Genomic DNA, 57,671 nt, shown 5'->3' on the forward strand with positions numbered 1-57,671 from the left:
ACATGCCTCTGCCGGATTTTGTACTTTGCTGCAATAACATCTGCAACTGCATGATCAAATGGTATGAGAACATTGCAAAAGAGCTTAACATTCCGCTGATTCTCATTGACATTCCCTTTAATCCTGATTACGAGGTTTCAGATGCCCAGGTAGCATATGTCAAGAGCCAGTTTCTTGCTGCCATTGAACAGCTGGAGGAAATCACCGGCAAGAAATGGAGTGAAGAGAAATTCAAGGAGGTTATGGAAATCTCGAACAGGACTTCCAGAGCATGGCTGGAGGCTACAGCCTATACCAAATATACCCCTTCTCCACTTAACGGCTTTGACCTGCTTAATCATATGGCGGTTGCCGTCTGTGCCAGAGGGACCGTGGACGCTGCCGAAGCTTTTGAAACCCTGCTGGAGGAATATAAAAAGGCAGTGGAAGAGGGAACCAGTACCTTCCGTGCAGAGGAAAAATACAGGATCATGTTTGAAGGGATTGCCTGCTGGCCTCATTTAAGAACAACGGCCACCGGCCTTAAGTCCCGGGGAATCAACATGGTGGCAACCATTTATGCCGATGCCTTTGGATTTATTTATGATGACTTTGACGGCCTGATCCGTGCCTACTGCAACGTGCCCAATGCCATGAACTTAGAGCATGCCCGGGATAAGAGAGAAGCGATTGTAAATAAGACCCATGCAGAGGGGCTTCTGGTTCATACCAACCGTTCCTGCAAGCTTTGGAGCGGCTTTATGTATGAGATGAGCCGCCAGATCGGAGAGGACTGCCAGATACCGGTCACCTCTTTTGACGGTGATCAGGCAGACCCGCGAAACTTCTCGGAAGCCCAGTATGAAACAAGGGTTCAGGGGCTGACAGAAATCATGGAATCCAACAAAGGGGGGAAAGATTGATGGCAACATTGAATGAATTATTAGAAAATTTTCATGAAATTGCATGTTCACCGAAAAAACAGCTGAATGCTTATCTGGAGCAGGGAAAAAAGGTTGTGGCTTGTGTTCCTGTCTATACTCCGGAAGAACTGATCCACTCCATGGGGCTTGTTCCTATGGGAGCATGGGGAGCGGATATTGAGTTAAAAGAGTCTAAAAGATATTTTCCTGCTTTTATCTGTTCCATTATGCAGAGCATTCTGGAACTGGGAATCAGTGGAGAATACAAAGGCATTTCAGCCATCGTGATTCCCTCCCTCTGTGATTCTTTAAAGTGTCTGGGACAGAACTGGAAATACGCGGTAAAGGACATTCCCTTTATTCCCATGACCTATCCCCAGAACCGGAAGCCGGAGTCCGGAAAAGAATTTACCAAAGCTTCCTATGAGCGTGTGATAAGAGATTTAGAGGCGATAACCGGTGAGAAATTCAGTGAAGCTTCCCTGGCCCGGTCCAATGAGATCTATAATGAACACAATGCGGCAATGAGAAAGCTGACAGAGGTTTTAGAACAGCATCCTTCCATCACGGCAGTCCAGAGAAGAGATATTTTTAAAAGTGCTCATTTCATGCGGAAGGAAGAACATACAGCACTGGTCAGCCAGCTGATGGAGGCTTTGTCAGAAGCAGAGGAGAAGGAAAGCAAAATCAAGGTAATCACCACCGGAATCCTGGCAGACAGCGATGGACTGCTTAAAATCTTTGATGAACATGGACTGCAGATTGTGGCAGATGATGTTGCCCATGAATCCAGGCAGTACCGTACGGATGTCAATCTGGAACTGGAACCTTTGGAAGGACTTGCAGATAAGTTTTCCCGAATGGACCATTGTTCTGTCCTGTACGATCCGGAAAAGAAGAGAGCCGGTTATATTGTTGACCTGGCAAAGAAGTACAAAGCAAAGGGTGTGGTCGTTCTTCTGACGAAATTCTGTGATCCGGAAGAATTTGATTATGTAATGGTAAAAAGAGCCTGTGCAGAGGCAGGAATTCCTATCATTCAGGTAGAAGTAGACAGACAAATGGTAAATTACGAGCAGGCAGGAACGATGATAGAAGCATTCATAGATATGCTTTAACAGGAGGAGAAGGATATGATCGATAAAAATAAAATGCCGGTAGCCGTGGGCGTTGCTTTCGTATGGTTTACAACACAGTTTGGCGGAGGGTTTGCTTCCGGTGCACAACTGGTTCAGTATTTCGTTGCCTTTGGTATTTGGGCGCTAATCACTCCGATTCTTGCTCAGGCAATCGGAGCGGTGTTCCAGTGGTATGGACTTCGGTTTGCAAAGCTTCATGATGCTTATGATTACAGAACCTTTAACAATAAGTTTTACGGAAAATTCGCCCCCATTTTTTCCAACCTTTATGAACTTGTTTACATATTATTGCTTTGCCTGGCTCCCTCTGTTGCCTTTGCGACCGGAGGCTCAACCATGCAGTCCCTTACTGGAATCCCATATATGGCCTGTACCTTGATCATAGGATTGTTTATCTTTTTTGTGACCATTTTCGGAACGAATTTTGTAAGAAAAGCGGCTTCCACATTGTCAGTCATTATCATAGCAGGCCTTTTGATCGTGTACATACCGAACATTATTGTCAGCTGGGGTGATATTGTAAGGAATATCAAGACTTTGGGAGCTGATCCTGCACCTGCTGGCCCGGCCCTTTGGAGCTGTTTTATTTATGGTTCCTTCCAGCTGGCTTCTATCGGGTTGTTATACCAGCATGCGGAATCATTTAAATCGGAAAAGGAAGCCGGAACCAGTATGATTTACGGATTCATCGTAAACTCCGGACTGATTATGCTTTCCACTTTAGGGATTATGGCAGTAGCAACTAATCCGGATTTATCAAAAGATCCCCTTCCGGTTATCACACTGATTAAAGGCGGAGTGGGAGCTGGCTTCATGAATCCTATGATTTCCATCCTCATTATTTTAGGAGCGGTATCAACGGCGGTTAATATGATTGCAGGAGCGGTTCAGAGAGTTGTGGTTGCACTTGAAAAGCCGGAGGAAAAAAAGAATGATGGAAAACCTACGGCAAAAACCTTAATCTGCGCATTGTTATGTACCATTCTTGCATTTGCTATCGCCCAGTTTGGACTTCTTCCTCTGGTAAAAGTAGGATATGGATACCTGGGTTACGTAACCATTGTGGTGGTACTGGTTCCGTTCCTGATCCGAATGATCGGAGAAGCGATGGGAAAAATCGAGAAATAACTGACAGAAACATGGGGCAGAGATTAGCAGGAGAATGAATATGACAGGCCTTTTATCAGAAACAATCGGAGAACTGCTTCATAAAAGAGCTGTTCTTACGCCGAATGGAGCAGGAATCTGCTACCAGGATCGATGCTATACCTGGAAAGAGGCGGATGAAATTTCAGATTTTTGGGCATCTGACTTTATAAGAAGAGGAATTTCACGCGGAAAACATGTCGCGTTGTGGGGGATTAACAGCCCGGAATGGATCATGGCGTATTTTGCTTTTATGAAGTCCGGGGCAATTGTGATCCCGGTCAATACATGCTATAAGGAACAGGAATTAAACCGGATTTTAAAAGAAGGAGATGCAGACTATCTGTTCTATGGAAAGGGCTGCAACAATGCGGACTATGAACCGGTCATTTCAAAAGCCGGACTTAATCGTCCTGATAGCTTCTTAAAAGGGATCGTTTCTTTGGCCCATCTGTCTGACTGTGAAATGGGGGAAAACAGGGAGGAAGAGAAACGGCTTTTAAAAGAAATGGAGCAGAACTTATCCTCCAAGGATACCGCCAATATACTTTTTACCTCCGGTACCTCCGGTGTTCCCAAAGGAGTGATGTTAAGCCACGAAAACATGGTCAACAATGCAGCCGAAATGGTGCGTTCCATGCATTGGAACGAAAGTGACCGCATGTGCTTATCCGTCCCCCTGTTTCACTGTTTTGGCATTACAGCGGGCATTTTGTCCGCTGTCCATGCCGGAGCGGCGATTTATATCAATCAGTATTATAAGTCCATTGGAGTTATGGAAAACATACAGAAAAATTCCTGCACCATTCTAAACGGTGTTCCAAGTATGTTCCTAGCTATGGTAAAGAACAGCAGGAGAAATGAATACAATTTAAGTTCCTTAAAGAGCGGAATTATCGCAGGTTCCGCCATTCATCCGTCAGATTATATCAATATCTGTGAAGAGCTGAAGATGGAGCATCTGCAGCCTTCCTATGGGCAGACCGAGTCTTCCCCTGCGATTACCATAACCGGGTATACGGATCCAATCTGCCGAAAAGCCCTTACGGCAGGAAAAAAAATACCTTATACGGAATTAAGGATCTGGGATGAAGAAAGAAAAAGCGTTGCCAAGCCAGGCATTGTCGGAGAAATCCAGTCCCGGGGTTATCACATCATGAAGGGCTATTACAACAAAACGAAAGAAGCGGAAAAAGTGCTGGATGAAGAGGGCTGGCTTCATACCGGTGACTGCGGTTATCTGGATGAGGAAGGCTGTCTTTATATAACCGGACGAAAAAAAGAGATGATTATCCGGGGCGGTGAAAACATAGCGCCGGTGGAAATTGAAAACTGCATTCTGGAACTTCCGGAAGTCAGGGATGTAAAGGTAGTAGGAGTTGATGCCCAGGTTCTTCAGGAAGAAATAGCCGCTTGTATCATCATGGAGTCCGGAGCGGAGTTTTCAGATGAAAGGATCAGGGAGCACGTTCGTAAAAATCTGGCGAATTATAAGGTTCCCAAATATGTTTATCGATTTGATTCATTTCCTTTTGGCAACAGCGGAAAGGTTAAGGTCCATGTGTTACGGCAGGAAGTCGAGAAACGGTTAGCGAAAAGAGGTTAAGGAGGAAACAACATGTATTTTACAAAACAGCATGAGCTTGTCCGGAAACTGGCAAGAGAGTTTGCGGAAAAAGAACTGACCAATGAAATCCTCGATGAGGTTGAGGAAAGCGGGACATTTCCGGAGGAAATCCTTTACAAGATGGGAAAGGCCGGATTTTTCGGCATTAAGACGCCAAAGGAATACGGAGGTTCAGGCGGTGATGCCCGCTGTTACGTGCTGGTGATGGAGGAAATGGCAAGAGTCAGCGGAGTTGCAAGCATTTATGTATCTTCCCCCAATTCTCTTTCCGGAGGTCCTCTGTTATTATCCGGCACAGAGGAGCAAAAACGGAAATATCTTCCCTCATTGATAAGCGGAAGCAAAAAGCTTTGTTTTGCCCTGACAGAGCCGGGAGCAGGTTCTGATGCAGGCGGCATGCAGTCGACTGCGGTAAAGGATGGGGATTCCTACATATTGAATGGAAGAAAGACCTTTATCACCATGGCACCTCTAGCAGATTATGCGGTAGTCTACGCAAAGACGGATATGACAAAGGGGACAAAAGGAATCAGCGCATTTATCGTAGATATGAAAAACACTCCTGGAATTTCCTGCGGAAAGCCGGAACATAAAATGGGCGTTATCGGTTGCGCTACCAGCGATATCATTATGGATAATGCAAGGATTCCGGCAGAGAACCTTCTTGGTGAGGAGGGCATGGGCTTTATTAACGCCATGAAAACTTTGGATACCGGGCGTATGGGAGTGGCCGCTCAGTCCATAGGAGTTGCTCAGGGCGCTTTGGACGAGGCCATTAAATATGCAAAGGAAAGGAAACAGTTTGGAAGACGAATCGGAGATTTCCAGGCAATTGCCTTTATGATCGCAGATATGGCGACTAAGCTGGAGGCGGCAAAGCAGCTGGTTTATAAGACAGCCTACTTAATGGATACCCATCAGCCTGCAACCTTGGAAGCTTCTATGGCAAAGTATTATGCTTCTGAAGTCTGCAATGAAATCGCTTCAAAATCCCTTCAGATCCATGGCGGTTACGGCTTTATCAAAGATTATAAGATTGAGCGCATGTACAGGGATTGCCGCGTGTTCACCATTTACGAAGGTACCTCACAAATACAGCAGCTGGTGATTTCTGGAAAACTGCTTAAGAAATAACGACTACACGGAAGGAGTAATGATACGATGAAAATTTTGGTTTGTGTGAAACAGGTGCCGGATACCAATGAAGTAAAGATCGATCCGGTAAAGGGTACATTGATCCGTGACGGAGTTCCCAGCATATTAAACCCTGATGATGCAAATGCCCTGGAAGAGGCATTGAAAATAAAAGACAAAAAGCCTGGAACAACGGTTTCCGTGATTACCATGGGGCCTCCTCAGGCTGATGATATGTTAAGGGAATGCCTGGCAATGGGAGCGGATGAGGCTTATCTGCTCAGTGACCGAGCTTTTGGCGGTGCAGATACCTGTGCTACTTCTACCACCATTGCTGCCGGTATTCAAAAAATCGGAGATTATGACCTTATTTTTGCAGGACGCCAGGCCATTGACGGTGATACGGCCCAGGTAGGCCCCCAGGTAGCCTGGAGACTTGGCATCCCGGTTGTGACCTATGTTCAGGATGTAAAGCTCTGCGAAGAAAAGGTAATCGTACAAAGGCAGATGGAAAATGGATATGAAATTCTGGAAGTCCAGATGCCCTGTCTTCTCACGGCGGTAAAAGAGCTGAATGAGCCCCGTTACATGAGCATAGGCGGTATCATGGACGCTTATGCAAAAAAAGTTACCGTATGGAATCATGAGGATGTGGTACTGGATCCCAAAGACTGTGGTTTAAATGCTTCCCCCACCCAGGTTTTCCGTTCCTTTACTCCCGCTCCCAAGGGAAAAGGGGAGATGCTTAACGGAACAGTGACAGAAATGACAGAACTGCTAACAGAGAAACTGAAAGAGAAGCATTATCTTTAAGACCCAGGAAAAGGAGGAAGGTTCATATGGCTGTAAATGTAATAAAAGAAAAATGCAGGGGCTGTACGATCTGCGTAAAGAATTGCCCGTTTGAAGCAATTACAATGGAAAATAAGCTGGCCGTCATCGGTACTGCCTGTACCGGCTGCGGCGTTTGTTTAGAAAAGTGTCCGTTTGATGCTATAGAAAAGTCAGAAGAGCCAAAGGATACGGTTGATTTATCGGAATACCGGGATGTATGGGTATTTGCGGAACAAAGAGAAGGGGCACTCATGCCGGTCGTAAAAGAACTTCTTGGTGAAGGGCGGAAACTGGCGGATGAGATTGGATGCAGCCTTTGTTCTGTATTATGCGGTAACCATGTGGAAGGACTTGTGGATGAACTGTTTGAATGTGGAGCAGATAAAGTTTATCTTGCGGATCATAAAGAACTGGAATCCTACCGCACCGACGCTTATACGGCTGTGATCCACGACGCGATCAAATCTTATAAGCCTGAAATCGTCCTTTTGGGAGCCACCCACATCGGCCGTGACTTAGGTCCCTGTCTGGCCGTCCGCTGCAATACGGGGCTGACTGCCGACTGTACCAAGTTGGAAATTGATGAGGTAGATAAGAAGATCAAGCAGACCCGCCCGGCCTTTGGCGGAAATTTAATGGCAACCATCGTTTGTCCAAACCACAGGCCTCAGATGTCCACGGTACGTCCGGGAGTTATGGAAAAAGCCGAAAGGCAGGGGGGCCGTAAGGGAGAGATCATTCCTCTTTCTGTAAGTTTTGAAAAAGACGATATAAGAACCCGCATCCTTGAAGTGGTTAAGGAGGCAGGAGAGGCGGTATCCTTAACTGATGCAGAGATCATTGTATCCGGCGGTATGGGTCTTGGCGGAGCCGAAGGCTTTGAACTGTTAAAGAAACTGGCGGATAAGCTGGGCGGTGTGGTTGCAGCAAGCCGTGCAGCCGTAGACGCAGGCTGGATCGACCATTCCTATCAGGTGGGGCAGACCGGAACCACGGTACGTCCTAAACTATATTTTGCCTGCGGCATTTCTGGGGCCATTCAGCATGTGGCAGGTATGCAGAATTCAGAGCAGATCATTGCAATCAATAAAAACCCGGCAGCTCCGATCTTTGAAGTGGCCGATTACGGCATCGTAGGCGATTATAATCAGGTGATCCCTGCGCTTATAGAAGCACTGGACAAATAAAGGAGGGAATTAATATGGGAAAGAAACTGTTAGAAGGAATCAAAGTAGTGGAACTGGCAACCTTTATTGCGGCTGCAGGTGCAGGACGTTTTCTTGCAGACTGCGGAGCAGATGTCATTAAGATCGAATCTGCCAAGGGAGATCCGTTAAGACATACGGCTCCATCCGAAGGAAGGCCTTTGGATATGTATGAAAATACGACCTGGGACTTAGAAAATGGAAACAAGCGCTGTATTTCTCTTAATATGAAGGCACCTGAGGGCAAAGAGGCATTTTTTAAGCTTCTAGAGGATGCGGATGTGCTGATCACCAACTGGAGAGTCCAGGCTCTTGAACGGGCGGGGCTTGATTATGAAACATTAAAGGTGAAATATCCAAAACTGGTTTATGCCATGGTTACCGGCTATGGTGAATACGGCCCGGATAAAGACCTTCCGGGATTTGATTTCACGGCATTCTTTGCAAGAGGTGGTTATCTCCATTCCCTTCGTCAGAGAGGAACGGTTCCAATGAATGTGGTTCCCGGAGTTGGGGATCATAACGTGGCCATGAACCTTGCAGCAGGTATCCTTGCGGCATTATACCATGCAAAAGAAACCGGACAGGGAGAGAAAGTAGAGACCAGTCTGTTTGAGACGGCTGTCTATAACATGGGAATGATGATCCAGGCAGCCAATTATGATGGCCCGGCGAGGGAATACCCCATTAATATCAGGGAGAGTGCCAACCCCTTTAATGCGGCATGGAGAACAAAGGATGACAGATTCATTCAGACCTGTATGCCTGATTATAACACCTACTATAAACAGTTCATGAAAGCTCTGGGAAGAGATGATTTGATGGAAAATGAGAATTACTTCCCAATCCAGAACCTTCAGACCAAAGGCTTGGGTACGGAGGTCTATGATATCTGTATGGAAGCAATGGAAAAGAAAACAGCCAAGGAATGGGTACCGGTTTTAAAGGAACACGACATAGCTTTCAGCGTTGCCCAGTCCTGGGAAGAAATTCTGGAAGATGAGCAGGCATGGGCCAATGATTGCTTTTATAAAATGCAGTACGGCAATGGAAATGTACGCACACTGGTAAGACCGCCGGTCAAATTCCAGGAGATGGGTGTTCCTGAGTACAATGGCGGTCCTCTGATCGGTGAGCAGGGACCGGAGATCCTGGAGAATCTGGGGTACAGCAAAGAGGAGATCAAGGAGTTTCAGGAGAAGGGAATCCTTTATGTATGGAAGGATGAACGGAAAAACTAGATTTGCCTTCGGATATTCATTTGCTCTTTCCAGACTATCAAAAAAGCCGGCATCAGGCCGTTCTTAGTAAAACTTTTTTAATGAAGTTTGGCGTAGCGTAAAAAGCTACGCCATTCCTTCTTTTATCGGTGTATTGAGTTCCGGCAGAAACCCCAACAAATCATAACTGATGTGAATATTCTGCCTGTGTTTTTCCTCTGATTTGTCAGGTGATTCCACAAAGACCTTACACGGCATTATAATGGGTATGTTTACGCTGGCACGGTTGATTTCGCCAAATAGCAGTTGACGCACTTTGATAAATATTATATAATTTGATAAATAATATTTATCAAAAGTGTAATTAACTGAAAGGCTGTGAAACGGATGAAAATAAATGTAAAGGTAAAAGACATTGCCAAGGTGGCAGGAGTGTCACCATCGACAGTATCCCTGGTGTTAAATAACAGGCCTTCCCGCATTGCGGAGGATACGAAAGAGCATATATTCCGGGTGGCAAGGGAGATGCAGTTCCAGAAAGAGACGGAAATTGATTTTACTGAGTTTAAAAAAGTCAGGACGATCGGGCTTATTGTGCCGGACCGCATGAATCCTTTTTACCATCAGCTTGCCGAAGAGATTGCCAGGAACGCTTTTCTAGGTGATTACTCAGTATTCCAGTGCTATACCGGTGACGATATACAGTGTTTCTATACAGCGGTCGAAGGTTTTATGGCGAAAAATATAGATGGAATTATTGTTATCCCACCCAGGACCATGGATAAAGAAAATGTAAAGCTATTAAAGTCAGTGCAAAAGAGCAATGTTCCGATTATGCTTCTTGACAGGGCTGCGTACGGGGTGTTCTGTGACTTTGTCACTGCTGATAATAAACACGGGGGGAAGATTGCGGCGGAGTATATGATAAAAAAAGGCCATACAAGAATCGGCTGTATGATGGCGGAGCAGAACATCTATACTTCCAGAAAAAGGCTGGAGGGTTATCGGGAAGCGCTTGCCGCATATAAGATTCCCTTTGATAAGTCTCTCATATACTATGGAAACTATGATATTGAATCAGGCCGTCAGGGGGCAAAGGAGCTGATTGGAAAAGGAGTGACCGCTATCGTGGCAGGAAATGACTTAATGGCCTTAGGCGTTTACTTATATGCAGAGGAGCAGGGGCTTTCTGTTCCTGATGATGTATCTGTGATCGGCTATGACAATACGGAACTCTGCCGTTTTGCCAGAACACCTCTAACCAGTGTTGATCAGAATACTGCAACCATGGCCTCTAAAGCAGTTGAGGTAATTCTTCGTCAGATTGGAAAGGAAGAGGGTGATGAGGTTCCTGCCCGGAATTATTATTTTACGCCTTATATTGTGGAGAGGGAGTCTGTAAAAGATTGTAATAGCCAGAAATGATAAAATAAAGGTAAATAATGGGAATGAATTGATTGATATGCAGTCAATTCATTCCCATTATTTTTTTTGCTATAGATTTTATCGGGGTGGTAAATTTGTGAAAAGCAGAGTTTTTATAATTATGTATGGATTTATTGAAGATATTATGAGATAAATCGTCGGAAACATAAGAGAAAAACTCATTCAATTCCTGTATTGACAAAATTAGATAAAATGATATAATAAAATCACTAGAATATTTATCATATATTTATCAAATGATCGATGACGCCGTAAACCAATTAGTGAAAAAGGAGAAGTTAGCTATGAAAAAAAGAATTCTTGCAGCAATATTGTCAACGGCAATGATTGCAACTATGGTATCCGGATGCAGCATTTCCACAAAGAGCACGACAGAGCCGGGAAATACAGCTGAGAATGCCGGTAATGGGGAAACACCGGCAAAAGCTGAAAGCGGAGATTTAAAAAACCGCGAAGTGATTTCGCTGTGGTTCTGGGGGGCGGAACCATACGCACAGGAAGCAATGCAGAAGATTCTTGCTGACAAGTATAATGCTTCCCAGGACAAGTACATACTGGCCTTAGAATTCCGCCCGTCTGTGGATACGGATATGTCCACAGCATTAGCAGCCAACCAGGGCCCGGATATTGTATACGGCTCCGGTCCATCCTTTGTTATGCCGTTAGTAGAGGCCGGCAAGCTGGAACCGCTTGATCCGTATGCGGAACAGTACGGCTGGAAAGACAGGCTGCTTCAGCCGTTTTACGACTCCGGTACTGTAGGAGGCAAGCTTTACAGCCTGACAAGCGGTGTCAGTACCGTGGGCGTATTTTATAATAAGAAGGTGCTTGCGGATCATGGATGGGAGGTTCCAAAGAGCATTCAAGATATGGAAAAAGTTATGGATCATGCGTTGGAAAAAGGCATGTATGCTTCCGTAACAGGCAATAAAGGCTGGAAACCGGTGAATGAAAACTATGCGTCCCTGTTTTTGACCCATATTGCCGGTCCGGAAACCGTATACAAATGCTTAATGGGCGAGGAAAAATGGAATAATCAGGAGATGCAGGCGGCAATTAACAAGTCAAAGGAATGGTGGGATAAAGGATATCTGGCCGGCAAAGATTACGTGAATTTGAACTTCAGTGAATCTTTACAGATTCTTGCCGATGAGAAATCCCCGTTCTTCATAGGACCGTCCATCGCATTCCAGTGGGTAGCCTCTTTCTTTACCGGGGATAAGGCTGAGAATATCGCATTCATGCCATTCCCTGCCACAGAGGAGGTGCCGAATGAAACATATACGCTGGGAGCTTCCTGCACATTATCGATCAATGCGAATGTCTCTAAAGAACATAAGGATGAAGCGGCTAAGATCATCGATATGATGATGCAGCCTGAATTTATGAAGGAGATGACAGCAGCCTGGCCGGGATATTGGGGCACGCCATTAAAGGATTTATCAGCAGTTGATACAACCGGTATGGGATACCTGTCAAAATCATTTGTTGATGTTGTGAAGAATGTGTCTGACGCTGTGAATAAAGGGAACTTCGGCTATTATGACAACGTGTTTTTTCCGGCTGCAACTCAGCAGAACATGGTAAATATTGAGGATGTGTGGTATAACACGATTTCCACATCGGATTATCTTGATAAAGTAGATAAAGATTTTTCATCGGAGTTGGCGAAAGGGCTTGTACCTCCGATTCCGGCACCGGCAATGAATAAATAAAAGAAGGAAGCAAAGCTTATGCGTAATTGGAAGGGCCGACATGTTTTAACAGCATATCGGCCCATTCCTGCAAATGGGCGTTGTACATCAATCCATAAAATGAAAAGGAGGACACGCCATGAAAAGCAGCAAGATAAACTGGAATTATCTGCTGATAGCGCCGGCACTGTTGATCAGCGTCATGATAATTCTGGTCCCTGGTGCTATGACGATAGGCTATTCTTTTACAGACTGGAATGGGATATCTCCCAATGTAAACTTTATCGGCCTGCAGAATTTCGCAGAGTTATTCCATGACAAGATATTCTTTCTGTCCATCCGCAACAACTTGATCTGGACAGTCATGTTTCTTACCATACCGGTCTGTATCGGCATGCTGGCAGCCATGCTGCTGCTGTCGAGAAAAAAGACGAGAAGTATTTACCAGGTGGCATTCCTGATCCCATATGTATTAGCACCGGCGGTCAATGCCATGCTGTGGTTGAATATCATATTCAGTCCTGTGGTCGGCATTGTAGCATATTTGAAGAATTTCGGGATCGATTTAGGTTCTCCCTTAGCAAGTATGAAAAGCGCAATCTTTGCCTGTGCAGGAGTTGATATCTGGCATTACTGGAGTTATCTGACGGTCATCTACTTAGCGGCATTAAGGCAGACTCCCACAGACCAGGTGGAGGCGGCCAGGATCGATGGCTGCAATGGCTGGCAGCTTTTTCAGTGGATATATCTGCCTAATATAAGGGCAACGGTCAGTCTGATGTTCGTTATGATTGTAATTGGCTCGTTTCTTGCTTTTGACTATGTAAAACTGCTGACCGGCGGCGGCCCCGCGCATTCCACTGAAGTTTTAGGCACATATGCCTATTCGTTTGCGTTCAGTGAGATGAAGGTAGGAAAGGCAGCGGCAGTTGGCCTGTTTATGAGTTTTTTCGGGTTGATTGCGTCCCTGGTTTACACGAAAATGAGCCGCAGCGAAGAGATGAAATAGGGGGGATATTATGGCAGCATCATCTGGGAAAAAGAGAATAGGGATCAATATCATCATCCACGCGGTTTTGCTTTTGCTGGTTGTTATATGTCTCTTCCCTATTGCATTGGTATTCATTAACAGCTTTAAGACGAACACGGAGATTGTGGGAAGTCCGCTGACACTTCCTACCGTCCTTCACTTGGAGAATTATATTCAGGCGTGGAAATACGGCAAGTTTTCTCAAGGGTTTATCAACAGTGTCATGCTGACCGGCTGTACCATTCTGATTATTCTGTTTTGTTCTACACTTGCTGGTTATGTTTTGGCGGGCTACCGGATTAAGGGTACCGGTATTATACTTACGTATTTTATGGTGGCTATGACAGTTCCGATTCAGCTGTTTTTATTTCCTTTGTACTATACGTTTGCAAAGCTGAAGCTGATCGGCAACATTCCGGCAACCAGCGTGATTCTGGCAGCCATGTTCATGCCCTTATCTGTATTCCTTATGAGGACATTCTTTTTAAATGTTCCCAGGGAACTGGAGGAAGCAGCAAGGATTGATGGAGCCAACACGGCACAAGTTATCTGGCACGTGATGAGGCCGGTGGTTTCTCCGGGAATGATTACGGTAGGGATTCTCGTGGGATTGCAGTCCTGGAATGAATACCTGGTATCCAGTACGTTCCTGCAAGGAGCCAGGAATTTTACGGCTACGCTGGGATTTTTGTCCATGAACGGCAGCTATGGATCGAATATGTCCGTGTTGATGGCGTCTTCGGTTATCCTGATTGCGCCGATCGTCATCTTCTTCCTGTTCGCACAGAAGTATTTTGTTGACGGTATGGTCAGCGGGGCTGTCAAGGGTTAGGAGTGAAGAGGTTTTTACGGACCATAAAAGAGCGGAACCAGGCAAACGGGAGAAGAATGGAGGAAGGGATACGTGAAGAACATAATACGGTTTAAAAATGACATTTACGCAGGTGTTTTGGGGAAAATCATAGGGGTCTACCTCGGCCGTCCGGTAGAAGGGTGGACATATGAAAAAATCTACGAACAGTTTCATGAGATTTACTATTATAAAAACCATAAGACAGGGGCACCTCTCATCGTTCCGGATGACGATATTTCCGGCACGTTCGCATTTTTCAGGAGCTTAGAGGATCATGAATATGATCCGGAGATCACAGCGGAAAACATCGGAGATACATGGCTTAACTATATTATTGAGAATAAAACCATCCTATGGTGGGGCGGGCTTTCCAGAAGTACGGAACACACCGCATACCTGAGGCTGAAAAATGGTATAAAAGCGCCGCATAGCGGTTCCATGGAACTTAACGGCAGAAGCATGGCGGAGCAGATTGGCTCTGAAATCTTTATCGATACCTGGGCCATGGTAAATCCCGGAAATCCGGCAAGGGCAGCAAAGATGGCAAAGGCGGCGGCCAGCGTCAGCCATGACGGGATTGCAATAGACGCGGCGGTTTACCTGTCGGTCATGGAAGCCATGGCATTTGTGGAAAAGGATATCAATAAACTTCTGGATGAGGGGCTTCACTATGTAGAGAATCCGGAGTTTAAGAAACTGGTGAGTGATCTGAGGGAACGTTGTGAGTCGGCTTCCGACTGGCGGGAGGTAAGGCAATGGATCGCAGACAACCACGGCTATGAGCGGTATCCCGGCAACTGTCCCGTTGTGACAAACCATTTAACCCTACTGATGGCATTCATTATGGGCGGAGACGATTTTAATAAATCATGCATGATTGCCTGCAGTTCCGGCTGGGACACGGACTGCAACTCCGGCAATGTAGGCTGTTTAAACGGAATCCGCCTGGGACTTGACGGCTTTACAAAGGGAGCAGATTTGAGGAGGGCGGTGGCTGACCGCCTCTATGTGGTGACCAGTGACGGCGGTTCCTGCATCTCTGACGCGGTTCTGGAGACCAGAAAGATACTGGCGGCTGCGTGCAGGCTGGAATCGGAAGAGGCAGTCCAGCCTAGAGAACGCCTGGCGTTCGAGTATCCGGGTTCTGTGCAGGGTATCATCCCTTATGACCAGGAAGTGGAAGAGTCAGCACTTGCCGGAATTGAGAACTACTATGAAAAGTCAAAGGAATATGGATGCAGGATTTCCTTTAAGGGCCTTGGGGCAGGCGTCCACGCTTCTGTATGTATAGATACCTTTATTGACCTTGCGCCAAAAGGAAAGGAGGGGACAAGTTATTTTGATGTGCTCTGTTCTCCGGCCCTTTACAGCGGCCAGGAGGTGACTGCCAGGGTTTTAGCCCCTGAAACTGACAATCCTTCTTTTGAGTTTTTTATCGTCTACTTTGACGGAGATGACCAGGTAAAGACGCTGTATGATACACCGGCAGCTCTTATAAAAGGGGAAAACGTGCGGACATGGACCATTCCCGATGTTGGGGGCCATGCCATTTACCGACTCGGTATCCGTTTAAAGAATGAAAAGCGCCTAGAAGGATCCATTGTTTTAAAATCCCTGGACTGGTCAAACGTACCTGTCTTTTACCGGATGGGCGGCTCCATGGAGATGACGCCTTCCTTGACGCCGTGGACGACTACGACTGCATGGATGAAGACGTTCGTATCTTCCGCAGACAATTTCTGCCCGGATTATACGACCACCTTTTCCATATCCCATGGGGCAGAAAACGGAGTCGTAACAACGGGTACTTTAGACTGGGACAATTATTCCGTCAAGTCCCGGATTACATTTTCACAGCAGGACGGAGCCGGGCTTGTGGTCAGGGCGAAAGGGCACAGAAGATATTACGGAGCAGTCTTAACAAAGGGAAAAGCCGTGATTTACAGGCAGAATCATACGAAGCGTGTTGTGATAAGTTCTGCAGATTATGAATTTCAGATTGATAATACCTATGAACTTCAATTTACTGTGGAGAGCGGGAATCTTACCTTGTATGTGGAAGGGAAACCGGTAGTTACAGGAACAGATAGCCATTATCACAGCGGCGGGGCCGGATTCGTGGTGGACTCCGGTGCGATTCTGGGAGATGGGTTTGAAGTAAAAAGGATTGGGGGAAAACAGGTATGACAGGTTTAAATTCTTGCGTAGATAAATACAGAAATCAGATATACGCCGGGGTTTTGGGGAAGCTGATCGGTGTATATCTGGGCCGCCCGGTAGAAGGCTGGAGTTATGAGAAAATCCGGGATACATTTGATGAAATTAAATATTATGTCCATGAAAAGACTGGCGTGCCGCTGATCGTCGCTGACGACGATATATCCGGAACGTTTGCGTTCTTCCGCGCAGTAGAGGACTATGGATATGACAGGGAGATACCGGAAAAAGCATTTGGCGATACGTGGCTAAACTACATTATTGAGAATAAAACCATTTTATGGTGGGGCGGGCTTGGCCGCTCTACGGAGCACACGGCCTTCCTGAATCTGAAAAACGGCATGGAAGCGCCGGCAAGCGGTTCTGTCGAAACAAACGGCAAGACGCTGGCAGAGCAGATTGGAGCGCAGATATTCATTGATGCCATTGCCATGGCTTGCCCGGACGATCCGGATTTAGCGGTGGAACTGGTAAGAAAGGCGGCCGGAGTCAGCCATGACGGAATTGCGCTGGAGGCGGCCTGTCATCTGGCGGCACTGGAAGCAATGGCGTTTACGGAAAAAGACGTAAACATTCTTTTGGACCGTGCTGCGTCATACATACAGAATCCGGTGTTAAAGGATATGATTGCGGACGTAAGAGATATCTGCAGCAAGGAATCCGATTGGCGGAAGGTCAGGGATTACTTAGACCCGAAATATGGCTATCAGGTATTCCCAGGCTGCTGTCATATGGTCCCAAACCATGCCATGGTAATTGCTGCAATCCTCCTGGGAGGGGATGATTTTCAAAGATCCATTTCCATTGCGGCTTCGGCTGCGTGGGATACGGACTGCAACGCTGGAAATGTGGGAGCGTTTAATGGGATTCGGCTGGGGCTTTCAGGGATTGACGCAGGAGCGGATTTCCGCACACCTGTGGCGGACCTCATGTATGTGGTGACCTCTGACGGCGGTTCGGTCGTGACGGATGCGGTGTTGGAGAGCCGGAAGATTATAAAGGCGGCGGCAAAGCTGAAAGGCAAGGACGTAGAACTGCCTCCGGAGAGGTATCGTTTTGAGTTCCCAGGGGCGCTTCAGGGGTTTGCGCCCTGTGAGTTTGACCATGGAATTATGGCTCCGGTGAGACTGGGAAATATTAATGAGGTTTCAGACGAAAATGGCCTGATGATTCATTGCAGCCATGTGGCAGATGGAGTGACAGCAAACGTTTCAACACAAACCTTCATCGATTTTTCCAAGCTGGCGAAAAACTTTTCCACGGTCGCGTCACCCACCCTTTATTCATCCCAGAAGGTTGTGACGGAAGCCGGGGTTCCTGACGGGGGAAAAGTAACTGTCAGGCCTTATATCCTGTATTACGATATCAATGACCAGATACAGGTTATGTACGGCGGTGCCACACTCCTGGAGAAGAAAAGGCAGCGGTTTGAATGGGTTGTTCCGGATACGATGGGCATGTCCATCTATAAGCTTGGCTATGAGATTGCCAGCAGAAAACGGTTTGACGGAGATGTTGTGATTTATTCCATCGACTGGAAGGGGGCGCCCACGAACTTTGCACAGCGGGGGATGCTTATGACCTCCATCTGGAATACGAACCCGCTGTGGCTGGCCGGATTTGCCAGTTCAGCCGTCCATTTTGCAGCTGATTTTAAAGATACATACTGTATTTCCAACATTGAGGATGATGGTCTGGTTACGATTGGGAGCCGGGAATGGGAGGATTACAGCGTTACTTCTACGGTTACCTTTAGTTTACATAAAGCAGGAGGACTGGTGCTTAGAAGCGTGGGGCATAAGCGGTATTATGGTGCAGCGCTTGAGGGATACGAGAAGGCCGTCGTTTATATGCAAAAGGATAAGAAACGGGTGATTTTGGGTGAAGCTCCGTTTTCCTACGCGGAAGATTCCAGATATGAGCTGACCTTTGCTGCCCATGGCGGAAAGCTGACCTTTTCCTTGAATGGAGAGATGGTAATACAGGCGGAAGATGACACTTATGACTGTGGCGGAGCCGGTTTTACGGTATCCGGAGGAACGATGACATGCGACAGCCTGATTATTTCTGTGGGCAACGAGCCAAGCGGACAAGCCCGCATATCCATTTGACAACTGCCGCATGAGTTAAATACCCAGGCAGGGTATTTGATTTCAAAATAAAATGAATGAAGTTAACCAGGAGGCGGAATATGGATTATATTGTTGCGTCAACGACCGTTACGGATGAAATCCGGTTTGCGGACGGGAAGACAGTGAAAAAGGTCGCAGGAGGTGCAGGAATCTATGCGTTATGCGGGATGAAGCTTTGGTGTGACAACGTTATGCCTGCGACAGGTGTGGGAAGGGATTATCCCGATCTTTATAGTGAATGGTATCGAAAAAATAATATTTCAATGGACGGCTTGATCTGTAAGGACGATAAGACGCCCTACAATGTAATTCAGTACTTTGAAGACGGAGAAAGGAGTGAGACACCCTTATACGGGGAGGATCACTACAGGCGGGTAGAAGTGACGCCGGATGAACTGCTGCCCTATTTTCAGAGCGCCAAAGGGATCTATCTCTTTAAAAACAGCAACCCGGTATTCTGGGATCAGATACTGGATTTAAAGAAAGAAGGGGGCGCTGTTATCATGTGGGAGATTGCGTGCGATGTTACAAATCCGGAACACTTAGAAGAGATAAAAGGAATTGCCCGGCATATTGATGTTTTTTCTATCAACTTATCGGAAGCGAAAAATATGTTTGGTGTTGATACACTGGAAGATGTGGTGGAACGGTTTAAGGAGTGGAAACTAAGGCTGGTGTTCCTGCGGCAGGGATCCAAAGGGGCGATAATGATTACGCCTGATGAAACGGTTTGTGTCCCTGCAGTGAAGAATGTGGATGTGGTGGACCCGACTGGCGGTGGCAATAGTTCCTCAGGAGCTGTGCTGTATGGATTTTGCAGCGGCTATTCGCCAAAGAAGTGCGGTCTTATGGGGAGCATTGCGGCTGCCATGTGCTTAAAACAGTATGGAGTGCCGGAATCCATCGGGCAGGTGGAAAGGATAGCAGCCCAGGAGATGCTCCGGTCAATGGAGAGCATGTAGATGATGATAAGAAAGATGGGTGTATAAAGAAGATGAAAAGTGATGAAATCAGGAAAAAGCCATCTATTCGGCTGATCCATGACCAGTATGAATACTATAAAAATGTACCGGAGCGGGGGCTTATGATCAAGGGGCGCCCGGCTCTCACCCAGATTGATCATGAGAAGGTGGGAGATTTTGTATTGATTGCCGTCAGGGATCCTCTCTGTGCTTATGATGAGGATCCGGCAAAAAAGATTGCGGACAGGCTTTTAGATGCCCAGCTGATCGGAAACTCCGGCATGTTCACATCCTATACAGGAATGTACAAAGGGGCGAAGATTACGGCAGTGAGCGGCGGAAGCGGATCTCCGGAGATGGAACTGATCCTTTATGATTTTATGGAATACACGGATGCGTCCACGTTTCTGCGAGTCGGTGGTTCCGGAGGGATCGGGGATGACGTGAAGCCAGGAGACGTGGTGATAGCCAGTGGGATTGTAAGAGAGGAAGCCATGACAAAAGCCTACATACCGGCCGGTTATCCGGCTGTGAGCCATTACGAAGTGGTGCAGGCCATGGTAAATGCTGCAGAGGAACTTAAAGCGCCCTATCACGTAGGTGTCACCCTGTCTGTGGACAGTGACTTTGTGGGAGGCGGGCGTCCCGGCGTGGGCGGTTACATGCAGCCGTGGAATATCGAAATTGCGGGAATATATAACCGTGCCGGTGTGCTGAACGGTGACAGGGAATCCGCGGCCATCGTCACCTTGTCTGCTTTGTTTGGGCGGCGCGGCGGCTCCGTTTGTTCCGTGGCAGACAATTTATGCACCGGGGAGAGCTTTGAAGCGGGAAGCGGCCATAACTATGCCATAGACATCGCCTTAGAAGGCTGTGCTCTGTTAAATGAGATGGACAGAAAAAAGGAAGAGAAAAAAAGAGGATAAAACAATGAGCGTAAAAAAAGTAATTATTGACTGCGATCCTGGTATGGATGATTCTATGGCCATTGTGATGGCGTGTAAGTCAGAGGCACTGGAGGTAAAAGCAATTACCACGGTGAATGGCAATTACCCGGTAGATGTGACGAGTAAAAATGCCTTAAAGGTTCTGGAACTGATCGGGAGGACCGGGATACCGGTAGGAAAGGGCATGTCGGAGCCTATGGTACGCCAGTCGCCAAAGGATCCGTTTACCCATGGAAAAGATGGGCAGGCGGAGAATTTCCTTCCGGAACCTGTAACACCGTTGTGTAAGAAGAATGCAGTTGAATTAATCATTGATACGGTAAAAGAGAATCCTGGGGAAATCTACATTCTATGCACTGCTCCGATGAGCAATGTTGCTATGGCAATGAAACAGGCGCCTGAGATTAAATCCATGATTGCCGGCATCTATGCCATATCCGGTGCATTTGGCCTTAATAAATATGCTTTTGCCAATGCCACGGGAGATACGCCCCAGAGTGAGTGGAATGTATATGTTGATCCGGAAGCGGCTGAAATCGTCTATCATTCAGGCGTGAAGCTGGTAGCCCTGGGGCTTGATGTTGCAACCCATTTTGATGTGAATCTGACGGAGGAAGATATTGCTATGCTGGAAGCCAGTGAGAAGCCGGAAGCCAAATTCCTTCTGCAGGCGATCCGGTTTGTAAACGGGAGAGGCTTCGAGACATACTGCGCGGTAATCGATTGTATGGCAGTGGCTTATGCCATTGATCCGGCACTGGTAGAGACAATCAAAGGACATGTGGGGATTGAAACTCACAGTAAGCTGACCCTGGGGATGACAGTGCTTGACAGAAGGCACCATCATGTATGGGAAGACTTGCCTGTGATTGAAATCGGTGTCTCCGTCGACTGTGAACGATTCCTGAAGCTATTGATGCAGCTTGTGCTGGCCTGAACTTATTTGCGGAGCAAGGAATTGGCATAGAGAAAGGCGGTAGATAAATGTTTAAGAATGAAAAAATTTATATAGCAGGCCCTGAATGTTTTTATACCGGAGGATTTAGCGTGTTAAACGCAATGAGACGCAGAGCGGAGAGCCTTGGCTTTGGGGTAACATTGCCCAATGACCATCCGCTGGATATGGAAAATCCGGTGCTTCATAAACGGGCGGACAGCATTTTTGAAGATTTAAAGGTGGTGATGAATGAATCCACTGCAATTATTGCAGACCTGGAGGCATACCGGGGATCGGAACCGGACAGCGGCACTGTCTATGAGATAGGGATGGCCTATGCCAGGGGAATTCGCTGTTATGGTTATACCAGAGATAAGCGTTCACTGGCGTGGAAGGACCAGAAATATGTGATGAAAGACGGGAAGGTATATGATGAGCACGGAAAGCCCTCGCCATACATGGAACTTCCGTTTTCCCCATGTATTATCGGCTCTACCAAAATCGTGGAGGGTGATTTTGACGACTGCCTGAAAATGCTGATGACGGATGTGGAAGAAGATTATAAACGGGAGGCCAAACGAGACCGTAATGTTTTTGAATCCCTTCGTCCGAGTGAAAGCCGCGGGAAAAGACCGGTTGTGTACCTGTCCGGACCGGAGCGCTATGACACGGATGCGGAGCAGAAATATGAAGCCATGAAAAAAATCTGTGACAAATACGGTATGGATGCATGTTCCCCTCTTGACTGGGCAGATGGGGTGGAAAAGATCGAATCGGACAATCCATATACCGCTGCAGCCAATGTATTTGACAACTGTCAGCAGCAGGTCAGGAACTGCGACTTAATCGTAGCCAATTTAAATGATTACAGAGGATATGAGTGCTGCAACGATACAGGATTTGAATGCGGCATGGCATTCCAATTAGGAAAGACACTGTATGGTTACATGGATGACACCAGGCCAATGAAATACCGTATTCCCCATCTTGGAGAAGACAGGGAATTCCGTGATATGAGCGGCTGCAATGTGGAAAACTTTGACTATCCGCTGAACCTGATGTTTGGCTGCTCTATGAAAATCTTTGAGGGTAAATTTGAAGCAATGATCGAGAAAGCGGCAGAGGATTTTTTAAAAAATGCAGCAGATGATAGGAGGAGTTTTCATGAATAGCGAAAATGCGTTGGTGCGCCAGGTACTTAGCCTGCCGGAATTAATTGAACAGCAATACAATGATTTAGAACCAAAGGCAAGAAAAGCTTTATCAACTCCGGAGATCTTTGGCATTCAGCGGATTATCCTTACCGGATGCGGGGATTCCTATGCGGCCGCACTGGCAACAAAGCATGCTTTTGAAATGCTGACGAACCTGCCTTGTGAAGTGGTTCCAGCCATTGAACTTAGCCGTTTCTATTCCAGAAAGCAGCTTGGGTTTGCGCCGAATAACCCGCTGGTCATCGCTGTTAGCAACTCGGGAGGTGTTTCAAGAGTAGGAGAGGCCATCCTGGCGGTAAGAAAGCATGGTGCGTTTGTCCTTGGTATTACGGGAAAGAAAGACAGCCTTTTAGGACAGAGCGCAGATAAAATCCTGGAATTGAATCTCCCGCCTTTTGATGCGGCGCCGGGAACACGCTCCTATATGGTGTCTGTGATGTCGCTTCTGTTGATCGCTATCCGGATCGGGGAAGTGAAAGGCTGCTATACCATGGATGAAGCCATGGATATGAGGTTTGACATGGTACAGCAGGGAAGAGAACTGGGAAGATTGCTTCCTGGGATGACAAAACAGGTAAATGACATTGCAGAGCAGTGGAAGGAGATGGAGGTCTACGATTTTGTGGGAAGCGGTTTTGACTATGCAGCCGCCTGGTTTGGCCATGCAAAGATATTAGAGGCCATTGGAAAGCCTGCCATGCATATCAATTCAGAAGAATGGCTGCATTTGAATTTCTTTATGCGTAAGGTAGATAAAATCGGGACCATCATAATAGCCAATACCACAAATCCGGCCATGAGCAGAAATAAAGAACTGATCCAGTTTGCCCATGCCCTGTCCAGGCCGCTTATGGTGATAACTGACGGCGGTAAAGAAGATTTTGCTGTAGACACAAATTATGTAAAAGTGCCAAAGACAAAATATCAGATTCTTATGCCCTTAACCCAGTATGTGCCAATCTGCCTTTTGGCAGGCTATATAATGGATATGATCGGCGAAGTGGCTGGAAGAGGCTGTGAAGGGGTATGGCATATTGCGGATGGCGCTCATTGTATCCATCAAAGTAAAATTGAGATTATATAATAAAAGATGGAGGACGAGGTCATGATGAACGAATGTAAAAAGTTTAAAATTAGTACAGGATTTAATGAAGTGGTGCCACTCACGGATACGGTGAAACTTTATGTGGAACAGCTCGGAATAAAGGAAGGACAGTGTGTGGTATTTACCCCGCATACGACAGCAGGACTTACCATTACATCTTTCTGGGATCCAAGAGGATTTGAGGATATTATGGATGAAATTGACCGCCTGATTCCCACAAGGATTAATTTTAAACATCAGCATGATACGCCTCAGGACGCGGCAGGCCATGTGAAATCTTCCCTGATTGGAGTGAATTTATCCATTCCGATCCACGAGGGAAAGCTGATGCTGGGGCACTCTCAAGGGATTTATTTCTTGGAGTTTGATGGGCCGAGAAACCGGGAATACATGGTCAGCGTGCTTGGCGAATGAGAATTATTTCCCAGTCCGGAACCATCAGACAAAAAAATTGACCGTCTATGAATAAAAGCAGAAAAGGGGTGCATAGTACTCCTTTTCTGCTTTTATAAGGTTTTTTGATGGTATTTACAGAGTCTTTATTGCTAGCCTGCGATTAAGAAAAGCGTGTATATCCTATTTATCAGTAGTTTATGTCGGAAACCCATTTAACCCTGAAAATCAGGATTGTAGTAATAATGGCGGCCATGTAATTGGAAAACAGGTTGCCCCAGAATACGGAATAAAAGCTTAGAAATTGCTCCGTTGCCAATATAAATATGTACCGCAGGAGCCATACCCGCAGCAAGCTGATGAAGAGAGTGATCCGGGTCTTTCCCAGTCCGATAAAAGCCCCCTGCTGGACCATACAGATGCCAAATCCGATCACGGAATAGGTATAAATATGAAGCGCCTGGTTCGCCACGGCCAGAACAGAGGCGTCCCTGGTAAATAACACCGTAAGCTTAGAAGACAGAGGAACGACCAGGGCGATCAAAAGGGCAGCAGTGATTGCACTTATGACACAGCCCACCAAACAAGCCTTTTTTGCCTTTTCCGGCTGGTTTGCTCCCACGTTCATGCTGACCATGGTAGTGACGGCTGAACCGAAGGATGAAGGCAGTATGAAGCATATTGAGGTAATGTTATTGGCAATTCCCTGCCCATTTAAAACAACGGCTCCGTATTTTTCCACTTCATTGTTGATGAGGAAGAATCCCAGGTTTAGCATCAGACTGGAAAGCATGGCAGGAAAGCCTATGCGCATAAGGGTGTTGATGATGGTCCAGTCAAACCGGAAGCCTTTCAGGACAAAGCGCTCTCCTGTCTTCTTTAAAAACAATTCATAGTACATCCATCCGGTAATTAAAAAATTAGATGCCAGGGATGCCATGACAGAACCTACAAGACCCCAGTGGAAAACAACGATAAAGAGGGCACTGAAAATGATTTTTAAAATCAGCATGATCACCATTCTGACAAAGGTATCCTCCGGCTTGCCATTGGCATTCTTTATGGAATTATAAATAGATTCCATGAAGGAAAACGGTGTCACACAGGCGCTCAATGCAAGATAGACAAAGACATCGTGAGAAATCTCTTCATTTACATGGGCAGATATGGGAAAGGCAAGGGCAATCAGCAGTGGTGCCAGGAGAAAACCCAGTAAAAAGGTAAAAACGATGATTTGAGTGGAAATCTTCCGGCTATGTTTAAAGTTGCCGTTTCCATTAGACTGCCCGATGATGGCCATTCCAGCCACACTCACTCCCTGAGCCAGGGCAGAGATCATATTTACAATGGGGGTGCAGTATGTAACAGCGCTTGCCGCCTGGGTTCCTACGAGATTGTTGAGAAACAGACCGTCGATGACCGGTATGGCGGATTGGATGAGACCCATCATAAGAGTGGGGACGGAAAGAAATAATATGGTCGCGGAAACAGATCCGTTAAGAATTAAATCCCTCCGTTGCTCATTACTTTGTTTTAAAAAATTTGATTGCATGGTCGATTCACCTGATTAGTAGATTTGCGGTAGAGTTTTCGGTCAATACCGTACAATTTTTAAATATACACTTGGAGAAAAAGAAAGTCAAGTAAACTTTTGCTATGGTTTTTATTTTGCTGTAATAAGGAAGCAACAGTCTGCGGAGTTTTAAACCAGTGGTTCCTATAAAACTGTGAAATCAAATTAAATATCCAGGAGAATGAATAATTAACAAATGATAGGGTCGATTTCAAAACAAGCATATCGTTTTATGTAAAAATAGATTATTTGTTTCATAGAATGGAATGTCTTTTTTTTACAAAATACGGAAAATAAGGTATAATATAGGGCAGATTAATCAGTCCGGTCTGGCTGGCTGCAAGTTATTAAATCAAACAGTGAAATTCAGCGCTGCTTTCATTATAATTGCCGGCTGTATCACGTATTTTGGAAGTAGGGTTTATTAGGAAAGGAAGAAAAAGAATGAAGATCCTTGTTTGTATCAAACAGGTACCTGACAGCAATAAAGTTGAGGTGGATCCTGTTACAGGCGTGTTAAAAAGAGACGGAGCGGCTTCAAAGATGAATCCCTATGACTTGTATGCCATAGAAACTGCCCTTCGGATCAAAGAGAAAACCGGAGGCCTTGTTGACGTTATTTCCATGGGACCTCCGCAGGCCATGCAGGTCATTAAGGAAGCATTTTCCATGGGGGCAGACCATGGAACGCTTTTGTCAGACAGACGTTTTGGAGGAGCTGATGTCCTTGCGACCAGCTATACCCTGGCACAGGGAATTAAGGCAATGAGAGAGTATGATTTAATTCTCTGCGGAAAGCAGACCACAGACGGGGATACCGCACAGGTAGGCCCGGAAATAGCGGAATGGTTAAACCTTCCAAGCGTATCTAATGTCGTGAGAATCCGGAAGTTGGAAGAAGATGGAATTACGGTAGATATGGATCTTCCTGATGAGGTAGAGGTGGCTAAAGTAAAATTCCCATGTCTGTTAGCAGTGGATAAAGATATTTTTCAGCCAAGACTCCCGTCATATGTAAAAAAATTAAAGACCAAGGACAGAAAGATTCAGGTTCTTACCCTTGATGATATGAAGGATAAGGACGAAATGAATTACGGTCTTAACGGATCACCCACTCAGGTACAAAAGATCTTCCCGCCGGAAACAAACGATAAAAAGGAAGTGTGGGATGAGTCGGAAGATGTGCTTGCGAAAAAGCTGTTTGACAAGATGGAAGAGCTGAAGTTTGTTTAGGAGGTGAAGCAATGGCTAGGTTAATCATACATCAGGAGAGAATTTCTGATCGTCAGGAATTGATAAAAATCTGTCCCTTTGGAGCGCTGGAGGAGCAGGATGGAAAAGTTATCGTAAATGCTGCCTGCAAGATGTGCCGCCTTTGTGTAAAAAAGGGGCCTGAGGGTGCAGTAGAGTATGTGGAGGACGTGAAAAAAACCGGGATCAACAAAGACAAATGGAAGGGAATTGCTGTTTATGCAGACCATGTAGACGGCGTCGTTCATCCGGTCACCTATGAACTGATTGGAAAGGCAAAGGAGATGGTGGCAGTTACCGGGCAGGAGGTATATGTTCTGTTCATGGGAAAGGATATCCGTGAAAAAAGTGAAGAAATCCTTCATTATGGAGCTGATAAAGTCTTCCTATATGATAAGGAGGAGCTGGCCCGTTTTAAAATAGAGCCCTATACAGCAGTCTTTGAAGATTTTATAAGTAAAGTCAGGCCCTCTTCCATTCTGGTAGGAGCAACCACCGTAGGACGTCAGCTTGCGCCAAGAGTAGCTGCCAGAATGAAAACTGGTCTGACTGCGGACTGTACCATTCTGGAAATGAATGAAAATACGGATTTATCCCAGATCCGGCCAGCCTTTGGCGGCAACATTATGGCTCATATCAAGACCCCAAACCATCGTCCTCAGATCGCTACCGTCCGGTATAAAATCATGAATGCCCCTGCCCGCTCGGAAGTTACATCGGGAGAAATCGTGAACTGTGATATCGATAAGGGAAAGCTTGTCTGTCATGTGGAGGTCATTGATATTCTTCCAAAGGAGAAGGAGACCTTTATTGAGAATTCTGAAGTTCTGGTGGTTGCTGGAAGAGGAGTGAAAAAAGAAGAGGATTTAAGCATGCTCCGGGAGCTGGCAGATCTTATGGGAGGCCAGGTGGCATGCACCAGACCGATGGCTGAATCCGGCTGGTTGGATGCAAAATATCAGATTGGCTTAAGCGGACGTACGGTCAGGCCGAAGCTGATCATCACCTGTGGAGTTTCCGGTGCCATTCAGTTTGTGGCAGGCATGAACCATTCAGATACCATTTTTGCAATCAACAAAGACCCCAAGGCGCCGATCTTCAAATCAGCTCATTATTGTCTGGTAGGCGATCTCTATGAAATTCTCCCTAAACTGATTGCAAGGATAAAAGAGAAGAAAGGAGTATAATCATGGAATATACAAAACTGGACAAAGATGATATTGCTTACATAAAAAGTATCCTTCTGGACGAGGAGCGTATTCTGATCGGTGATTTTATTAATGAAGAGTACAGTCATGATGAATTAAGCAGTACCAGCAGCTATCCTGACATTGTAGTGAAAGCAAAATCAGCAGAAGAGATATCTGAAATCATGAAGTATGCCTATAAAAATGTCATCCCTGTGACTCCGAGAGGTGCCGGTACCGGTCTGGTGGGGTCATCCGTAGCCATGGAACACGGAATCATGATAGATACCACGCTGATGAATCATGTACTTGAACTGGATGAGGATAATCTGACAATTACTGTGGAGCCAGGTGTTCTGCTGATGGAGCTTTCTGCTTACGTGGAAGATCATGATCTGTTCTACCCGCCGGATCCAGGCGAAAAATCTGCTACCATTGGTGGCAACATCAGCACCAATGCAGGAGGCATGCGCGCCGTGAAATATGGAGTGACACGTGATTATGTAAGGGGTCTGGAAGTTGTTCTTCCAAGTGGTGAGATTACGGAATTCGGAGGTAAGGTCGTAAAAAACAGCTCCGGGTATGCCCTTAAGGATTTAATGGTCGGAGCGGAGGGAACTCTTGGTTTTATTACAAAGGCCACGTTAAAGCTGATTCCCCGCCCCAAGATGGTGATCAGTCTGTTGATTCCGTTCCCTACCCTGGATCATGCAATCAATACGGTTCCTTTAATTGTCAAATCAAAGACCATTCCCACAGCCATTGAATTCATGCAGCGGGAAGTTATTATTGATGCAGAGCAGTATTTAGGAAAGGCATTTCCAGATAAGCAGTCAGACGCTTATCTGCTCTTAAAATTTGACGGAAATTCAGCAGAAGAAATTGAACAGGCATATGACAGCGTTGCAAAGCTCTGCCTGGAACAGGGCGCCCTTGATGTTCTGATTTCTGATACGGAGGAGAGAGAAGATTCCATCTGGAAGGCCAGGGGAGCATTCCTGGAAGCCATCAAAGGCTCTACCACCTACATGGATGAGGTCGATATGGTCGTTCCAAGAAGCTCAGTTAATGAAATGGTCACCTATCTGCATGGCCTGCAAAAAGAGTGTGAGTTAAGGATTAAATGCTTCGGGCATGCGGGAGACGGGAACCTCCATGCCTATATGCTGAAAGATGATTTAAGCGACGAGGAATGGGAAAAACGTATGGGCAAAGCTATGGAGAAAGTTTATGAAAAGGCCAGGAAGCTGGGAGGCCAGGTGTCCGGAGAACATGGCATTGGTTTTGCAAAGAAGCCTTACCTTAGGGAATCTCTCCCGGAGGTGAATCTAATTCTGATGAACGGAATTAAAAAGGTGTTTGACCCTAATAATATTTTAAATCCTCACAAGATTGCCCAGATGTAACGGATTGAAGCCTTGCAGGTAATAAAAGAGCTTTAGCCTTATGGATAAATACAAATCTATAAGGCTAAGACTACTTTTTAAATTTAATCTTCTTCTCCAGGAAATGCAATCCCCTGATACAAAATAGCCGATACAATACAAAGGATCACGATTCTCACCACCACCAGATCCATCTTAAAGAACTAGAGTACGAAACGATATGGGTTGGGGCTCCAATATTACCAGCCCTTCCCATATTGTTCCCGTGTTTTTCGCATCAGCTCGTACAATCCTGTAAGCTCTTTATCAACTTCAGCCTTTTTCGCCCATTGAAATATGTTAAGTTTCATATTGATCTTTTCAAGTTCTTTTATTCGTTCTCTCAACGAGTTCATGGTATCTGTATACTCTTGTTCAAAGCGTTCTTTTTCCTCTTTGGCACGTTCTTTTGCAATGCGTTTTTCATTTGCTAAAGTGCGACTTATACTTGCTTTATCACTCGAATCTTTATATTCCTTTATACTATCAAATAATTTAGCAGCATATAAATATTCTTCCTCGGTCTCGGCCTCCTGCATTTTACCTAACCCCGTTTGATAAATATCCTCTTTGCGTTCACTTTCCAATCGATCCATAATTTTTTGATTGTAGCCTTCAAGAGTCGTTTTAAAACTATCATCGGCGAATCGAACAGCTTTTTTGTAGTCAGGATATTTATCAAGAGGAGTATTAAGGGAAATTATTTCATCTGGATAATGTAGTTTTAACGTAACTAGGAGTTTATAGAAATATGCCTGTGCGTTTCTTGGTTCTAAGTCTAACGCTCGATTACAATATTCATCGGCTTCTCGATAATTACCATCTTCAAGAAAAAGGCTGACACGGTCTAACAATTGAGTAACGCCAGGTGTCAAATATGGCATATTAACAGTTCCCTGAGAATGACTGTCTTTTTTTTCGTCGGAAGCAGACAGCATTTTCTTTATTCCCCGTATTAAGTCCTGGATAAAACCTATCTTTGTCATATCCTGGCTTTGAAGTAGAGACAATTCTTCGGGTAAATCGTAGGCATCCATATCGCTGTAACAAGGAATCAAAAGTTTGCTTCTATCTTTTTTTGTCATTGCCAGATATCGACTCCATTCATTTTTGACCCATGTGGCATTAAAATGCTCCGGTTTAGTACCAATTACGACCATAACCTTTGCACTATTTAAAGCGGCAAATATGTAAGGTTCATATTGTTGACCGAGTTTGTCCTCTAGAGAGATTCGAGCGAAAAATACTTTATAGCCTTCATCGGTTAACTGGTAATAGACATCTTGTGCTATTGTGCTATCTTTTGTGCGGCTTCCACCTTCCGTCGTTTCCTTATAGCAAATAAAAACATCATACGCCTTTTCTTTTATGGATATCGAAAGAATACTTTTTTGTATTTCGGCAATGCATTTTGCCTCTGACTCATAAAGCTTTTTTGTGTAGAGGTCTTCTGCGTTTTCAAACGCTGCAAGATAATCCGCATCTGCCAAAATCGAATCACTTTGTACACGATGGCAAGTTGGAATCCGTTCATGTGACTGAGGGTCTTCCACATATTCGATTCCATATCTTGACAACACGAGCCCCCAATGTGCTTCTGCTGATAAGGAATCAATATTAAGGATGTTCTCATACGCTATTGACGCTTTATCAAAGTCATTCTGGCGTCTAAAATGATTCGCTCGGTTATAAAGGTTTGTTATCTGCTCGTCAGTCGCTTTAGGTAAAGTCATTGTGCTGCCGCAATGGTCACAGGTCCCATATGTTTGATTAGCGGCAGCTTCGATATCCCCACCGCACATTTTACATTTTAATAATGCCATAGTAATACCTCCTCAATAATACGCTATTTCATTGTTTTACATTTTCTATTACGGTCAGAGATTAGTTGCTGAAGTTCATCACAACAGGATTTTATTATTGATGAATCAAAGGTAGTTATTGCATCTGTAAGACCAGCTATTTTTGATTCAATCTTGTTTTCAATTGTCGCGAGCTGTGGATTGCTCATTGGATCGCTGTAGCGTATTGCTTCTGCAAGGTTTTTTAACATCTTTTTTGTAACTTTATCTGGGGCTTTGCTAACCAGGTTTTCTATATCTGTCTGCAAGGATTTAATATAAAAAACATTTCCCTTTACTTTTAAATCAATACGTTCAACTTCTCCTTTTGCAATGTTCGTAGCAATCAGGCCAATCATGCATGCTCCAAAGAGAACCGCATTTAGTACGAATCCATATTGGAATGGAATATCGGCTAAAATCATCTCTAACACACCGATAATTAGTTGTGCAATTAGATAACACCACACAAGAGAAAGCAGCGTACAACCATAGACTTTGCTTCTAAGTCCCTCTCGTCCGAATGCATAAAAGCCAACACTAGCAGTCAGTAAAATTGCCGCCATTGAGAAAACGTATCCGGTCCAAAACATACCCCCTCGGTTGAATGGGAGCACAAAAGCAATCAAGTTATAAACAGCGAGTAAGATAAACACTATTACGAGGGATAAGCCCTTATTTTTTGAGATATTCATAAATATAAATCCTCCTTATAAATCGGTCCAATTATAGGCTGTTCAGCAGTTTTTTCTTTTCTTCATCAAATTCCTCATCAGAGAGAATTCCTGTCTCTTTCATTAACTTCAGCTTTTCTAGTTTTTGTTTAAAAGAAGCCATTTCATCAGAACCTGCCAAAGGTCCTTTTCCAGATTCAGCAGGCGTATTTGTAAAATTGTTTTTCAATTCGTCCGTTTGCGACATGACAGGATGAATGGCATCGGTAGTAATGCCAGCCACCACTGAACCCATGCTACCAGCAATACCTCCCATCATTCCGAGCCCAATACCGGCACTGGAAAGATTCCCAACTCCTTCATTTTGGGCAACCTTCTCAGCGATATCAAAACCTCGTTCCGATTGATAGGTATATCCTTCTTGCGCCCTTTTCTGAGCCATTGCAGCAGATTCAATAACCAATCTCTGTGCGCTGGTTTGCTGGTCGATTATTCCCACCTTTTGTCTTAATTGTGCGTTCGCGACATCAGCATATTGTCGAATATGTATATCCTGAAAGGACTCATATGCTTTATCTCCCTCCGGCTTCACAATCGTTGTAACAAAAAAACGTTCAAGTGACAGGCCATAATCAGCAAAGTCGGGAGTCAATTGTTTGTGCAAAGCAGTTGAAAGCTCATCCATACGTGAATCAACTTCAAATATGCCGAATTCGCTGTTCTGCATTGTTTGAGCCAGATATGGTTTTACTTTAGCCATTAGAAAAATACGGAACATCTGCGTAAGCCCTGCTTTATCAATGGATTTTTCCGTTCCAACAAGTTTTATAAGCAGTTTTCTGGAATCGTCAACACGCAATGACATTTCACCTGACGCCCCAATTTTTAACGGGAATTTATAGGAGGGCTCCATGTACTGAACCTGGCTATCTGTCCCCCATTTAATTGACATTATTTCAGCCTTATTAATAAAATAGACTTCACAATGAAAAGGTGTTTGGTCATTCGTTGGTGCACTCAGGAACTTTCTTACTAAGGGAATATTTTGTGTTTCAAGTGTATGGCGTCCTGGACCAAACAGGTCTAACGCCTGACCATTCATAAAAAAAATTGCTTCCTGAGACTCATGGACGATCAGTTGAGTTCCAGTGTTAAAATCTTCAACATCTGATTTCCATATAAAAGTGCTGTTATCTCCTTCATACTTGACAATTTGAAATATATTTGCCATTGTGCGCCCTCCCGTAATACTTTTATTTAATAAATCTTTTTAAATGGTGGTTTCCTTTTAAATAAATCAATTAATGAATCTATGACAAATCCACTTTTTGTTTAGGAAGTTAAAATTACATAATTGAAACTCTCAGTATTAGTTATACATTATGTTGTTAAATGATTCAATATGTAAAGGGGAATTTAAACACAAATAAACCATCACGATATCGCTACAAAATAGACAAATAATATATTTTGATATAGTATATAAACAATAGGTAATTTAGAAGAAAAGTTTATTAATTAGATAAGGTTATATTTTCAGGAGATAAAGTGCATGGCAGAGAGATTTGAAATATTGACAAAATATATATCACAGCTTGCAAAAGCTGAGTACGGTAATTGGATAATTGATAAAGAAAATAAAGGAAATGTAGAAAATCCTATTCGAATGTCATTTGTTAATTATTCAGATTTTGTCAGTGCATTCATACAAGATGTATATAAAACCATAGATGACAATGAAGATATGGATTTAAATCATTATGGAGAAATTCTGGAAAAGAATGGTCTTGAATGGGGAATTATATCTATGAAAGAAGCAGAGGTGTCGTCATTAGATGCTCAGTGTATCATGGCTCTTATAACAGGAGCAGTCCGTGCTGAACGGTTCTGTGATGGAACGTTACTGGATTTCATTAAAAGTGGCTGTATTGCAAAATGGCTGAATAGATTAAAGGAAGTAGATTCCCGTATGTGTTATTGAGCAAATATAATTATCGGTAAAGTAAACATTTGACTATTGGTAAAATCATGGGGATAGAGTAGGATAAGGATAAAAGGAACTTCTGCAGCATGTTTAATTAATATACTGTGAAAGTTCCTTTTATCAAGTGAAAAAGTTAAAATTTAATCTTCTTCTCCAGCAAAGCAATCCCCTGATACAAAATTGCCGATACAATACACAGGATCACGATGCTCATTACCACCAGATCCATTTTAAATACCTGGCTTCCATAGATAATCAAATATCCCAGTCCTTTATTTGCCGCCAAAAATTCTCCAATGATGACACCAACCAGACAAAGACCGATATTGACCTTTGTATTGCTGATGATAAGAGGCACAGAACCAGGTAGAAGTACCTTGAAAAGAACATCCTTTTTCTTACCGCCCAGGGAATAGATTAACTTGATCATGTCAGGATCTACCTGGGAAAAACCGGTATGGAGCGTCATGATGCATCCAAAAACGGCCACAGAAATGGAAGCAACAATGATGGTCTTAATATTATTGCCCAGCCATACAATTAAGATGGGAGCAAGGGCGGATTTTGGAAGGCTGTTAAGCATGACAAGATAAGGCTCCAATACTTCCGATACACTGCGGCTGGACCATAAAAAAACAGCGATCAGCAGGCCTGAGACAGTGACCAGGGCAAAGCTTATGAGGGTTTCCATTACGGTTACCCCGATGTGCATAAAAATGCTTTTGTCCACTACCATATTAAGAAAGCAGATGGTCACACGGGAAGGTGAGCTGAATATGAAGTCATTGATCATGCCCAGTCTTGCACACAGCTCCCAAAGAGAAAGAAGCAGTACCAGCAGCATGGTACGCCACACTCTGACATTGCGGCGGTGCAGCTTTTCCTTTTCAATAAACTCCTGTTGGGCTAAGGTGGGATGAGTCTCAATCATGATTCTGCAGCTCCTTCCATACCTGATTAAAGTAAACAGAAAATTCCGGCATGTTTCGCCGTGTCAAAGGCCGTATATCGTCGCCTCCGAAGGAAACAGGTACGATGGCTTTTATTTTGCCGGGCCTGCTTGTCAGTACGATGACTCTGTCGGCAACACTGATAGCTTCGGAAAGGTCATGTGTGATAAGAATCGCAGTTTTATGAGTGCTTTTTATAATGGAACTGATGTCATCACAGACGGAAAGCCTGGTTTGATAGTCCAATGCGGAAAATGGTTCGTCTAATAAAAGAAGGTCCGGTTCCAGGGCCAGGGTGCGGACCAGTGCGGCACGCTGCCGCATACCTCCGGACAGTTCAGACGGCTTTGCCTGCTCAAAGCTTCCAAGGCCGTAAGTATGGAGCATCTGATGCAGCTTTTCTTTGGAGCTTTTGTTTCGCTTTTTCTGAATTTCCAGCCCCAGTTCGGCATTTCCCATAATAGTACGCCATTCAAAAAGGTGATCCCGCTGCAGCATGTAACCGATATTGACGCCGGATTTTGCCTGGGAGACGCCGTCAATTAAGATTTCACCTTCGTCAGGTTCTAATAATCCGCTAAGAAGAGATAGAAGGGTAGATTTCCCGCAGCCGGATGGGCCGACGATTGCAAGAAATTCTCCGTTATCTGCAGTAAATGATATATTGGAAAGGGCCAGTGTCTCACCCTCAAGGGAATGATAGGAGTAACTGATCCCGCGAACTTCCAGTTTTGGCTTCATGGGTCCTCCTTATATGACAGATTTGATCTGATATAGTGTTATGATATGTACAAAAAAAAGGAGTGTGAAGGACCAGACCTTCTTCTCTATGATATAAAATGCCGGATTGCTGTTTTTTTCCTTTTTTCACAGCCTGATGATTGGCCGCTACAGGAAAAGCCAATAAATTGGTGGAATAGATGGCGGAAATGCTGGAAAAATAAGAAAAAACCCTTGCAATGGAGTATAAACGGTGTTATACTGTCTACGATAACATGACAGTTAGCGGATAAAGAGTGGGCGAAAGTCCACTCTTTCAATTTGTTTGGAAAGGTGGGAGAAAGATGGCGAAGAGAGAAGAGTACGAGGCAAAGACAGAAAGCTTTTTGCTGCCCCTTATGGAAGAAAATAATTTCGAACTGGTAGATGTAGAGTACGTAAAAGAAGCAGGAAACTGGTATCTGCGGGCTTATATAGATAAAGAAGGTGGGATTACGGTAGATGATTGCGAAACCATAAGCCGCAGGCTGGGAGACTGGCTGGATGAAAAGGATTTTATTGCGGACAGTTACATTTTAGAGGTAAGCTCTCCGGGGCTTGGAAGACCGCTAAAAAAAGATAAAGACTTTAATAGAAGTATCGGAAAAGATGTGGATATTAAGTTATATAAGCCTTTAAACAAACAGAAGGATTTTACAGGAACGCTTACATCCTATGACAGGGAAACAGTGACCATTACCCAGGAAGACGGAATAGAGCTTGTGTTGAACCGCCCGGAAATCGCTTTGATCCGGCTGGCATTTGATTTCTAAACAGTAAGAGATATTAGGAGGATAAAAAAATGAATAAGGAACTGTTAGAAGCACTGAATATTCTGGAGAAGGAGAATAATATCAGCAAGGATACCCTGTTAGAGGCAATCGAAAATTCTCTCCTTACGGCGTGCAAGAACCATTTCGGAAAAGCGGATAATATCAAGGTCAGCATCAATCGTGAAACCTGTGATTTCAATGTATTTGCAGAAAAAGAAGTGGTGGAAACAGTTGAAGATCCCCTGTTGCAGATCAGCCTGGCAGATGCAAAGATGGCAGATCCAAAATACGATATCGGCGATGTGATCCATTGCCAGATCGACTCAAAAAAGTTTGGAAGAATCGCTACACAGAATGCAAAGAACGTGATCCTGCAGAAGATCCGTGAGGAAGGCAGAAAATCTCTCTTTAACGACTGGTACTGCCAGGAGAGAGAAGTTGTCACAGGAATTGTGCAGAGATATCTGGGCAGGAATGTAAGCATTAATCTGGGCAAAGTAGATGCCATTCTGAATGAAACAGAAATGGTAAAAGGAGAAGTGTTTAAAGCCACAGAGAGAATCAAAGTGTTCGTTCTGGAAGTTAAGGATACTCCCAAAGGCCCAAGGATTTCCGTATCCAGAACTCATCCGGACCTTGTAAAACGCCTGTTTGAATCCGAGGTTGCAGAGGTGAAAGACGGAACCGTGGAAATCAAGGCAATTGCAAGAGAAGCAGGTTCCAGAACAAAAATTGCTGTTAAATCCAATGATGCCAATGTAGATCCGGTAGGTGCATGTGTAGGCTTAAACGGTGCAAGGGTTAACTCCATAGTGAATGAGTTAAGAGGAGAGAAAATCGATATCATCAACTGGGATGAGAATCCGGCCTATTTGATTGAAAATGCATTAAGCCCGGCAAAGGTTATCTGTGTTGTTGCAGATGAGGAATCAAAGGAAGCTCAGGTTATTGTTCCGGATTATCAATTATCACTGGCCATCGGCAAGGAAGGGCAGAACGCAAGGCTTGCAGCACGTCTTACCGGATATAAGATTGACATTAAGAGTGAGACGCAGGCAAGAGAACTCGGTCTGTTTGAGGAGCTGGGGCTTGATTATCAGGAAGCTGGATCTGGATTTGAAAGCTTTGGAAATGAAAACCATGACAGTGGAAACAGCGAAACGCAGAACTACCAGGAAGAGTATCAGGACGACTACCAGGAATAAGACCTGGCTGGTGATTACCAGTATAAAAAACAGGAAGTGATGGAAACGTGAGTACAAAGAAATTACCGCTCAGACAGTGCATCGGCTGTGGTGAGATGAAAAATAAAAAAGAAATGATTCGTGTACTGAAAACCTCAGAGGATGAGATTCTTCTTGATACAACCGGACGTAAAAACGGACGGGGAGCTTATCTCTGCCCTTCTATGGAATGTTTTAAGAAGGCAGTAAAGAGCAAGGGACTTGAGCGTTCCTTCAAGATGGCGATTCCGAAAGAAGTCTACGAAGCATTGGAAAAGGAGATGGAACAGTTTGAATGACAGACAAAAGATCCTTAATCTGATTGGTCTGGCCACAAAAGCAGGAAAGACTGTAAGCGGAGAATTCATGACAGAAAAGACCGTAAAAACTGGGAAAGCATCATTAGTAATCATATCTGAGGAGGCCTCGGAGAATACTAAGAAAATGTTTACCAATATGTGTACTTACTATGAGGTTCCAATCTACTTTTTAGGGGGAAAAGATGAACTGGGCCACGCTATGGGGAAAGAGATGAGAGCATCCCTTGCTATCGTGGATCATGGGTTTGCAAAGGCAGTCGTGAAACTGATGAATACAAAGGTCGGTAGTGAATGTGAAGAGGACCTTTCACATCTACCGGTATGTGCTGCAGAGCGCGCACAGAATGGAGGAAAGCATGAGAGTATATGATCTGGCAAAAGAACTGGGAAAAGACAGTAGTAAGGAGATACTGGATATCTTGGAAAAACATAATATAAATTTAAAGAGCTCTTCCAACGTCACGGATGAGCAGGCGGCAATCGTGAAAAAAGAAGTAGGCGGCCACAACCGGGGAACCGCTCCGGTACAATCCAATTCACCGGATGGGGATGATTCCGATGCGCCGAAGAAAAAAATTGCGGCGGTATTCAGACCGCAGAATGCGCAGATGAAGCCTCAGGGACAGCATTCCCAGTCGCAGGGCGGAAGATCTTTTCAGTCTGACCGACAGAACGGAGATTCAAGAAATCGTCAGGTTTCAGAGCAGTCTTTATCAGGAGCTGAATTAACAAGAGAGCAGAATACAGAAAACCTGGAAGGTGGAAGACCCCAGGGAGGCTACCAGGGCAACCGCGACAACCGTGACGGAAGACCTCAGGGAGGCTATCAGGGAAACCGTGACAACCGTGAAGGAAGACCCCAGGGAGGTTATCAGGGCAATCGTGACGGAAGACCGCAGGGCCAGGGAGGCTACCAGGGCAACCGTGACGGAAGACCACAGGGCCAGGGAGGCTACCAGGGCAACCGTGACGGAAGACCACAGGGCCAGGGAGGCTACCAGGGCAACCGTGACGGAAGACCACAGGGCCAGGGAGGTTATCAGGGCAACCGTGACGGAAGACCACAGGGCCAGGGAGGTTATCAGGGCAACCGTGATGGAAGACCACAGGGCCAGGGAGGCTACCAGGGCAATCGTGATGGAAGACCGCAGGGCCAGGGAGGCTACCAGGGCAACCGTGATGGAAGACCACAGGGCCAGGGAGGCTACCAGGGCAACCGTGATGGAAGACCACAGGGTCAGGGAGGCTATCAGGGCAATCGTGACGGAAGACCACAGGGCCAGGGAGGCTACCAGGGTAACCGTGACGGAAGACCACAGGGTCAGGGAGGCTACCAGGGCAACCGCGACGGAAGACCGCAGGGCGGTGGCTACCAGGGTAACCGTGATGGAAGACCACAGGGCCAGGGAGGCTATCAGGGCAACCGTGATGGAAGACCACAGGGTCAGGGAGGCTATCAGGGTAACCGTGACGGAAGACCACAGGGCCAGGGAGGCTACCAGGGTAACCGTGACGGAAGACCGCAGGGCCAGGGAGGCTACCAGGGCAACCGTGACGGAAGACCACAGGGCCAGGGAGGCTACCAGGGTAACCGTGACGGAAGACCACAGGGACAACGTACAGGCAGAGATGCTGGTCCTAAGACAGGTTCCTTTGATACTCCAATCCAGGCAAAGCCTACCAGCAACAGGGCTGCAAAGAACACTTATAAAAATGGCAGATTTGATAAGAGAGATAAAGATGACGAGGCTAAGAAAAGAGCACAGGGCAAAGGTGGAAAGCCGTATCCGGTTCAGCCTCCGGTGCATGTAGAGCCTAAGGTAGAAGAGATAAAGACCATAACTCTCCCAGATATCATGACGATTAAGGAACTGGCTGAGAAGATGAAGCTTCAGCCATCTGCCATTGTAAAGAAGCTGTTCTTACAGGGTAAAATCGTTACTCTTAATACGGAAATCGATTATGACCAGGCGGAAGAGATCGCTTTGGGATATGATGTTCTCTGCGAGAAAGAAATAAAAATAGATGTTATTGAAGAACTGCTGAAAGAGGCTGATGAAAATGAGGCAGATAAGGTTTCCAGACCGCCGGTAGTCTGCGTTATGGGCCATGTTGACCATGGTAAAACATCCCTTCTTGATGCGATCCGCCAAAGCCATGTAACCTCCAGAGAGGCAGGCGGGATCACGCAGCATATTGGTGCTTATACCGTTGAAGTAAACGGAGAAAAGATCACATTTTTGGATACTCCGGGACACGAGGCCTTTACCGCTATGCGTATGAGAGGTGCTCAGTCTACTGATATCGCAATTCTTGTAGTAGCAGCTGATGACGGTGTGATGCCTCAGACTGTGGAGGCAATCAACCATGCCAAGGCAGCTGAAGTGGAGATCATTGTCGCCATTAATAAGATTGATAAACCAAGTGCCAATATTGACAAGGTAAAGCAGGAATTATCTGAATATGAACTGATTCCTGAGGACTGGGGCGGAAGTACCATATTTGTTCCGGTTTCTGCCCATACAAAGGATGGCATCAAAGAACTTCTGGAAATGATCCTTCTAACCTCAGAAGTAAAGGAATTAAAGGCAAATCCGAACCGCCGGGCAAGAGGTCTTATTATTGAGGCCGAACTTGATAAGGGCAAAGGGCCGGTAGCTACTGTACTGGTACAGAAGGGAACCCTTCGGGTAGGTGACACGGTTACCGCTGGTTCCTGTTACGGAAAAGTCCGTGCCATGATGGATGATAAGGGCCGCAGAGTAAAAGAGGCAGGTCCATCCACACCGGTTGAAATTTTAGGACTTAATGACGTTCCAAATGCAGGCGAAGTCCTGGTTGGAACCGAAAATGAAAAAGAAGCAAGAACCTTTGCTGAGACATTTATTTCCGAAGGTAAGAATAAATTACTGGAAGATACAAAGGCTAAGTTATCACTGGATGATTTATTCAGTCAGATCAAAGCCGGCAACATCAAGGAGCTTCCGCTTATCGTGAAAGCAGATGTACAGGGTTCCGTGGAAGCGGTAAAGCAGAGCCTTGTGAAGCTGTCTAACGAAGAGGTTATGGTAAAGGTGATTCACGGAGGCGTAGGCGCAATTAATGAGTCTGACGTTTCCCTGGCTTCCGCATCCAATGCGATCATCATCGGCTTTAACGTAAGGCCTGATGTAACTGCAAAATCCATTGCAGACCGGGAAAAAGTGGATATGAGACTTTACAAGGTAATCTATCAGGCTATTGAGGATGTAGAGGCAGCGATGAAGGGCATGCTTGATCCGATATTTGAAGAGAAGATCATCGGCCACGCAATTGTGCGCCAGACCTTTAAGGCATCCGGAGTAGGTACCATTGCAGGCTCCTATGTAATGGACGGTAAGTTCCAGAGAGGCTGCAGCGTCCGCATCACACGTGCCGGAGAGCAGACCTACGATGGTCCTCTGGCTTCCTTAAAGAGATTTAAGGATGATGTGAAGGAAGTTGCAACAGGTTATGAGTGCGGCCTTGTATTTGAGAAATTTAATGATATTCAGGAAGACGATATGATTGAAGCATATGCCATGGTTGAGGTTCCCCGCTAGGAACCTGCATCCTGGAATTTTGAAAAGATGAGCCCGTAATGCGGGCTGGTCTTTTTGAAACTGCGGACAAAATGCGAAAGGAATAACATGCGTAAAAACAGTATAAAGAATACCAGAATCAACATGGAGGTCCAGAGGGAGTTAAGTGAGATCATCCGTCTGGAAATCAAAGATCCAAGAATCCATCCCATGACTACCGTGGTTGACGTTTCAGTTACCCCGGATTTAAAATACTGTAAGGCATTCATCAGTATTCTGGGAGATGAGGAGGCCGGTAAGGCTACCATTGAAGGATTAAAAAGTGCAGAAGGTTACATCCGCCGTGAATTAGCAAGGAGAGTAAACCTTCGCAACACCCCGGAGATCAAGTTTATTTTGGATCAGTCCATTGAATATGGAGTTAATATGTCCAAATTAATAGACGAGGTAACAAAAGATATCAGAGATTAGGGAGGTGCCCTTGTGAGTTTTTTTGACACAGTGCTTGAAGATGTGAAAACGGTAGCAATCATGGGTCATGTCCGTCCGGACGGGGACTGCGTTGGTTCCTGTCTGGCGGCTTACAACTATCTGGAACAGCATCATCCGCAAGTGGAAGCGGTGGTTTATCTTGAGACCCCTCCTTCCAAATTTGATTATCTCAGGAATTTTGACCGCATTGTCAGTGACTTTTCAGAGGATAAGGAATATGATCTCTGTGTTTGCCTTGACAGCAGTGATACGCTCCGGTTTGGGGAGGCAGCAAAGTTCTTAAATACCGCAAAAAAAAGTCTCTGTGTGGATCACCACGTTACCAATTTAAGATACGCAAAAGAGAATATTGTACAGGATGATTCAAGTTCGACCTGCGAGGTGCTTTACGGCCTCTTAGATGAAAATAAGATTACCAGGGAAATAGCAGAATGCATTTATACCGGAATTATCCATGATACCGGAGTGTTTAAATACGACTGCACTTCAAAAAGGACGATGGAAATTGCAGGGAAGCTGATGGAAAAGGGAATCGACTTTTCAAAGATCATCGATGAAAGTTTTTACCGGAAGACCTATATCCAGAATCAGATTCTGGGAAGGGCTTTATTAGAGAGCATAACCTTTCACGACAACCGTTGCATTTTCAGTGCCATCAGCAAAAAGGAAATGGATTTCTACGATGTTACCGGTGCTGATATGGATGGAATCATTGATCAGCTTCGAATCACCGAGGGTGTGGAATGTGCCATATTCATGTATGAAATCTCATGCAGGGAGTATAAGGTGAGTCTGCGCTCTACCACGGATCTTGATGTGAGCAAAATTGCCGTTTATTTCGGCGGCGGCGGTCATAAGAAAGCGGCCGGCTGTACCATGGCAGGAAGTGTTCATGATGTGATCAACAATCTGTCAAATCAGATTGCAAAACAGCTTAACTAGGAGACGGATCAATGGCAGACGGCATCATCAATGTATACAAGGAAAAAGGATTTACCTCTCATGACGTTGTGGCGAAAATGAGAGGTATTTTAAAGCAGAAAAAAATAGGGCATACAGGAACCCTGGATCCTATGGCAGAGGGAGTATTACCCGTATGCCTGGGAAAGGCGACGAAGCTTTGCGATATGCTGACAGATAAGACCAAAACCTATGAGGCGGTCCTGCTTCTGGGCAGGGAAACTGATACCCAGGATACTACGGGAGAAATTCTTAAGGAATATCCGGTCAAGGCAGATGAGGCCCAGGTGAAGGAAGCCGTACTCAGCTTTCTTGGTCATTACGATCAGATACCACCCATGTATTCTGCGCTAAAGGTGGATGGAAAAAAGCTTTATGAACTGGCCAGAGCCGGAAAAGAAGTGGAGCGGAAAGCCAGGCCTGTGGAGATTTTAGAGATTACTGTAGACCGGATCCAGCTCCCCCGGGTTACCATGACTGTAACCTGTTCCAAGGGAACCTATATCAGAACCCTTTGCTATGACATCGGGAGAAAGCTTGGCTGCGGAGGGTGCATGGAATCCCTTCTCCGCACCCAGGTTTCCGGGTTTTGTTTAGAGGACAGCCTGACCCTGGCACAGATCGAGGAGCTTCGGGATGATGGAACCCTGGAGAATCATATTCTTGCTGTGGACAAGGTGTTTTCGGAATATCCGGCACTTAAGATGAAACAGGATTTTGACAAGCTGGTGCACAATGGGAACCCCTTTTACAGGAATCAGGCGGAGGGAGATTCTATGTTACCTGACGGACCTGTAAGAGTATATGACAGCAGGAACCAGTTTATTGGAGTTTACGTACCTGACAGGGAGAAGGAGCTTCTTAAGCCTCAAAAGGTATTTCTGGGAGGAACGCCTTAAGGCATACCTTTTGCCCGGAAAGTAGGGCAGGAAAGAGGAAACCCCTTCCAGGGATCCCTATATGCCCTGAGAAACCGGGCAGAAAAGAGGAAATGAATCATGGAATATATAACCGGAACCAGAGAATTTCAGATTGAAGAGCCTGCAATCGTAACCCTGGGAAAATTCGACGGACGCCACAGAGGCCACCAGAAGCTGTTAAAGCGGATGGGAGAGCTAAAGGCAGCCAAAGGGTATAAAACGGCTGTCCTTACCTTTGATATGGCCCCCATTACCCTCATGACAGGAAGCCCCCAAAAGGCCATTACTACCAATCTGGAGAGAAAAAACAATCTGGAGAAGATCGGCATCGATTATCTGGTGGAATACCCTTTTACAGAGGAAACCTCGCATATGGAGCCGGAGGAATTCGTAGAGCTTGTTCTGGCAGGCCAGATGAATGCCAGGATCATCGTAGTTGGTACGGATTGTACCTTTGGGTACCAGGGAGCGGGAAATGCGGACAGCCTTTACCAGTGGAAAGACCGGTATGGTTATGAACTGATCGTTATTCCGAAAGAGCAGGATGACCACCGGGATATCAGCAGTACCTACATCAGAGAGCAGCTGGATGCCGGAAATATGGAAAAGGCCAACGAGCTTTTGGGAGAGCCATATGCCATACATGGAACCGTGGTCCACGGCAACCATATTGGAGGAGCGGTTCTTGGATTTCCAACGGCCAATATTCTGCCTTCGCCGGAGAAACACCTTCCTTTATTCGGCGTGTATGTGTCCAAAGTATATGTGGACGGTACTTATTATGGGGGCATTACGAATATCGGAAGAAAGCCCACGGTGGAGGGAAATTCACCTGTTGTAGCAGAAACCTTTATTTATGGTATAAATGAGGATATATATGGAAAGACTATAGAAGTACAGCTTTTGCATTTTGTCCGTCCTGAACGGAAATTTGAAGGGCTGGAACAATTAAAAGCACAGATCGGGAAGGATAGAGAATACGGGATGCGGTATTTAAAAGACCTTTCAGATCAGCAAATCACTCATTTGTAAAGGAAAGGCCATAACTTGCGAAGGAAAGTGCATATGACTGACAAAGCATGGAAGGTACTAGGCTTTGCTATAGCATGCGGCAGTGCCGTATGGATAGGAACAGCAGATGTACAGGCCGCAAAATCAGAACCTAACCTTAAGACCGGTTCGCCAGTAGCAGGCATTTCGGTCTACATGGATCAATATCAGGAATCCATGAAACAGGAGGGAACGGAAACGCCGGCCGGTCTTACGCAGGAAAAAATGAGGTATGGAACCTTCAACTCAATCTTTCAGAATCTTGGGGTGAGTGTGGTGGAGGATTCCTTGAACATCAGAAAAGAACCAAAGAATGATGCGGAAATCGTGGGGAAATTGAGAAACCATGCCGGCAGCAGTGTGCTGTCAGAAGAAAATGGCTGGTATAAAATAAAGTCAGGGCAAGTAACCGGATATGTATACGGAAAATATCTGGCCACCGGACAAGATGCCAGAGCAATTGCCTACTATAACATGAAGCTGATGCTCCGGGTAGACACTGAAACCCTTCGGGTCCGCAGCAAACCGAATACGGATTCTGAAGTACTGGGCAAGATTCATGAGGGTGAAACATATCCTTTTATCTCCCATAACGGGGGATGGGCAAAAATCCAATATAATGGTCAGACAGCCTATGCCTATGTACCAGAAAATGCCACAATCGCATTTACCATACCTGAAGCGGAAAAAAACAGTGACCTTCGCAATCAGGTTGTAAACTATGCGGTCGGGTTTGTGGGGAACCCATATCGATGGGGCGGCACCAATCCTAATACAGGGGCGGACTGCTCCGGTTTTGTCCAGTATGTGATGGAGCATGCCGCAGGAGTTCATTTAGACCGTACCTCCAGGCAGCAGGCCGAAGAGGGAGAAGTCATACCAGCGTCCAGCATGGAGCCTGGCGACTTGCTGTTCTATGCAAGCGGAAGGCAAATCGACCATGTGGCCATGTATATTGGAAAGGGAAAAATCGTCCATGCGGCAAACCGCAGGAGTGGGATCAAAATCTCCACCTGGAATTACAGAAAGCCAGTCACCATACGGCGGGTGATTCCATGACAATGATATTTAAAAATAAAAATAAAGGTTGCAGATTGACGCCCCGTATGAAAGGGGTCTCCTGTCTGCAACCTTTGTTTTTAATTCTTCTTTTTTCCAAGATAAGCTGCTATTACCGATTCATCGGCCAACAGCTTTTTCCCGGACCCTGTCAAGGTGATCCGCCCGGTTTCCAGAACGTAGCCGATATCAGCCGTATGAAGGGCCATATTGGCATTTTGTTCGATGAGAAGAACGGTTACACCTTTTTTGTTGATCTCCCGGATAATAGAGAAGATATCCTTTACAATCAGCGGAGCAAGACCCAGTGAAGGTTCATCCATCATGAGGATCTTTGGCTGGCTCATAAGAGCCCTGGCAACTGCCAGCATCTGCTGCTCGCCTCCTGAAAGGGTACCGGAAAGCTGCCAGCTCCTTTCTTTTAACCGGGGAAATAAATCATAAATCCAGTCGATATCCTCCTTAAGATCGTCATTTCTTAAATAGGCTCCGATCTTGATATTTTCAATAACGGTCATATCCGGAAACACATGGCGTCCTTCCGGTACCAGGGCAATTCCCCTGGATATAATATCCGGAGTATCCTTGCCGATCAGTTCCTCCCCATCCAGGGTGATACTGCTCCCGGCTGATGGCTTTACCAGACCGACAATAGATTTTAAGGTCGTGCTTTTTCCGGCTCCATTGGCCCCGATCAGGGTCACAATGCTCTTATCCGGCACTTCAAAGGAAATTCCCTTAACGGCTTCAATTCCGCCGTAATTCACTCGCAAGTTATCAATCTTCAGCATCGTCGCTCACCCCCAGATATGCTTCAATTACCCGTTCATTGTTCTGGATATCCTCCGGCGTTCCCTGTGCGATCAGCTTACCGAAATCCAGAACATAGATGCGGTCGGAAATCTGCATGACCAGATCCATATGGTGCTCGATCATGAATACGGTAAGATGGTAAGAATCCCGGATCTGTTTAATAAAATCTGTTAATTCCTGGGTTTCCTGGGGATTCATGCCTGCAGCCGGCTCGTCAAGCAGCAGAAGTTTTGGTTCCGTTGCAAGGGCTCTGGCGATTTCTAAGCGCCTCTGTAAGCCGTAGGGAAGGGAGGTTGCAATTTCATCCTTTAAATGAAGCAGGTTTTGTTCCTCTAAAAGGGCAGCGGTTTCCACCCGCATCCGTTCCTCTTCCCTGCGGTTTAACCGAAGAGTTGCGGAAAATACATTCTGTTTGGCACGCATGTGCTTTGCGATGAGCACATTGTCAAATACGGTCAGCTGTCCGAAAAGGCGGATGTTCTGGAAGGTACGTGCAATGCCTCCTTTTGTAATCACATCAGGCGTGCTGCTGATCACTGAAATTGGACCTGGCGTTACTTCTCCCAGATAGTTTTTCTTCATTTTTCCCTTTGGGGTATTGGAAAGAATGGTTTCTCCCATAAAGTCCACCTGCCCGTAGGTTGGCTCATAAATACCGGTAACACAGTTAAATGCGGTTGTCTTTCCAGCACCGTTGGGACCGATTAAGGCCACGATTTCTCCCTGGTTTACGTCAAGGGTCAGACCGTTTACGGCCACAACACCGCCGAACTGCATGGTAATGTCCTGCATGTGGAGCACGTTAATTGGAGTTTTTGCCGTGTTTGACATTATGCGTTATCTCCCTTCTGTGCTTTGCTTTTTCTCTTCAGCCTGGATGGAATACTTCGGATAAGCCGACCAAGCCCCTCCCAGGAAAATTCATTGCTGCCCATGATCCCGCGGCGGTAGAAAAGCACCACCATCATCAATAAAATAGAAAAGATGACCATGCGGAAACCGGAACGGAACAGTGGTACTTCAAATCCTCCGATAACCAACGGATTATCAAAGAAACGAAGCCATTCCCTTCCCGCAGTGACCAGAAAGGCGCCGATGACGCTTCCCGTAATGCTTCCGATTCCTCCAAGGACTACGATTAACAGGATATCGTAGGTTAAGTTGATGGAAAAAGTCTTCGAATCAATGGAGCGCATGAATATGGCCAGAAGCCCTCCGCCTACGCCTGTGAAAAAGGAAGAGATGACAAAGGCCAGCTCCTTATAACGGAATAAGTTAAGTCCCATGGCCTGGGCAGCCACTTCATCTTCACGGAGGGCCTTAAATGCGCGTCCGTAGGAGGAATTAATGAGTAGGACCATTAAAAGGATGCAAAGGGCCGGGAGCCCAAAGGCTGTAAAAAGGTTAGGAAACCCGGGAATGCTTTTTAATCCGTAAGAACCGTTGGTGATCTTGTCTAACTGGGGAGCCGCAATGACAGCCCGGATGATCTCGGAAAAGCCCAGGGTTGCAATAGCCAGATAATCACTTTTTAACCGGAGAACAGGAATGCCGATAAGGGCGGCCATGGCTGCGGCAAGGAGTCCTGCGATAATTAAGGCCAGCCAATAAGGGCAGTGTAAGTTCGCGATAGCAGGAGAGATGCCGTTTACATAGTAAACGCTGGCTCTGCTCTCAACCGGAATGGTAAGGATGGCTACGGTATAGGCTCCGATCGCCATAAAACCGGCCTGGCCTAAGGAGAATAATCCCGTAAAGCCGGTAAGCAGGTTCATGGAAACGGCAACCACTGCGTAGATGGCACTTCGCTCCAGGATGGAGATCTGATAGCTGTACTGGGCGCTATTAGCCTGTAAAAAAGCCAGCAGGCCGATGATGACTAAAAGAGCGGCCAGAGTATAAAGTTTGTTTTTGGAAACTGCATTTTTCTTCATAGGGGGCACCTCACACTTTATCGGTCGTCTTCTCGCCGAACAGTCCAGTAGGCTTGATCAGGAGAATGATGATTAGCAGAACAAAGGTAAATGCGTCGCTGAAGGTGGAATATCCCATAGCTACCAGGGCGGTTTCGCCAAGGCCAAGGATAAAGCCTCCGATCACGGCGCCTGGAATGCTGCCGATACCGCCGAATACTGCGGCAACAAAGCATTTTAAGCCAGGCAGGGAGCCGGAGAACGGGAATACGGTCATTCGGTCCGTAAAATAAAGCACGGAGCCGACGGCGGCTAAAAGGGAGCCAATGGCAAAGGTAATGGTGATGATGCGGTTGATCTTGATTCCCATAAGGGCGGCAGTATCATAATCCTTTGCGACTGCGCGCATGGCCATGCCGATTTTTGTCTTATTGATCAGGGTGATAAGCCCATAAACAACGACAAGTGTCAGGACCGGCGTTAAGAATGTTACAAAGGATGCGGAAAGACCGCCGATCTGGTAGATCTTCTTAAGAAACGGAATTTCCGGATATCCCTTTGGCAGAGCTGTGAACAGATAGGTAGCCAGATTCTGCAAAAGGTAGGAGACACCGATAGCAGAAATCATGACGGACATTCTGGGTGCGGTACGTAAGGGGCGGTAAGCCACCCGTTCAATGGATACGCCTAATAGTACGGTGACCAGTAAAACCACTGGAATGGAAATGTACCATGGAAAACTTGCCATGGCAAATATCATAAAATAACCGGCCATCATGAAGATATCGCCGTGGGCGAAGTTGATGAGCCGCAGGATACCGTAAACCAAGGTATAACCAATGGCAATCAGCGCATAAGCGCCGCCCAGGGAGATACCGGTCAGGCACTGCTGTAAAAAGGTTGTAAGACTCATGTGGCGAAATGCCTCCTATCTGTTGAGTATGAAATATGTAATGAATCACGCGGCATTCACCGAATAAACCTGCATATATTTTTATTCAGCTCATTGATCCCGCAAATGGAACGAGTGGGGAAGGAAATACGTCCCCACTCATCTGGTAATGACTGCATTGTCACGGTATCTTAGTTATTATTTAACCGTAGTAGTCGTTAAGAATTTAAATTTTCCGTTTTCAATGGTCTTTATGAACGCCATGTCTTTCTTGGCATCTCCATTTTCATCAAAGGATATGCTTCCGGTAACGCCGTCAATGGATACGCCCTTTAATGCATCACGGATTGCGGTGCCGTCTGTGGAGCCAGCGGTTTCAATGGCCTTTAATGCGCAGAGATAAGAATCATAGCCGAGTGCAGATACAGCCGGGATGATTTCGTCCTGCTTATTTTCCTTTAAGTAAGCCTTAAAGCCGGAGATAAAGGCAGCAGCCTCCTCGTTGGCTGGTTCTGCTTCGTCAAAGAAGGTAGAAAGGACAACGCCTTGTGCAGAGCTGCCTGCATTTTCGATGATTGTGGAGTTCTCCCAGGTATCACCGGCAGCGATGGTAGCTGTAATTCCAAGTTCACGGGCCTGCTTGATGATAAGAGGAGCCGTAGTAATGGAAGATGGTGCAAAAATGATATCAGGATTCTGAGCCTTGATGTTTGTAAGGATTGCCTTAAAATCGGTCTGATTGGTCTGGAACTGTTCTTCGCTGACAATATTGCCGCCTAAGCCTGTGAATGCTGTTTTGAAGAAGGATCCAAGGCCGGAGGAATAATCATCTCCTAACTGGGTGATGACGGCAGCCGTCTTTGCCCCGTTGTCATTGGCGTAGTTGGCCATGACCGTACCCTGGAACGGATCCAGGAAACATACCCGGAAATAGAAATCATTTCCCTGGGTTACCTGAGGGTTGGTACAGGAGGCGCCTATGGCAGGAATTTTGGCATCTGCAAATATCTGTCCTGCTGCAATGGAAACACCGGAACCATAGCTTCCAAGCACAACGGAAACCTTTTCGCTCACAAGCTTCTGTGCAGCGTTGACTGCTTCCGTTTTATCGGATTTGTTATCCACTTCCACCAGTTCCACCTTGTATTCTTCCCCTCCGATTTTAACCGTTGGATGGGTCTGCTTTGCATAGCGCATTCCCAGGAGCTCCTGGAACCCACCCCCTCCGTTTTCTCCGGTAGTAGGTTCGAACACGCCGATCTTAACGACCTTTTCGCCGCCAGAGGCAGAAGACGAGGAACCAGTGCTGCAGCCGGCGACCATGCTGGCGCTCAAACATGCTGCAAGAGTGATTGCAAATACTTTTTTCAATTTCATAAATGATATCCTCCTTTATGTGTATCTCATACAAACACAACTGTCTCTCGTGCAGATACACGTTGCATTATATTATATACAGAAGATTGAAAAAGTGCAAGAAAAAAATGAAAGAAAATTATAATTTAAAGAAAAATATTATTTTAACAATAAAACAAGGAGTCCGGATCCTTAATAAGTGTCCGAACTCCCAATTTTATGTTATAATCTAATAGTTAACTGTTTTCAATGGCCGCACGTATGAAATCCCGAAACAGCGGATGAGGTCTGTTAGGCCTTGATTTAAACTCCGGATGTGCCTGTGTGGCGATGAACCAGGGATGAGATGGAATTTCTATCATTTCCACGATCCGTCCATCCGGGGAGATACCGGAAAGCTTCATCCCAGCGTTTACCAGATCATCGCGGTAATCATTGTTTACCTCATAGCGGTGTCTGTGACGCTCATGGATCAGCTCTTCCCCATATACTTCATAAGCCTTGGAGGATTTGTCCAGCATACAGGGATAGGAGCCAAGTCTCAGTGTGCCTCCGATGTCCTCGATGCCGTTCTGGTCCGGCATTAAGTGGATAACCGGATGCGTAGTTTCTTCATTGAGCTCTGAGGTGTGTGCGTCGCCAAAGCCCGCTACGTGGCGTGCAAATTCCACGATGGCCATCTGCATTCCAAGACAGAGGCCAAGGAATGGAATGTTGTTTTCCCGGGCATAACGGATGGATGAGATCTTTCCTTCAATGCCGCGGCTGCCAAAACCGCCGGGGACCAGAATTCCGTTCACATCACTGAAAAGGCTGGCCGCGTTTTCATCGGTAACAAGTTCTGAATCGATCCATTTAATATGAACCTTCGCCCGGTGGAAGACACTTCCGTGTTTTAATGCTTCCACTACGGAAATATAGGCATCATGAAGCTGGATGTATTTGCCAACCAAGGCGACCGTCACCTCTTTTTCCGGATGCTTCCAGTTTTCGATCATTAAGGTCCAGTCCGCCAAGTCTGGTTTGGGGCAGGGAAGGTTTAAGCTTTCACACGCGACTTCAGCTAAATGTTCTTCCTCCATGGCAAGAGGAAGCTCATACAATACTTCCACATCCAGGTTTTGGAGTACATGGGTTTTGGGAACGTTACAGAATTGTGCGATTTTGCTTCGGATTCCGTCATCAAGGGGCAGTTCGGAACGGCATACAATGATGTCGGGTTGGATCCCCATCCCCTGTAAGTCTTTTACACTGGACTGGGTGGGTTTGGTTTTCAGTTCGCCGGAAACCTTTAGATATGGAACCAGGGTCACGTGGATGAGAATGACGTTCTCGTGGCCTGCTTCGTGTTGGAATTGTCGGATCGCCTCAAGGAAAGGCTGGCTTTCGATGTCGCCTACCGTTCCACCTACTTCTATGATGGCGATCTCTGTTTCAGAGGAGTTGCTGTTGCTGCAGTGAAAACGGCTTTTGATTTCGTCGGTAATGTGAGGGATAACCTGTACGGTGCCTCCCCCGAAGTCCCCGCGCCGTTCACGGGTCAGTACGGTCCAGTAGACCTTACCGGTAGTAACGTTGGAATTTTGAGTCAGATTTTCGTCGATAAATCGTTCGTAATGGCCAAGGTCGAGATCGGTTTCAGCACCGTCCTCGGTGACGAAAACCTCACCATGCTGCACTGGATTCATGGTGCCAGGATCAATGTTGATGTACGGATCAAATTTCTGCATGGTGACCTTATAGCCTCTGGCCTTAAGCAGACGTCCAAGAGATGCTGCGGTAATACCTTTGCCAAGCCCGGACACAACTCCTCCGGTGACAAATACGTATTTCACTGACATAACAGTGTAACCTCCTTTTGTAATGGTATGGGAATATTTTTAAAAAAGAAATTATACAGCTATTCTTTGAAAAAATCCAGTGTCTTATAAAAAAACTAAGAATATAAAGTATAAAATATTGTATGAAAGCATTATTATGGTAAAAATTCATGGCTGTTAAATAAAACCAGCCCAGGTGTTTATAAGGATTTAATAATTCTTTTCTTGATTTATGGGGAAACTGACACTATAATGATAGAGGTATAAAATGGGTAGAAACTATCCGGATTGGAGAATTCACACAGATGGATAACAAGAATCAAAATAATAATAATAAGATGCCGAAGAATACCCAGGCCATCGCCATATGGGTCATCGCGTTTCTTATTGCGGTAGCAGGGATTTCTTATCTGCACGGCGCGATTACGACGAGGACCAATAAAGAACTGAGCTACGATACCTTTATGAATATGGTAGATCAAAAGCAGGTGGAGTCGGTTAATGTAGAAGATACGAAGATTACCATAAACCCCAAGAAAACCTGGGAAGGATATAAACCTGGCGTTACCTATTATACGGTAAGGATGGACAACGATTTAAATCTGGCTGAGCGCCTTCGCACTGCCGGAGTGGAAACCCTAAGGACCCGCCGTGACGGCAACTTTTTCATTCAGACCATTGTCAGCTATCTGCTCTTGTTTGCAGCCATGGGATTTCTTTTAAACTTCATGATGCGCAGAGTCGGCGGTGGCGGCGGACTTATGGGCGTTGGAAAGAGCAATGCCAAGGTTTATGTGCAAAAGGAAACAGGCATTACCTTTAAAGATGTGGCGGGGGAAGATGAGGCTAAGGAATCCTTAACTGAAATCGTGGATTTTCTCCATAATCCTGGAAAATATACAAAGATCGGTGCAAAGCTTCCTAAGGGAGCGCTTCTTGTAGGACCTCCAGGAACGGGAAAAACACTGCTTGCCAAGGCTGTTGCAGGAGAGGCCCATGTTCCCTTTTATTCTCTGTCCGGTTCTGATTTTGTAGAGATGTTTGTAGGTGTGGGAGCCTCCCGTGTCCGGGATTTGTTTAAGCAGGCCCAGGAATCTGCTCCCTGTATTATATTTATAGACGAGGTAGATGCCATCGGTAAGAGCCGTGATTCCAGATTCGGCGGAGGAAACGATGAGAGAGAGCAGACCTTAAACCAGCTGCTTTCTGAGATGGATGGTTTTGATTCCTCTAAGGGACTTTTAGTGCTTGCAGCAACTAACCGGCCTGAAATCCTAGATCCTGCGCTTCTCCGCCCAGGCCGTTTTGACCGGCGGATCATCGTGGATAAGCCGGATTTAAAAGGCCGTGTGGATATCTTAAAGGTTCATGCCCGGGATGTGCTTCTTGACGATACGGTTGATTTAGATTCCATTGCTCTGGCAACCTCAGGAGCCGTTGGTTCCGATCTTGCCAACATGATCAATGAATCCGCCATCCTTGCGGTGAAAAACGGCCGTCATGCGGTGGCACAGAAGGACTTATTTGAGGCTGTGGAAGTGGTACTTGTAGGTAAAGAGAAAAAGGACCGTGTTCTTAACAAAGAGGAGCGGCGCATTGTTTCTTATCATGAAGTGGGACATGCCCTGGTCAGTGCCCTTCAAAAGGATTCGGAACCTGTGCAGAAGATCACCATTGTTCCAAGAACCATGGGTGCTTTGGGATATGTAATGCATGTGCCGGAAGAAGAAAAGTTCTTAAACTCCAGGAAAGAGCTTCATGCCATGCTGGTAGGCTATCTGGCCGGACGTGCGGCAGAGGAGATCGTCTTTGACACCGTTACCACCGGTGCAGCGAATGATATTGAACAGGCTACCAAGGTAGCGCGTGCTATGATCACCCAATATGGTATGTCGGAGAAATTCGGACTTATGGGCCTGGCTGCAAGGGAAGACCAGTACTTAAGCGGACGTACTGTAATGAACTGTGCGGAAGCCACTGCTTCCCAGGTGGATGATGAAGTCATGAGGATGCTGAAAGAAGCATATGAAGAGGCCAAGAGCCTTCTCTCAGAAAACCGGGATGTAATGGATAAGATCGCAGAATTCCTGATCGAGAGAGAGACCATTACCGGTAAGGAATTCATGAAGATATTCCGGGAGGCAAAGGGAATTCCGGAGCCGAAGGCAGAGAATAAGGATTCTGAAAATGGGGAAGTGTCAAAGGAAGAGGAAGACGGCCTTTCCGATTGGACAGAAGAAAAGAAGGAAATGAAAGAATCCGTTATTGATGTTGGAAACGTTAAAGATTAATGTTTGAGAATCGTCAGGCAGCTGATGCATGGATAGAGCCGTGCAGCAGCTGCCTTTTTTCGCCCATTGCTTAAGGTGGAGAGGATTAGGTGTTTTTTTAGTTCGCCCACCCAATAACTGTCCGAAGGTATACAGTGTAAATATAGCAGATGGATGAAGGAAAGATCAAAAGATTGCGGTGTATGGGAGTTGAGAGTGCCGTTGGTATATTGCTTGAATATACAATTTTTATATAACTTCCAATAAAAAATAGTTTGTTAAACGCATAATAACGAAAGAAATGTAAGCGTAAAACGAAAGAAATGTAAATTTATTATATAAAACATGAATTTTTACGCTTGATTATATAATAATTGCTTAAATCCATAAAAAATTGAACATTTAAGATATTAAAATAATCTGCTAAGATAAGAGTGCTTACGAAGCAGTAACAAAAGGAGAACAGAGAATAGGAGAGCGAGCTTATGAAAGCAAAAAAGGTATTGGGTGTTTTGTTGGTTGCGGCAATGACGAGTATTTCTCTATTGGGGTGCGGAAAAGGAGAAAACGGAGAAACAAGTGCAGCGGCAAGCAGTGTAAGCAGTGATGCAGACAGCACAAAAGGAGCAGATAAAGGGGAGAAGGTTAATCTTCTGTTATGGATGCCTCCATTTGGAACAGGAGATTCCCTGGATAAGGAATTCTGGACTAAGACATTAGAGCCGTGGGCGGAAGAGAACAATGTGAAACTTTCGATTGAAATTACGCCTTGGGGAAATTATGAAGAAAAGTATCTGACAGGCTTCTCCTCTGGCGAAGGCCCGGATGTAGGCTATATGTATCTGGAGATGTTCAATGATTTTATTGAGATGGGGACACTGGCAGATGTAGATAGTTATTTTACTCAGGAAGAGAAGGATAATTATCTCTACTTCGATCAGGGGAATATGAAAGGTGGACAGTATGCAATTCCATTTATTGTAGGGAATGCGAGAATTCCATATTTCAACATGGACATTTTGAAGGCAGCAGGAATAACAGAGCTGCCGAAGACATGGGATGAACTAACCCAGGTTCTGGTGCAGGTGAAAGAAGCAAATCTGGGGAATGTAATACCTTTTGCACAGGAATGGGCGGATCCGGCAATCGGTGCGTTAAATAATATCTATTATCCATATTTATGGCAGGCCGGCGGGGATATCTATAATAAAGATGGCAGTAAGGTTGCACTAATGGACAATGGAGCAGCTGTGGAGGCGGCGCAGTTCCTTTATGATTTGAAATTCAAATATGGTGTGCTAACAGATGAAAGTTTGGCGTTGTCCGGGGATGATGTAAGAACCCAGTTTTGTGAAGACCGTATAGCAGTAGCTTCTATGGATGCAAAATCAGCAGGTGTATTAACTGATGCTGGCATCAACTGGTCATTTATCCCTAGTTTTGAGAAAGAGACAAAGGCTACATGGGTAGCATCCGATGCACTGATTGTAAGCAATGCATGTAAAAATAAAGAATTAGCAGTGAAACTTATTAAGTACATGACGTCTGCACCGGTGATGTCAAGCTTCCATAAAGAGATTGCCGGGTTCCCTCCGATTACTAAGGATGAGGAATATAATGATAACCCAGTGTTTAAAGACATGTATGAGACTCAGAATGAATATTTACATACCCTGCCTGTTGCAAATGGTTCCTTTAAAGTCATGGATACTTTATACAAGAATTTACAGCTGATGATGCTGGGAGATTTAACGCCGGAAGAGGCGATTCAGAAAACAGTAGAGTATTCAGAAAGTATTAATTAGTGGTCCATGATCTGCCTGACAGAATCTGATTCGTCAGGCAGAACTTTATCCAGGCAAAAGGAAGGGAAGTCTATGAAGAGCAAACAAAAAGAGGCTTTAACCGGTATCGCATATGTGCTGCCCAGCTTTATACTGATTATGGTCTTTTCTTTAGTCCCCATTATCATGAATGTTTATTTCAGCTTTACTAAATATAATGTTTTGCAGCCAGCCCAGTTCGTGGGTCTTAAAAATTATGCCAGGATGCTAAAGGATTCTTATATTTGGGCGTCGTTGAAGAATACAGCTATATTTACACTCATCACAGTGCCTGTGCAGACGATGCTTTCGTTGATATTTGCGGCAGTTATTGCAGAACGGTTCCAAACCAGATTTGGGAATTTTATTAAGAGTTCGTTGTTCATTCCCGTTATCGCTTCCGCGATCCTGGTTGGTACTTTATGGTCGATTCTGTTAAGCCCCACAGGTGTTGTGAATCATGTGCTGGGACTTTTCGGTATTCCGCATATCAACTGGCTGGGCGGAAAGTCCACTTCACTGATCAGTATCTGCATTACCAGCATCTGGAAGAATGTAGGATACTTTCTGGTGATTTATTATGCGGGAATCATGAACATTCCCCGGAGTTTGTATGAAGCGGCTGAAGTAGATGGTGCATCAACCGT

Annotated in this window: 48 protein-coding genes and 1 pseudogene (2 of these 49 running past the window's edge); 37 read left to right on the forward strand and 12 right to left on the reverse strand. The window is 45.5% G+C overall.

Annotated features, from left to right (window positions below):
• From BMW45_RS13625 to BMW45_RS13720, 20 genes are all read left to right on the forward strand, one after another.
• Nucleotides 1–902, forward strand: partial view of a 2-hydroxyacyl-CoA dehydratase subunit D gene (locus BMW45_RS13625; RefSeq protein ID WP_092244516.1) — the 3' portion only. The gene continues 337 nt to the left of window position 1, outside the view; only the last 902 of its 1,239 coding nucleotides appear in the window; its start codon lies beyond the left edge, outside the window; its stop codon occupies nt 900–902.
• Nucleotides 902–2,020, forward strand: coding sequence for a 2-hydroxyacyl-CoA dehydratase subunit D (locus BMW45_RS13630; RefSeq protein ID WP_092244519.1), 1,119 nt, complete (start codon nt 902–904; stop codon nt 2,018–2,020). Before BMW45_RS13625 ends, BMW45_RS13630 begins: the two co-directional genes overlap by 1 nt.
• A 15-nt stretch (nt 2,021–2,035) precedes the next feature.
• Nucleotides 2,036–3,169 carry a YkvI family membrane protein gene (locus BMW45_RS13635; RefSeq protein ID WP_092244523.1) on the forward strand — a complete coding sequence of 378 codons (1,134 nt, stop codon included), beginning with the start codon at nt 2,036–2,038 and terminating at the stop codon, nt 3,167–3,169.
• A 40-nt stretch (nt 3,170–3,209) separates the two neighbouring features.
• Nucleotides 3,210–4,793 (forward strand): AMP-binding protein, encoded by a 1,584-nt coding sequence (locus BMW45_RS13640; RefSeq protein ID WP_166433352.1) that lies wholly within the window; start codon nt 3,210–3,212, stop codon nt 4,791–4,793.
• A 12-nt stretch (nt 4,794–4,805) separates the two neighbouring features.
• Complete coding sequence (locus BMW45_RS13645; protein ID WP_092244529.1) at nt 4,806–5,948, forward strand: acyl-CoA dehydrogenase family protein; 1,143 nt, start codon at nt 4,806–4,808, stop codon at nt 5,946–5,948.
• 27 nt (nt 5,949–5,975) lie between these two features.
• On the forward strand, nt 5,976–6,761 hold the full coding sequence (gene etfB / locus BMW45_RS13650) for an electron transfer flavoprotein subunit beta (RefSeq protein WP_025234382.1): 786 nt from the start codon (nt 5,976–5,978) through the stop codon (nt 6,759–6,761).
• Nucleotides 6,762–6,787: 26 nt separating this feature from the next.
• Complete coding sequence (locus BMW45_RS13655) at nt 6,788–7,969, forward strand: electron transfer flavoprotein subunit alpha (protein WP_092244532.1); 1,182 nt, start codon at nt 6,788–6,790, stop codon at nt 7,967–7,969.
• A gap of 14 nt (nt 7,970–7,983) precedes the next feature.
• Nucleotides 7,984–9,228 carry a CaiB/BaiF CoA transferase family protein gene (locus BMW45_RS13660; protein ID WP_092244534.1) on the forward strand — a complete coding sequence of 415 codons (1,245 nt, stop codon included), beginning with the start codon at nt 7,984–7,986 and terminating at the stop codon, nt 9,226–9,228.
• 366 nt (nt 9,229–9,594) lie between these two features.
• Nucleotides 9,595–10,632 (forward strand): LacI family DNA-binding transcriptional regulator, encoded by a 1,038-nt coding sequence (locus tag BMW45_RS13665; RefSeq protein WP_092244537.1) that lies wholly within the window; start codon nt 9,595–9,597, stop codon nt 10,630–10,632.
• Nucleotides 10,633–10,937: 305 nt separating this feature from the next.
• Nucleotides 10,938–12,368 carry an ABC transporter substrate-binding protein gene (locus tag BMW45_RS13670; protein ID WP_092244540.1) on the forward strand — a complete coding sequence of 477 codons (1,431 nt, stop codon included), beginning with the start codon at nt 10,938–10,940 and terminating at the stop codon, nt 12,366–12,368.
• Nucleotides 12,369–12,486: 118 nt separating this feature from the next.
• Nucleotides 12,487–13,356, forward strand: coding sequence for a carbohydrate ABC transporter permease (locus BMW45_RS13675; RefSeq protein ID WP_092244543.1), 870 nt, complete (start codon nt 12,487–12,489; stop codon nt 13,354–13,356).
• Between the two features lie 10 nt (nt 13,357–13,366).
• Complete coding sequence (locus BMW45_RS13680) at nt 13,367–14,209, forward strand: carbohydrate ABC transporter permease (protein ID WP_092244546.1); 843 nt, start codon at nt 13,367–13,369, stop codon at nt 14,207–14,209.
• Between the two features lie 72 nt (nt 14,210–14,281).
• Complete coding sequence (locus BMW45_RS13685; RefSeq protein ID WP_092244549.1) at nt 14,282–16,417, forward strand: ADP-ribosylglycohydrolase family protein; 2,136 nt, start codon at nt 14,282–14,284, stop codon at nt 16,415–16,417.
• Nucleotides 16,414–18,558, forward strand: a complete 2,145-nt coding sequence (locus tag BMW45_RS13690) for an ADP-ribosylglycohydrolase family protein (protein WP_092244552.1) — start codon at nt 16,414–16,416, stop codon at nt 18,556–18,558. The genes BMW45_RS13685 and BMW45_RS13690 overlap by 4 nt, the downstream gene beginning before the upstream one ends.
• A gap of 80 nt (nt 18,559–18,638) precedes the next feature.
• Nucleotides 18,639–19,541, forward strand: a complete 903-nt coding sequence (locus BMW45_RS13695) for a carbohydrate kinase family protein (protein WP_092244555.1) — start codon at nt 18,639–18,641, stop codon at nt 19,539–19,541.
• Nucleotides 19,451–20,467 carry a nucleoside phosphorylase gene (locus tag BMW45_RS13700; protein ID WP_242883020.1) on the forward strand — a complete coding sequence of 339 codons (1,017 nt, stop codon included), beginning with the start codon at nt 19,451–19,453 and terminating at the stop codon, nt 20,465–20,467. The genes BMW45_RS13695 and BMW45_RS13700 overlap by 91 nt, the downstream gene beginning before the upstream one ends.
• Before the next feature lie 4 nt (nt 20,468–20,471).
• The gene (locus tag BMW45_RS13705) at nt 20,472–21,425 is read left to right on the forward strand and encodes a nucleoside hydrolase (protein ID WP_092244561.1); all 954 of its coding nucleotides are present in this window, start codon (nt 20,472–20,474) and stop codon (nt 21,423–21,425) included.
• A 47-nt stretch (nt 21,426–21,472) separates the two neighbouring features.
• The gene (locus BMW45_RS13710; RefSeq protein WP_092244564.1) at nt 21,473–22,597 is read left to right on the forward strand and encodes a nucleoside 2-deoxyribosyltransferase; all 1,125 of its coding nucleotides are present in this window, start codon (nt 21,473–21,475) and stop codon (nt 22,595–22,597) included.
• Entirely contained in the window at nt 22,590–23,723 is a 1,134-nt protein-coding gene (locus BMW45_RS13715; RefSeq protein ID WP_242883021.1) for an SIS domain-containing protein, read from the forward strand. The genes BMW45_RS13710 and BMW45_RS13715 overlap by 8 nt, the downstream gene beginning before the upstream one ends.
• A 21-nt stretch (nt 23,724–23,744) precedes the next feature.
• Nucleotides 23,745–24,158, forward strand: a complete 414-nt coding sequence (locus tag BMW45_RS13720) for a secondary thiamine-phosphate synthase enzyme YjbQ (protein WP_242883023.1) — start codon at nt 23,745–23,747, stop codon at nt 24,156–24,158.
• 169 nt (nt 24,159–24,327) lie between these two features.
• Here BMW45_RS13720 and BMW45_RS13725 read toward each other — a convergent pair whose 3' ends face one another.
• Nucleotides 24,328–25,689: an MATE family efflux transporter gene (locus BMW45_RS13725; protein ID WP_025234379.1), complete on the reverse strand. Its 1,362-nt coding sequence runs from the start codon at nt 25,687–25,689 to the stop codon at nt 24,328–24,330.
• Nucleotides 25,690–26,154: 465 nt separating this feature from the next.
• On the opposite strand from BMW45_RS13725, the gene BMW45_RS13730 reads away from it, so the two are divergent.
• Genes BMW45_RS13730 through BMW45_RS13740 form a run of 3 tightly spaced genes read left to right on the forward strand, consistent with a single transcriptional unit; the run spans nt 26,155 to nt 29,554 of the window.
• Nucleotides 26,155–26,943 (forward strand): electron transfer flavoprotein subunit beta/FixA family protein, encoded by a 789-nt coding sequence (locus BMW45_RS13730; protein WP_092244567.1) that lies wholly within the window; start codon nt 26,155–26,157, stop codon nt 26,941–26,943.
• An 11-nt stretch (nt 26,944–26,954) separates the two neighbouring features.
• Nucleotides 26,955–28,148, forward strand: a complete 1,194-nt coding sequence (locus BMW45_RS13735) for an electron transfer flavoprotein subunit alpha (RefSeq protein ID WP_092244570.1) — start codon at nt 26,955–26,957, stop codon at nt 28,146–28,148.
• Nucleotides 28,149–28,150: 2 nt separating this feature from the next.
• Nucleotides 28,151–29,554 carry an FAD-binding oxidoreductase gene (locus tag BMW45_RS13740; protein WP_092244573.1) on the forward strand — a complete coding sequence of 468 codons (1,404 nt, stop codon included), beginning with the start codon at nt 28,151–28,153 and terminating at the stop codon, nt 29,552–29,554.
• Nucleotides 29,555–29,772: 218 nt separating this feature from the next.
• On the opposite strand, the gene BMW45_RS13745 is transcribed toward BMW45_RS13740, so the two are convergent.
• The 3 genes from BMW45_RS13745 to BMW45_RS13755 are packed head-to-tail and all read right to left on the reverse strand — an operon-like array spanning nt 29,773 to nt 33,318.
• Nucleotides 29,773–31,395: a toll/interleukin-1 receptor domain-containing protein gene (locus tag BMW45_RS13745; protein WP_092244576.1), complete on the reverse strand. Its 1,623-nt coding sequence runs from the start codon at nt 31,393–31,395 to the stop codon at nt 29,773–29,775.
• Nucleotides 31,396–31,418: 23 nt separating this feature from the next.
• Nucleotides 31,419–32,108, reverse strand: coding sequence for a hypothetical protein (locus tag BMW45_RS13750; RefSeq protein WP_092244579.1), 690 nt, complete (start codon nt 32,106–32,108; stop codon nt 31,419–31,421).
• Between the two features lie 31 nt (nt 32,109–32,139).
• Nucleotides 32,140–33,318, reverse strand: coding sequence for an SPFH domain-containing protein (locus BMW45_RS13755; protein WP_092244582.1), 1,179 nt, complete (start codon nt 33,316–33,318; stop codon nt 32,140–32,142).
• Between the two features lie 321 nt (nt 33,319–33,639).
• On the opposite strand from BMW45_RS13755, the gene BMW45_RS13760 reads away from it, so the two are divergent.
• Nucleotides 33,640–34,068, forward strand: a complete 429-nt coding sequence (locus BMW45_RS13760) for a DUF6508 domain-containing protein (RefSeq protein ID WP_092244585.1) — start codon at nt 33,640–33,642, stop codon at nt 34,066–34,068.
• 136 nt (nt 34,069–34,204) lie between these two features.
• On the opposite strand, the gene BMW45_RS13765 is transcribed toward BMW45_RS13760, so the two are convergent.
• Nucleotides 34,205–35,002, reverse strand: a complete 798-nt coding sequence (locus BMW45_RS13765) for an ABC transporter permease (protein ID WP_092244588.1) — start codon at nt 35,000–35,002, stop codon at nt 34,205–34,207.
• Nucleotides 34,995–35,762, reverse strand: a complete 768-nt coding sequence (locus BMW45_RS13770) for an ABC transporter ATP-binding protein (protein WP_054790293.1) — start codon at nt 35,760–35,762, stop codon at nt 34,995–34,997. The genes BMW45_RS13765 and BMW45_RS13770 overlap by 8 nt, the downstream gene beginning before the upstream one ends.
• Nucleotides 35,763–36,085: 323 nt before the next feature.
• On the opposite strand from BMW45_RS13770, the gene BMW45_RS13775 reads away from it, so the two are divergent.
• The 10 genes and pseudogenes from BMW45_RS13775 (at nt 36,086) to BMW45_RS13820 (ending at nt 46,137) form a co-directional block, all read left to right on the forward strand.
• A complete protein-coding gene (locus tag BMW45_RS13775; RefSeq protein WP_038284797.1) occupies nt 36,086–36,553 on the forward strand; it encodes a ribosome maturation factor RimP in 468 nt (155 codons plus the stop codon).
• A 29-nt stretch (nt 36,554–36,582) separates the two neighbouring features.
• Nucleotides 36,583–37,758 (forward strand): transcription termination factor NusA, encoded by a 1,176-nt coding sequence (nusA, locus tag BMW45_RS13780; RefSeq protein ID WP_029702002.1) that lies wholly within the window; start codon nt 36,583–36,585, stop codon nt 37,756–37,758.
• Nucleotides 37,759–37,805: 47 nt separating this feature from the next.
• The gene (gene rnpM / locus BMW45_RS13785) at nt 37,806–38,075 is read left to right on the forward strand and encodes an RNase P modulator RnpM (RefSeq protein WP_092244591.1); all 270 of its coding nucleotides are present in this window, start codon (nt 37,806–37,808) and stop codon (nt 38,073–38,075) included.
• Nucleotides 38,068–38,394: pseudogene (locus tag BMW45_RS13790) on the forward strand (L7Ae/L30e/S12e/Gadd45 family ribosomal protein); the annotation flags it as partial. The gene rnpM and the pseudogene BMW45_RS13790, both read left to right, overlap by 8 nt.
• 58 nt (nt 38,395–38,452) lie before the next feature.
• Nucleotides 38,453–41,677, forward strand: a complete 3,225-nt coding sequence (gene infB / locus BMW45_RS13795) for a translation initiation factor IF-2 (protein WP_092244594.1) — start codon at nt 38,453–38,455, stop codon at nt 41,675–41,677.
• A gap of 87 nt (nt 41,678–41,764) precedes the next feature.
• Nucleotides 41,765–42,127 carry a 30S ribosome-binding factor RbfA gene (gene rbfA / locus BMW45_RS13800; protein ID WP_025234370.1) on the forward strand — a complete coding sequence of 121 codons (363 nt, stop codon included), beginning with the start codon at nt 41,765–41,767 and terminating at the stop codon, nt 42,125–42,127.
• A gap of 12 nt (nt 42,128–42,139) precedes the next feature.
• Nucleotides 42,140–43,090 carry a DHH family phosphoesterase gene (locus tag BMW45_RS13805; RefSeq protein WP_092244597.1) on the forward strand — a complete coding sequence of 317 codons (951 nt, stop codon included), beginning with the start codon at nt 42,140–42,142 and terminating at the stop codon, nt 43,088–43,090.
• 11 nt (nt 43,091–43,101) lie between these two features.
• Complete coding sequence (truB, locus tag BMW45_RS13810) at nt 43,102–44,007, forward strand: tRNA pseudouridine(55) synthase TruB (protein WP_092244600.1); 906 nt, start codon at nt 43,102–43,104, stop codon at nt 44,005–44,007.
• A 99-nt stretch (nt 44,008–44,106) separates the two neighbouring features.
• The gene (locus BMW45_RS13815; protein WP_166433353.1) at nt 44,107–45,060 is read left to right on the forward strand and encodes a bifunctional riboflavin kinase/FAD synthetase; all 954 of its coding nucleotides are present in this window, start codon (nt 44,107–44,109) and stop codon (nt 45,058–45,060) included.
• A 33-nt stretch (nt 45,061–45,093) separates the two neighbouring features.
• A complete protein-coding gene (locus tag BMW45_RS13820) occupies nt 45,094–46,137 on the forward strand; it encodes a C40 family peptidase (protein WP_092244606.1) in 1,044 nt (347 codons plus the stop codon).
• Nucleotides 46,138–46,217: 80 nt separating this feature from the next.
• On the opposite strand, the gene BMW45_RS13825 is transcribed toward BMW45_RS13820, so the two are convergent.
• The 6 genes from BMW45_RS13825 to BMW45_RS13850 all read right to left on the reverse strand — a co-directional run bounded on the left by BMW45_RS13825 (nt 46,218) and on the right by BMW45_RS13850 (nt 52,952).
• The gene (locus BMW45_RS13825; RefSeq protein ID WP_092244609.1) at nt 46,218–46,928 is read right to left on the reverse strand and encodes an ABC transporter ATP-binding protein; all 711 of its coding nucleotides are present in this window, start codon (nt 46,926–46,928) and stop codon (nt 46,218–46,220) included.
• A complete protein-coding gene (locus tag BMW45_RS13830) occupies nt 46,915–47,781 on the reverse strand; it encodes an ABC transporter ATP-binding protein (protein WP_092244612.1) in 867 nt (288 codons plus the stop codon). The genes BMW45_RS13825 and BMW45_RS13830 overlap by 14 nt, the downstream gene beginning before the upstream one ends.
• Nucleotides 47,781–48,884, reverse strand: coding sequence for a branched-chain amino acid ABC transporter permease (locus BMW45_RS13835; protein WP_025234363.1), 1,104 nt, complete (start codon nt 48,882–48,884; stop codon nt 47,781–47,783). Before BMW45_RS13835 ends, BMW45_RS13830 begins: the two co-directional genes overlap by 1 nt.
• 10 nt (nt 48,885–48,894) lie before the next feature.
• Entirely contained in the window at nt 48,895–49,776 is an 882-nt protein-coding gene (locus BMW45_RS13840) for a branched-chain amino acid ABC transporter permease (protein ID WP_025234362.1), read from the reverse strand.
• Nucleotides 49,777–49,953: 177 nt separating this feature from the next.
• Nucleotides 49,954–51,132: an ABC transporter substrate-binding protein gene (locus BMW45_RS13845; protein WP_092244615.1), complete on the reverse strand. Its 1,179-nt coding sequence runs from the start codon at nt 51,130–51,132 to the stop codon at nt 49,954–49,956.
• Between the two features lie 215 nt (nt 51,133–51,347).
• Nucleotides 51,348–52,952: a CTP synthase gene (locus BMW45_RS13850; RefSeq protein WP_092244618.1), complete on the reverse strand. Its 1,605-nt coding sequence runs from the start codon at nt 52,950–52,952 to the stop codon at nt 51,348–51,350.
• 284 nt (nt 52,953–53,236) lie between these two features.
• On the opposite strand from BMW45_RS13850, the gene ftsH reads away from it, so the two are divergent.
• From ftsH to BMW45_RS13865, 3 genes are all read left to right on the forward strand, one after another.
• A complete protein-coding gene (gene ftsH / locus BMW45_RS13855; RefSeq protein ID WP_092244621.1) occupies nt 53,237–55,222 on the forward strand; it encodes an ATP-dependent zinc metalloprotease FtsH in 1,986 nt (661 codons plus the stop codon).
• Between the two features lie 464 nt (nt 55,223–55,686).
• Nucleotides 55,687–57,006, forward strand: coding sequence for an ABC transporter substrate-binding protein (locus BMW45_RS13860; protein WP_242883025.1), 1,320 nt, complete (start codon nt 55,687–55,689; stop codon nt 57,004–57,006).
• Nucleotides 57,007–57,078: 72 nt separating this feature from the next.
• Nucleotides 57,079–57,671, forward strand: the 5' portion of a protein-coding gene (locus BMW45_RS13865; protein ID WP_092244623.1) for a carbohydrate ABC transporter permease. 289 nt of this gene lie beyond the right edge of the window; the window shows 593 of its 882 coding nt (coding positions 1–593); it begins with the start codon at nt 57,079–57,081; its stop codon lies off the right edge, out of view.

This window comes from Lacrimispora sphenoides (assembly GCF_900105215.1).
In the GTDB taxonomy this organism is placed as follows: domain Bacteria; phylum Bacillota; class Clostridia; order Lachnospirales; family Lachnospiraceae; genus Lacrimispora; species Lacrimispora sphenoides_A.

Bases quoted from the DNA above. Each gene is read 5' to 3' on its own strand.
- BMW45_RS13835 (WP_025234363.1), bottom strand. From the start codon at position 48,884: ATGAAGAAAAATGCAGTTTCCAAAAACAAACTTTATACTCTGGCCGCT.
- BMW45_RS13690 (WP_092244552.1), top strand. From the start codon at position 16,414: ATGACAGGTTTAAATTCTTGCGTAGATAAATACAGAAATCAGATATAC.
- BMW45_RS13745 (WP_092244576.1), bottom strand. From the start codon at position 31,395: ATGGCATTATTAAAATGTAAAATGTGCGGTGGGGATATCGAAGCTGCC.
- BMW45_RS13850 (WP_092244618.1), bottom strand. From the start codon at position 52,952: ATGTCAGTGAAATACGTATTTGTCACCGGAGGAGTTGTGTCCGGGCTT.
- BMW45_RS13770 (WP_054790293.1), bottom strand. From the start codon at position 35,762: ATGAAGCCAAAACTGGAAGTTCGCGGGATCAGTTACTCCTATCATTCC.
- BMW45_RS13825 (WP_092244609.1), bottom strand. From the start codon at position 46,928: ATGCTGAAGATTGATAACTTGCGAGTGAATTACGGCGGAATTGAAGCC.
- ftsH (WP_092244621.1), top strand. From the start codon at position 53,237: ATGGATAACAAGAATCAAAATAATAATAATAAGATGCCGAAGAATACC.
- BMW45_RS13765 (WP_092244588.1), bottom strand. From the start codon at position 35,002: ATGATTGAGACTCATCCCACCTTAGCCCAACAGGAGTTTATTGAAAAG.
- BMW45_RS13645 (WP_092244529.1), top strand. From the start codon at position 4,806: ATGTATTTTACAAAACAGCATGAGCTTGTCCGGAAACTGGCAAGAGAG.
- BMW45_RS13820 (WP_092244606.1), top strand. From the start codon at position 45,094: ATGACTGACAAAGCATGGAAGGTACTAGGCTTTGCTATAGCATGCGGC.
- BMW45_RS13720 (WP_242883023.1), top strand. From the start codon at position 23,745: ATGATGAACGAATGTAAAAAGTTTAAAATTAGTACAGGATTTAATGAA.
- BMW45_RS13710 (WP_092244564.1), top strand. From the start codon at position 21,473: ATGTTTAAGAATGAAAAAATTTATATAGCAGGCCCTGAATGTTTTTAT.
- BMW45_RS13840 (WP_025234362.1), bottom strand. From the start codon at position 49,776: ATGAGTCTTACAACCTTTTTACAGCAGTGCCTGACCGGTATCTCCCTG.
- BMW45_RS13815 (WP_166433353.1), top strand. From the start codon at position 44,107: ATGGAATATATAACCGGAACCAGAGAATTTCAGATTGAAGAGCCTGCA.
- infB (WP_092244594.1), top strand. From the start codon at position 38,453: ATGAGAGTATATGATCTGGCAAAAGAACTGGGAAAAGACAGTAGTAAG.
- rbfA (WP_025234370.1), top strand. From the start codon at position 41,765: ATGCGTAAAAACAGTATAAAGAATACCAGAATCAACATGGAGGTCCAG.
- BMW45_RS13750 (WP_092244579.1), bottom strand. From the start codon at position 32,108: ATGAATATCTCAAAAAATAAGGGCTTATCCCTCGTAATAGTGTTTATC.
- BMW45_RS13740 (WP_092244573.1), top strand. From the start codon at position 28,151: ATGGAATATACAAAACTGGACAAAGATGATATTGCTTACATAAAAAGT.
- BMW45_RS13665 (WP_092244537.1), top strand. From the start codon at position 9,595: ATGAAAATAAATGTAAAGGTAAAAGACATTGCCAAGGTGGCAGGAGTG.
- BMW45_RS13670 (WP_092244540.1), top strand. From the start codon at position 10,938: ATGAAAAAAAGAATTCTTGCAGCAATATTGTCAACGGCAATGATTGCA.
- BMW45_RS13630 (WP_092244519.1), top strand. From the start codon at position 902: ATGGCAACATTGAATGAATTATTAGAAAATTTTCATGAAATTGCATGT.
- BMW45_RS13735 (WP_092244570.1), top strand. From the start codon at position 26,955: ATGGCTAGGTTAATCATACATCAGGAGAGAATTTCTGATCGTCAGGAA.
- etfB (WP_025234382.1), top strand. From the start codon at position 5,976: ATGAAAATTTTGGTTTGTGTGAAACAGGTGCCGGATACCAATGAAGTA.
- truB (WP_092244600.1), top strand. From the start codon at position 43,102: ATGGCAGACGGCATCATCAATGTATACAAGGAAAAAGGATTTACCTCT.
- BMW45_RS13775 (WP_038284797.1), top strand. From the start codon at position 36,086: ATGGCGAAGAGAGAAGAGTACGAGGCAAAGACAGAAAGCTTTTTGCTG.
- BMW45_RS13725 (WP_025234379.1), bottom strand. From the start codon at position 25,689: ATGCAATCAAATTTTTTAAAACAAAGTAATGAGCAACGGAGGGATTTA.
- BMW45_RS13705 (WP_092244561.1), top strand. From the start codon at position 20,472: ATGAGCGTAAAAAAAGTAATTATTGACTGCGATCCTGGTATGGATGAT.
- BMW45_RS13695 (WP_092244555.1), top strand. From the start codon at position 18,639: ATGGATTATATTGTTGCGTCAACGACCGTTACGGATGAAATCCGGTTT.
- BMW45_RS13755 (WP_092244582.1), bottom strand. From the start codon at position 33,318: ATGGCAAATATATTTCAAATTGTCAAGTATGAAGGAGATAACAGCACT.
- BMW45_RS13830 (WP_092244612.1), bottom strand. From the start codon at position 47,781: ATGTCAAACACGGCAAAAACTCCAATTAACGTGCTCCACATGCAGGAC.
- BMW45_RS13860 (WP_242883025.1), top strand. From the start codon at position 55,687: ATGAAAGCAAAAAAGGTATTGGGTGTTTTGTTGGTTGCGGCAATGACG.
- BMW45_RS13730 (WP_092244567.1), top strand. From the start codon at position 26,155: ATGAAGATCCTTGTTTGTATCAAACAGGTACCTGACAGCAATAAAGTT.
- BMW45_RS13675 (WP_092244543.1), top strand. From the start codon at position 12,487: ATGAAAAGCAGCAAGATAAACTGGAATTATCTGCTGATAGCGCCGGCA.
- BMW45_RS13715 (WP_242883021.1), top strand. From the start codon at position 22,590: ATGAATAGCGAAAATGCGTTGGTGCGCCAGGTACTTAGCCTGCCGGAA.
- BMW45_RS13655 (WP_092244532.1), top strand. From the start codon at position 6,788: ATGGCTGTAAATGTAATAAAAGAAAAATGCAGGGGCTGTACGATCTGC.
- BMW45_RS13845 (WP_092244615.1), bottom strand. From the start codon at position 51,132: ATGAAATTGAAAAAAGTATTTGCAATCACTCTTGCAGCATGTTTGAGC.
- nusA (WP_029702002.1), top strand. From the start codon at position 36,583: ATGAATAAGGAACTGTTAGAAGCACTGAATATTCTGGAGAAGGAGAAT.
- BMW45_RS13760 (WP_092244585.1), top strand. From the start codon at position 33,640: ATGGCAGAGAGATTTGAAATATTGACAAAATATATATCACAGCTTGCA.
- BMW45_RS13635 (WP_092244523.1), top strand. From the start codon at position 2,036: ATGATCGATAAAAATAAAATGCCGGTAGCCGTGGGCGTTGCTTTCGTA.
- BMW45_RS13660 (WP_092244534.1), top strand. From the start codon at position 7,984: ATGGGAAAGAAACTGTTAGAAGGAATCAAAGTAGTGGAACTGGCAACC.
- BMW45_RS13640 (WP_166433352.1), top strand. From the start codon at position 3,210: ATGACAGGCCTTTTATCAGAAACAATCGGAGAACTGCTTCATAAAAGA.
- BMW45_RS13680 (WP_092244546.1), top strand. From the start codon at position 13,367: ATGGCAGCATCATCTGGGAAAAAGAGAATAGGGATCAATATCATCATC.